At 52.6% G+C, this 57203-nt stretch carries 53 protein-coding genes, 4 pseudogenes and 1 other annotated feature (1 of these 58 running past the window's edge); of the genes and pseudogenes, 38 read left to right on the top strand and 19 right to left on the bottom strand.

The annotated features are described in order from the left end of the window. Positions 1-643: the 3' portion of a DUF3748 domain-containing protein gene (locus ACLD4K_RS16150; protein ID WP_023137364.1), read on the top strand. The gene continues 584 nt to the left of window position 1, outside the view; 643 of the gene's 1227 nt are visible here — the last part of the coding sequence; its start codon lies beyond the left edge, outside the window; it ends in the stop codon at positions 641-643. A gap of 1 nt (position 644) precedes the next feature. Here the strand turns inward: ACLD4K_RS16150 and ACLD4K_RS16145 are convergent, their stop codons facing one another. Then, the gene (locus ACLD4K_RS16145; RefSeq protein ID WP_001675643.1) at positions 645-977 is read right to left on the bottom strand and encodes a YceK/YidQ family lipoprotein; all 333 of its coding nucleotides are present in this window, start codon (positions 975-977) and stop codon (positions 645-647) included. A gap of 242 nt (positions 978-1219) precedes the next feature. Further along, positions 1220-1293 (top strand) — a sequence feature (ROSE (Repression Of Heat Shock gene Expression) occurs in the 5'-region of heat shock genes and acts as an RNA thermometer to modulate expression.). Between ACLD4K_RS16145 and ibpA the strand changes: the two genes are divergently transcribed. The 3 genes from ibpA to ACLD4K_RS16130 all read left to right on the top strand — a co-directional run bounded on the left by ibpA (position 1287) and on the right by ACLD4K_RS16130 (position 4088). Continuing rightward, on the top strand, positions 1287-1700 hold the full coding sequence (gene ibpA, locus ACLD4K_RS16140; RefSeq protein ID WP_001532742.1) for a small heat shock chaperone IbpA: 414 nt from the start codon (positions 1287-1289) through the stop codon (positions 1698-1700). Its footprint overlaps the feature before it by 7 nt. Positions 1701-1809: 109 nt before the next feature. Then, complete coding sequence (gene ibpB / locus ACLD4K_RS16135; RefSeq protein WP_001246919.1) at positions 1810-2238, top strand: small heat shock chaperone IbpB; 429 nt, start codon at positions 1810-1812, stop codon at positions 2236-2238. 188 nt (positions 2239-2426) lie between these two features. Next, positions 2427-4088, top strand: a complete 1662-nt coding sequence (locus tag ACLD4K_RS16130) for a putative transporter (RefSeq protein WP_183059750.1) — start codon at positions 2427-2429, stop codon at positions 4086-4088. 30 nt (positions 4089-4118) lie between these two features. Here ACLD4K_RS16130 and ACLD4K_RS16125 read toward each other — a convergent pair whose 3' ends face one another. Continuing rightward, a complete protein-coding gene (locus ACLD4K_RS16125) occupies positions 4119-4982 on the bottom strand; it encodes an AraC family transcriptional regulator (RefSeq protein WP_156010375.1) in 864 nt (287 codons plus the stop codon). 166 nt (positions 4983-5148) lie between these two features. On the opposite strand from ACLD4K_RS16125, the gene ACLD4K_RS16120 reads away from it, so the two are divergent. The 5 genes from ACLD4K_RS16120 to ACLD4K_RS16100 all read left to right on the top strand — a co-directional run bounded on the left by ACLD4K_RS16120 (position 5149) and on the right by ACLD4K_RS16100 (position 9666). Continuing rightward, a complete protein-coding gene (locus ACLD4K_RS16120) occupies positions 5149-6864 on the top strand; it encodes a solute:sodium symporter family transporter (RefSeq protein ID WP_183059749.1) in 1716 nt (571 codons plus the stop codon). Next, on the top strand, positions 6861-8354 hold the full coding sequence (locus ACLD4K_RS16115) for a sulfatase-like hydrolase/transferase (RefSeq protein WP_411012141.1): 1494 nt from the start codon (positions 6861-6863) through the stop codon (positions 8352-8354). The genes ACLD4K_RS16120 and ACLD4K_RS16115 overlap by 4 nt, the downstream gene beginning before the upstream one ends. 85 nt (positions 8355-8439) lie before the next feature. Then, the gene (locus tag ACLD4K_RS16110) at positions 8440-8787 is read left to right on the top strand and encodes a YidH family protein (protein ID WP_000703964.1); all 348 of its coding nucleotides are present in this window, start codon (positions 8440-8442) and stop codon (positions 8785-8787) included. Continuing rightward, a complete protein-coding gene (locus ACLD4K_RS16105) occupies positions 8777-9139 on the top strand; it encodes a DUF202 domain-containing protein (RefSeq protein WP_001113454.1) in 363 nt (120 codons plus the stop codon). The genes ACLD4K_RS16110 and ACLD4K_RS16105 overlap by 11 nt, the downstream gene beginning before the upstream one ends. Beyond that, entirely contained in the window at positions 9136-9666 is a 531-nt protein-coding gene (locus tag ACLD4K_RS16100) for a radical SAM protein (protein ID WP_000147830.1), read from the top strand. Before ACLD4K_RS16105 ends, ACLD4K_RS16100 begins: the two co-directional genes overlap by 4 nt. A gap of 81 nt (positions 9667-9747) precedes the next feature. Here the strand turns inward: ACLD4K_RS16100 and dsdA are convergent, their stop codons facing one another. Then, positions 9748-11070 (bottom strand): D-serine ammonia-lyase, encoded by a 1323-nt coding sequence (dsdA, locus tag ACLD4K_RS16095; RefSeq protein WP_000427987.1) that lies wholly within the window; start codon positions 11068-11070, stop codon positions 9748-9750. 17 nt (positions 11071-11087) lie between these two features. Continuing rightward, positions 11088-12425, bottom strand: coding sequence for a D-serine transporter DsdX (gene dsdX, locus ACLD4K_RS16090; RefSeq protein WP_001541154.1), 1338 nt, complete (start codon positions 12423-12425; stop codon positions 11088-11090). Positions 12426-12650: 225 nt separating this feature from the next. On the opposite strand from dsdX, the gene dsdC reads away from it, so the two are divergent. Both dsdC and ACLD4K_RS16080 read left to right on the top strand, forming a co-directional pair. Beyond that, entirely contained in the window at positions 12651-13574 is a 924-nt protein-coding gene (gene dsdC / locus ACLD4K_RS16085) for a DNA-binding transcriptional regulator DsdC (protein ID WP_001522218.1), read from the top strand. Between the two features lie 63 nt (positions 13575-13637). After that, positions 13638-14723, top strand: coding sequence for a cellulase family glycosylhydrolase (locus ACLD4K_RS16080; RefSeq protein WP_000238924.1), 1086 nt, complete (start codon positions 13638-13640; stop codon positions 14721-14723). Here the strand turns inward: ACLD4K_RS16080 and emrD are convergent. From emrD to ACLD4K_RS16060, 4 genes and pseudogenes are all read right to left on the bottom strand, one after another. Then, positions 14650-15834, bottom strand: a complete 1185-nt coding sequence (gene emrD, locus ACLD4K_RS16075) for a multidrug efflux MFS transporter EmrD (RefSeq protein ID WP_000828737.1) — start codon at positions 15832-15834, stop codon at positions 14650-14652. The genes ACLD4K_RS16080 and emrD overlap by 74 nt on opposite strands. Before the next feature lie 202 nt (positions 15835-16036). Continuing rightward, a complete protein-coding gene (locus ACLD4K_RS16070) occupies positions 16037-16897 on the bottom strand; it encodes a DMT family transporter (RefSeq protein WP_001531658.1) in 861 nt (286 codons plus the stop codon). 92 nt (positions 16898-16989) lie between these two features. Then, positions 16990-17079: a type I toxin-antitoxin system toxin TisB gene (gene tisB, locus ACLD4K_RS16065; protein WP_000117642.1), complete on the bottom strand. Its 90-nt coding sequence runs from the start codon at positions 17077-17079 to the stop codon at positions 16990-16992. After that, positions 17076-17190: pseudogene (locus ACLD4K_RS16060) on the bottom strand (hypothetical protein). The gene tisB and the pseudogene ACLD4K_RS16060 overlap by 4 nt, the downstream one beginning before the upstream one ends. A 522-nt stretch (positions 17191-17712) precedes the next feature. On the opposite strand from ACLD4K_RS16060, the gene ivbL reads away from it, so the two are divergent. The 3 genes from ivbL to ilvN all read left to right on the top strand — a co-directional run bounded on the left by ivbL (position 17713) and on the right by ilvN (position 19900). After that, positions 17713-17811, top strand: a complete 99-nt coding sequence (ivbL, locus tag ACLD4K_RS16055) for an ilvB operon leader peptide IvbL (RefSeq protein ID WP_001541152.1) — start codon at positions 17713-17715, stop codon at positions 17809-17811. A gap of 106 nt (positions 17812-17917) precedes the next feature. Further along, positions 17918-19606, top strand: coding sequence for an acetolactate synthase large subunit (gene ilvB, locus ACLD4K_RS16050; RefSeq protein WP_411012140.1), 1689 nt, complete (start codon positions 17918-17920; stop codon positions 19604-19606). A 3-nt stretch (positions 19607-19609) separates the two neighbouring features. After that, positions 19610-19900: an acetolactate synthase small subunit gene (gene ilvN, locus ACLD4K_RS16045; protein WP_001171826.1), complete on the top strand. Its 291-nt coding sequence runs from the start codon at positions 19610-19612 to the stop codon at positions 19898-19900. Position 19901: 1 nt separating this feature from the next. Here the strand turns inward: ilvN and ACLD4K_RS16040 are convergent, their stop codons facing one another. Then, on the bottom strand, positions 19902-20687 hold the full coding sequence (locus ACLD4K_RS16040; RefSeq protein ID WP_000448642.1) for a DeoR family transcriptional regulator: 786 nt from the start codon (positions 20685-20687) through the stop codon (positions 19902-19904). A gap of 313 nt (positions 20688-21000) precedes the next feature. Here ACLD4K_RS16040 and rbsK point away from each other — a divergent pair, with 313 nt between their 5' ends. From rbsK to ACLD4K_RS16025, 3 genes are read left to right on the top strand one after another with little or no spacing between them, the layout of a single operon-like run. Further along, on the top strand, positions 21001-21921 hold the full coding sequence (rbsK, locus tag ACLD4K_RS16035) for a ribokinase (RefSeq protein WP_023227699.1): 921 nt from the start codon (positions 21001-21003) through the stop codon (positions 21919-21921). Positions 21922-21951: 30 nt separating this feature from the next. Next, positions 21952-23268 carry an L-fucose:H+ symporter permease gene (fucP, locus tag ACLD4K_RS16030; RefSeq protein WP_000998359.1) on the top strand — a complete coding sequence of 439 codons (1317 nt, stop codon included), beginning with the start codon at positions 21952-21954 and terminating at the stop codon, positions 23266-23268. Positions 23269-23279: 11 nt separating this feature from the next. Then, entirely contained in the window at positions 23280-24293 is a 1014-nt protein-coding gene (locus ACLD4K_RS16025) for an aldose 1-epimerase family protein (protein ID WP_151115173.1), read from the top strand. Here ACLD4K_RS16025 and ACLD4K_RS16020 read toward each other — a convergent pair. Continuing rightward, positions 24239-24424, bottom strand: a pseudogene (locus ACLD4K_RS16020) (hypothetical protein); the annotation flags it as partial. The gene ACLD4K_RS16025 and the pseudogene ACLD4K_RS16020 sit on opposite strands and share 55 nt — an antisense overlap. Before the next feature lie 23 nt (positions 24425-24447). On the opposite strand from ACLD4K_RS16020, the gene uhpA reads away from it, so the two are divergent. The 5 genes from uhpA to ACLD4K_RS15995 all read left to right on the top strand — a co-directional run bounded on the left by uhpA (position 24448) and on the right by ACLD4K_RS15995 (position 30057). Next, a complete protein-coding gene (gene uhpA, locus ACLD4K_RS16015) occupies positions 24448-25038 on the top strand; it encodes a transcriptional regulator UhpA (RefSeq protein ID WP_000633672.1) in 591 nt (196 codons plus the stop codon). Further along, entirely contained in the window at positions 25038-26540 is a 1503-nt protein-coding gene (uhpB, locus tag ACLD4K_RS16010; RefSeq protein ID WP_411012139.1) for a signal transduction histidine-protein kinase/phosphatase UhpB, read from the top strand. The genes uhpA and uhpB overlap by 1 nt, the downstream gene beginning before the upstream one ends. A 9-nt stretch (positions 26541-26549) precedes the next feature. Further along, positions 26550-27878: an MFS transporter gene (locus tag ACLD4K_RS16005; RefSeq protein ID WP_000948174.1), complete on the top strand. Its 1329-nt coding sequence runs from the start codon at positions 26550-26552 to the stop codon at positions 27876-27878. Positions 27879-28020: 142 nt separating this feature from the next. Next, on the top strand, positions 28021-29412 hold the full coding sequence (uhpT, locus tag ACLD4K_RS16000; RefSeq protein ID WP_000879181.1) for a hexose-6-phosphate:phosphate antiporter: 1392 nt from the start codon (positions 28021-28023) through the stop codon (positions 29410-29412). 192 nt (positions 29413-29604) lie between these two features. Then, positions 29605-30057: a DUF1198 domain-containing protein gene (locus tag ACLD4K_RS15995; RefSeq protein WP_001519640.1), complete on the top strand. Its 453-nt coding sequence runs from the start codon at positions 29605-29607 to the stop codon at positions 30055-30057. Between the two features lie 456 nt (positions 30058-30513). Here the strand turns inward: ACLD4K_RS15995 and ACLD4K_RS15990 are convergent, their stop codons facing one another. Both ACLD4K_RS15990 and ACLD4K_RS15985 read right to left on the bottom strand, forming a co-directional pair. Continuing rightward, positions 30514-30837 carry a helix-turn-helix domain-containing protein gene (locus tag ACLD4K_RS15990; protein ID WP_001274846.1) on the bottom strand — a complete coding sequence of 108 codons (324 nt, stop codon included), beginning with the start codon at positions 30835-30837 and terminating at the stop codon, positions 30514-30516. Beyond that, a pseudogene (locus tag ACLD4K_RS15985) lies at positions 30821-31179 on the bottom strand (type II toxin-antitoxin system RelE/ParE family toxin). The gene ACLD4K_RS15990 and the pseudogene ACLD4K_RS15985 overlap by 17 nt, the downstream one beginning before the upstream one ends. 215 nt (positions 31180-31394) lie before the next feature. Here ACLD4K_RS15985 and nepI point away from each other — a divergent pair. Next, the gene (nepI, locus tag ACLD4K_RS15980) at positions 31395-32588 is read left to right on the top strand and encodes a purine ribonucleoside efflux pump NepI (RefSeq protein WP_001004800.1); all 1194 of its coding nucleotides are present in this window, start codon (positions 31395-31397) and stop codon (positions 32586-32588) included. Positions 32589-32647: 59 nt separating this feature from the next. Here the strand turns inward: nepI and ACLD4K_RS15975 are convergent, their stop codons facing one another. Both ACLD4K_RS15975 and ACLD4K_RS15970 read right to left on the bottom strand, forming a co-directional pair. After that, positions 32648-34030 carry a glycoside hydrolase family 1 protein gene (locus tag ACLD4K_RS15975; RefSeq protein ID WP_411012138.1) on the bottom strand — a complete coding sequence of 461 codons (1383 nt, stop codon included), beginning with the start codon at positions 34028-34030 and terminating at the stop codon, positions 32648-32650. Positions 34031-34135: 105 nt separating this feature from the next. Continuing rightward, positions 34136-34429, bottom strand: a complete 294-nt coding sequence (locus ACLD4K_RS15970; RefSeq protein WP_079944086.1) for a YicS family protein — start codon at positions 34427-34429, stop codon at positions 34136-34138. Between the two features lie 196 nt (positions 34430-34625). Between ACLD4K_RS15970 and dagR the strand changes: the two genes are divergently transcribed. The 8 genes from dagR (at position 34626) to ACLD4K_RS15930 (ending at position 43336) form a co-directional block, all read left to right on the top strand. Then, the gene (gene dagR, locus ACLD4K_RS15965) at positions 34626-37424 is read left to right on the top strand and encodes a transcriptional regulator DagR (protein WP_411012137.1); all 2799 of its coding nucleotides are present in this window, start codon (positions 34626-34628) and stop codon (positions 37422-37424) included. A 218-nt stretch (positions 37425-37642) separates the two neighbouring features. After that, on the top strand, positions 37643-38068 hold the full coding sequence (locus ACLD4K_RS15960; RefSeq protein ID WP_000214106.1) for a PTS sugar transporter subunit IIA: 426 nt from the start codon (positions 37643-37645) through the stop codon (positions 38066-38068). Between the two features lie 10 nt (positions 38069-38078). Beyond that, a complete protein-coding gene (locus ACLD4K_RS15955) occupies positions 38079-38564 on the top strand; it encodes a PTS system mannose/fructose/N-acetylgalactosamine-transporter subunit IIB (protein WP_001284295.1) in 486 nt (161 codons plus the stop codon). Between the two features lie 145 nt (positions 38565-38709). After that, positions 38710-39459, top strand: coding sequence for a PTS mannose/fructose/sorbose/N-acetylgalactosamine transporter subunit IIC (locus ACLD4K_RS15950; RefSeq protein WP_000380259.1), 750 nt, complete (start codon positions 38710-38712; stop codon positions 39457-39459). Continuing rightward, a complete protein-coding gene (locus ACLD4K_RS15945; protein ID WP_001526325.1) occupies positions 39456-40316 on the top strand; it encodes a PTS system mannose/fructose/sorbose family transporter subunit IID in 861 nt (286 codons plus the stop codon). The genes ACLD4K_RS15950 and ACLD4K_RS15945 overlap by 4 nt, the downstream gene beginning before the upstream one ends. Before the next feature lie 3 nt (positions 40317-40319). After that, on the top strand, positions 40320-41429 hold the full coding sequence (dgaE, locus tag ACLD4K_RS15940) for a D-glucosaminate-6-phosphate ammonia lyase (protein WP_411012136.1): 1110 nt from the start codon (positions 40320-40322) through the stop codon (positions 41427-41429). Continuing rightward, positions 41416-42159, top strand: coding sequence for a 2-dehydro-3-deoxy-phosphogluconate aldolase (gene dagF / locus ACLD4K_RS15935; RefSeq protein WP_001186146.1), 744 nt, complete (start codon positions 41416-41418; stop codon positions 42157-42159). Before dgaE ends, dagF begins: the two co-directional genes overlap by 14 nt. A 235-nt stretch (positions 42160-42394) precedes the next feature. Then, positions 42395-43336: an Rpn family recombination-promoting nuclease/putative transposase gene (locus ACLD4K_RS15930; protein WP_000749540.1), complete on the top strand. Its 942-nt coding sequence runs from the start codon at positions 42395-42397 to the stop codon at positions 43334-43336. A 42-nt stretch (positions 43337-43378) separates the two neighbouring features. Here the strand turns inward: ACLD4K_RS15930 and ACLD4K_RS15925 are convergent, their stop codons facing one another. Then, positions 43379-44281 carry an EamA family transporter gene (locus ACLD4K_RS15925; protein ID WP_000535970.1) on the bottom strand — a complete coding sequence of 301 codons (903 nt, stop codon included), beginning with the start codon at positions 44279-44281 and terminating at the stop codon, positions 43379-43381. Positions 44282-44787: 506 nt separating this feature from the next. On the opposite strand from ACLD4K_RS15925, the gene ACLD4K_RS15920 reads away from it, so the two are divergent. From ACLD4K_RS15920 to cigR, 5 genes are all read left to right on the top strand, one after another. After that, the gene (locus ACLD4K_RS15920) at positions 44788-45483 is read left to right on the top strand and encodes an MgtC family protein (RefSeq protein ID WP_000392699.1); all 696 of its coding nucleotides are present in this window, start codon (positions 44788-44790) and stop codon (positions 45481-45483) included. 219 nt (positions 45484-45702) lie between these two features. Further along, on the top strand, positions 45703-48429 hold the full coding sequence (gene mgtA / locus ACLD4K_RS15915) for a magnesium-translocating P-type ATPase (protein WP_411012135.1): 2727 nt from the start codon (positions 45703-45705) through the stop codon (positions 48427-48429). Positions 48430-48450: 21 nt separating this feature from the next. Then, complete coding sequence (gene mgtR / locus ACLD4K_RS15910) at positions 48451-48543, top strand: protein MgtR (RefSeq protein WP_001082117.1); 93 nt, start codon at positions 48451-48453, stop codon at positions 48541-48543. 12 nt (positions 48544-48555) lie between these two features. Beyond that, a complete protein-coding gene (gene mgtU, locus ACLD4K_RS15905; RefSeq protein WP_252515021.1) occupies positions 48556-48642 on the top strand; it encodes a magnesium transporter protection protein MgtU in 87 nt (28 codons plus the stop codon). 101 nt (positions 48643-48743) lie between these two features. Next, positions 48744-49223, top strand: a complete 480-nt coding sequence (gene cigR, locus ACLD4K_RS15900) for an anti-virulence regulatory inner membrane protein CigR (protein ID WP_001065324.1) — start codon at positions 48744-48746, stop codon at positions 49221-49223. Between the two features lie 228 nt (positions 49224-49451). Here the strand turns inward: cigR and ACLD4K_RS15895 are convergent, their stop codons facing one another. Next, positions 49452-50132 (bottom strand): isochorismatase family protein, encoded by a 681-nt coding sequence (locus ACLD4K_RS15895; protein WP_411012134.1) that lies wholly within the window; start codon positions 50130-50132, stop codon positions 49452-49454. A gap of 909 nt (positions 50133-51041) precedes the next feature. Between ACLD4K_RS15895 and ACLD4K_RS15890 the strand changes: the two genes are divergently transcribed. Beyond that, a complete protein-coding gene (locus ACLD4K_RS15890; protein ID WP_001278065.1) occupies positions 51042-51899 on the top strand; it encodes a transcriptional regulator in 858 nt (285 codons plus the stop codon). 10 nt (positions 51900-51909) lie between these two features. Further along, the gene (locus ACLD4K_RS15885; protein WP_023213975.1) at positions 51910-52374 is read left to right on the top strand and encodes a hypothetical protein; all 465 of its coding nucleotides are present in this window, start codon (positions 51910-51912) and stop codon (positions 52372-52374) included. Between the two features lie 94 nt (positions 52375-52468). Here ACLD4K_RS15885 and misL read toward each other — a convergent pair whose 3' ends face one another. From misL to ACLD4K_RS15870, 3 genes and pseudogenes are all read right to left on the bottom strand, one after another. Beyond that, positions 52469-55321, bottom strand: coding sequence for an intestinal colonization autotransporter adhesin MisL (misL, locus tag ACLD4K_RS15880; protein ID WP_411012133.1), 2853 nt, complete (start codon positions 55319-55321; stop codon positions 52469-52471). Between the two features lie 74 nt (positions 55322-55395). Next, a complete protein-coding gene (locus tag ACLD4K_RS15875) occupies positions 55396-56013 on the bottom strand; it encodes a helix-turn-helix transcriptional regulator (protein WP_023136631.1) in 618 nt (205 codons plus the stop codon). 756 nt (positions 56014-56769) lie between these two features. Next, positions 56770-56880: pseudogene (locus ACLD4K_RS15870) on the bottom strand (transposase); the annotation flags it as partial. Positions 56881-57203: the final 323 nt, after the last annotated feature.

The following is a 57203-nucleotide window of genomic DNA, read 5'->3' as shown; positions in this document are numbered from 1 at the left end:
GAGACCTGGCAGCGATGATATTAACCGCGCCTATGAAGAGGGCTGGGTGGGCAACCGCCAGATCGCCTTTATTGGCGATACGCTGTCGCTGACGGGCCAAAAAGTCCCGGAGCTGTTTATTGTCGATTTACCGTGTCATGAAAACGGCTGGAAACAGGCAGGCGACACGCCGCTGACGGGAACCGAATCAACGATGCCATCGCCGCCGTTGGGCGTAGTTCAGCGGCGTCTTACCTTCACTCACCAGCGTGTTTATCCTGGACTCACTAATGAACCACGCCACTGGGTCCGCAGTAATCCGCAGGCGACGGCGATCGCCTTTTTGATGCGGGACGATAACGGCGTAGCGCAACTATGGCTGATATCGCCGCAGGGAGGCGAGCCCTGGCAGTTAACGCATCATGCGACCGGCGTACAGTCAGCGTTTAACTGGCATCCGTCGGGTAAATGGCTGGGACTGGTGCTGGAAAATCGGATTGCCTGCTGCGACGCACAAAGTGGGAAGATCGACTTCTTAACCGCCAGGCACGACAACCCGCCGTCTGCGGACGCCGTCGTTTTTTCACCGGATGGGCGACACGTCGCATGGATGGAAGAGGTGAAAGGGTTCCGTCAGCTATGGGTGACGGAAACCGGGCGATAAATCAGGGAGGAGGCATCTTCGCCGGGGGGATGACGGCATTGGTCATTTTCGTCTCCTCCTCGCTTTTCTCTACGCGCGATCTTACCGAACTGTCTTTGCGGAAGATGTCCCACGGCAGAAGGATCGTATCCATCACGGCGGTAAACGGCATATCCAGGATAGCCAACGATTTGGTGCCCCAGTTTGTCTCATCGTTACCGATCATCGTAGCGCTGGCGCGCGTGCCAGGATAAGTACCCTCTTTACCGCCGGTGTGCGACATGACGCTTGAACAACCGCCTAATAAAAGCATCCCATTCCATATTATCAGCGTTAACCACACGTTTTTTATCATCACTCATTCATCTGTTGGTTGTCGTTATTTGCATGATGAGTTATAGCGATCCGTTGCTAAAAATAACATCACCAGTACGTGGCACTGTGGCGGTAATCGCACTTTAACAATCAGTGCTGTCCCAACCAGTCTATGCAATAGCCAATAAACTGCAAAAAAAAGTCGGATTAAAATACTTGAAAAGTACGTATTCAGACCCATTTATAAGACGTAGTGAATAGAAGGGCACGCCTGATGGGTGTTCTGGCAATCCTGGCCTGTCCATGATGGAAGGTCTGACATTCTCGCTGATTTCAGGAGTTTATGATTATGCGTAACTTTGATTTATCCCCGCTGTACCGTTCTGCCATTGGTTTTGACCGTCTGTTTAACCTGCTTGAAAATAACCAAAGCCAAAGTAATGGCGGCTACCCTCCGTACAACGTTGAGCTGGTAGACGAAAACCACTACCGCATCGCCATTGCCGTTGCCGGTTTCGCGGAAAGCGAACTGGAGATTACTGCCCAGGATAATTTACTGGTGGTAAAAGGTGCTCATGCGGACGAGCAGAAAGAACGTACTTACCTGTATCAGGGCATTGCCGAGCGTAACTTTGAACGTAAGTTCCAGTTAGCGGAGAACATTCACGTTCGCGGCGCAAACCTGGTCAACGGGCTGCTGTATATCGAACTGGAGCGCGTGATTCCGGAAGCGAACAAACCGCGCCGTATCGAAATTAACTGATTCCGTCGGGTCGCGTTGCGCGGCCTGTCATCCCATGCTCGCCGTCAGGGAGCATATTCGCACGTAAAGTGTGAAGGTAAAAACTCGCTTCTTAGAAGGAGAAATGATTATGCGTAACTACGATTTATCCCCACTGCTGCGTCAATGGATCGGTTTTGACAAGCTGGCCAATGCGCTGCAAAACAGCGGCGAAAGCCAGAGCTTCCCGCCCTATAACATCGAAAAAAGCGACGATAACCATTATCGCATTACCTTAGCGTTAGCCGGTTTCCGTCAGGAAGATCTGGATATTCAACTGGAAGGCACGCGCCTGACGGTGAAAGGCACGCCGGAACAGCCGGAAAACGAGCCCAAATGGTTACATCAGGGCCTGGTCATGCAGCCTTTTAGCCTGAGCTTTACGCTGGCTGAGAATATGGAAGTTTCCGGCGCGACGTTTACCAACGGCCTGCTGCATATTGATTTAACCCGCAACGAGCCGGAAACCATTGCGCCGCAGCGTATCGCCATTAACGAACGCTCCGCATTAAATAGCTAATGAGCTCCTTGCCTTGCCCCGCCAGAGATGGCGGGGCTTTTTTATGCCACGAAAAAGGGTAAGACGCTGCCGAAGTCAGGACGTCTGGGCGGTTTTGTAACATGAGAATGTGCGCCATGCTGTATATATGCCTTAACGGTTCAGTCATAATCCCTATAAATTGAAATGTTACTCACAGGGAAGAAAAGATGAGTGATATCGCATTGACGGTCAGCGTTCTGGCGTTGGTGGCGGTTGTCGGTTTATGGATCGGCAACATTAAAGTGCGCGGTGTCGGCTTTGGTATTGGCGGCGTTCTGTTCGGCGGTATTATCGTCGGCCACTTCGTCGATCAGGCTGGGGTGACGCTGAGCGGCGATATGCTGCACTTTATCCAGGAATTCGGCCTGATTCTTTTTGTTTATACCATCGGCATACAGGTGGGGCCGGGGTTTTTCGCCTCGCTGCGCGTTTCCGGGCTGCGTCTCAATCTGTTTGCTGTTCTGATTGTGATTATGGGCGGGTTGGTCACCGCGATTCTGCATAAAATTTTCGCTATTCCGCTGCCAGTGGTGCTGGGGATTTTCTCCGGCGCAGTCACCAATACGCCTGCGTTAGGGGCGGGTCAGCAAATCCTGCGCGATCTGGGAACGCCAGTGGATCTGGTGGATCAGATGGGGATGAGCTATGCGATGGCGTATCCGTTTGGCATCTGCGGTATTTTGCTCACCATGTGGCTGATGCGGCTGATTTTTCGCGTTAACGTCGAGGCGGAGGCGCAGAAGCACGAATCCTCTCTCGCTAACGGTCATACATTAATTCAAACAATGAATATCCGTGTCGAGAATCCGAACCTCAATAATATGGCTATCCAGGATGTGCCGATCCTGAACAGCGATAAAATCATTTGCTCACGCCTGAAACGCGACGACACGCTGATGGTGCCGTCGCCGGGGACGATTATCCAGGCAGGCGACCTGCTGCACCTCGTCGGCCAATCTACCGACCTGCATAACGCGCAACTGGTGATCGGCAAGGAAGTGGACACCTCGTTGTCGACGCGCGGCACGGATTTACGCGTCGAGCGTGTGGTCGTCACCAACGAAAAAGTGCTCGGCAAACGTATCCGCGATTTGCACTTTAAAGAGCGTTATGACGTGGTTATCTCCCGTCTTAACCGCGCGGGCGTTGAGCTGGTCGCCAGCAGCGACGCCAGCCTGCAGTTTGGCGACATTCTCAATCTGGTGGGGCGTTCTGCTTCGATTGATGCGGTAGCCAATGTGGTCGGCAACGCGCAGCAAAAACTGCAGCAGGTGCAGATGCTGCCGGTGTTTATCGGCATCGGACTGGGGGTTCTGCTTGGGTCGATTCCGTTGTTTGTGCCGGGATTCCCGGTTGCGTTAAAATTGGGGCTGGCCGGCGGGCCGCTGATCATGGCGCTAATTTTGGGGCGTATCGGCAGCATCGGCAAGCTGTACTGGTTTATGCCGCCGAGCGCCAACCTCGCGCTGCGTGAGTTAGGGATTGTTCTGTTTCTGGCGGTCGTCGGGCTGAAATCCGGCGGCGATTTTGTCGATACGCTGACGCAGGGCGAAGGGCTAAGCTGGATTGGCTACGGTATTTTTATCACCGCTATCCCGCTGATTACCGTCGGCTTGCTGGCGCGGATTTTTGCCAAAATGAACTATCTGACGCTGTGCGGGATGCTGGCCGGTTCGATGACCGATCCGCCGGCGCTGGCATTTGCCAACAACCTGCACGCGACCAGCGGCGCGGCGGCGCTCTCTTACGCGACCGTCTACCCGTTGGTGATGTTCCTGCGCATTATCACGCCGCAGCTACTGGCGGTGATTTTTTGGGGAATGGGTTAGCGATGAAAACACTACGCGTCGTCCGGCATGTTACTTCGTATGTTTCAACACCGCCGACGGCGCATAGCCAAACTTATGCTTAAATGCTTTGCTGAAATGGAACGAGTCAAAGAAGTTCAGCGTATCCGCTACCTGACTTACCGTATTTCCTTCCTGCTTTAACAGTGATAACGCCAGTTCAAGCCGGGCATCCATAACGTATTCTTTCGGCGTCTTACCGGTATAACGTAGAAACAGGCGGCGCAGCCAGGCTTCGCTACAGGGGATCGCCGCCGCCATTTCTGCGACGCTCCAGCGCCGTTGCAGGCTGGCGTGTAGCGCGGCCAGTAATTTCTCAATCTGCACTCTTTGTGGGTCTGCTTTACCGTCTGCGCAGATCAGGTAAATCCATTGATAAATTATTTTGGCGAGAAACGCGACGGCAATATTATTCTTAACAGGCTCTGCTACAGTAATTAATTGTGAAACCTCCATTAACTCCTGATTATAAATTTCGCCATTATAAATAACGCTTTGTTGCCGAATAGGAATATCCATCACACTGGTTGGCGTGAATTCCATCCAGTATTGTTCCCAAACTAATCCTTCGCAGTGATAAGACTGGATGTCGGTAGGTTTTAAAAAAATAATACAGTTTCCGTTTAGCGTTATTTGCTCGCCGTCTTTAAGTAAGATCTTTCCACAGCCTTGTACGGTATAGACAGCGACCCAGGAGTTAGCGATTAGCGGCTTCTTTTTATCGCGGGGCCAGATAACCCGATAATGTTCGTCGGCGTAGGTATGCCATAGCGAAATCAATGAAATTCCGCTGGAGATCACATTTTCGTTAATGAGTAGCGGAATATTATACGTAGTTTCGTTTTTTACATGCGAACTTTGCAAATTTCCATTCATTTTATTATCCCGCCGGAGAATTATGCCAGTAACCTGAACTTAACAGAAAAACAGCCGTTCAGGGATATCATGTTTGTATTTTAAGAAATTCGGCTGCCTGACCCGGTAAGTAATATCTCGCGTTGCCCCTACCGCTACCGGGACATAATGAAAAAAGGGCTATGAAATGAATATGCTACAAATTCTGAGCTTTGTCGGCTTTACTCTGCTGGTGGCGATCGTCACCTGGTGGAAGGTGCGTAAAACGGATACCGGTTCCCAACAGGGTTATTTTCTTGCCGGACGTTCGCTAAAAGCGCCGGTGATTGCCGCATCGTTAATGTTGACCAATCTCTCTACCGAACAACTGGTCGGTCTGTCCGGACAGGCTTATAAAAGCGGGATGTCGGTAATGGGCTGGGAGGTCACGTCCGCCGTGACGCTTATCTTTCTGGCGTTGATTTTCCTGCCGCGCTATTTACAGCGTGGGATCGCCACTATTCCCGATTTTCTGGAAGAGCGTTATGACAAAACGACGCGTATTATCATCGACTTCTGTTTTTTGATCGCGACAGGCGTCTGTTTCCTGCCGATTGTGCTCTATTCCGGCGCGCTGGCGCTTAACAGCCTGTTTCATATCGGCGAGTCGCTGAATATCTCACATGGCGCGGCAATCTGGCTGTTGGTGATTCTGCTGGGGCTGGCAGGCATTATTTACGCGGTCATCGGCGGGCTGCGGGCGATGGCCGTCGCGGATTCGATTAACGGTATCGGGCTGGTTATTGGCGGTCTGCTGGTCCCTGTCTTTGGCCTGATTGCGATGGGAAAAGGCAGCTTGCTCCAGGGCATCGAACAGCTCACCACCGTACACGCGGAAAAATTAAACTCTATTGGCGGCGCGTCCGACCCGCTGCCGATTGGCGCGGCGTTTACCGGGCTGATTCTGGTAAATACTTTTTACTGGTGTACGAATCAGGGCATTGTTCAGCGTACGCTGGCCTCTAAAAGCCTGGCGGAAGGACAGAAGGGCGCGTTATTGACAGCCGTCCTGAAAATGCTCGATCCGCTGGTATTGGTTTTGCCAGGCTTAATCGCTTTTCATCTTTATCAGGACTTGCCGAAAGCGGATATGGCTTATCCGACATTAGTGAATAACGTCCTTCCCACGCCATTGGTCGGTTTTTTCGGCGCGGTTTTATTTGGCGCGGTTATTAGCACGTTTAACGGTTTTTTAAACAGCGCCAGCACCTTATTCAGCATGGGCATTTATCGTCGCGTGATTAACGAAAATGCGCAGCCTGAGCGCCTGGTCCGCGTTGGGCGTCAGTTTGGCTTTTTTATTGCGATAATTTCAATACTGGTCGCGCCGTGGATCGCTAATGCGCCGGAAGGGCTCTACAGTTGGATGAAACAGTTGAACGGGATTTATAACGTACCGCTGGTGACGATTATCATTATGGGCTTCTTCTTTCCGCGCATTCCGGCGTTGGCCGCTAAAGTCGCCATGGGGATCGGCATCGTTAGCTATATCACCATCAATTATCTGGTGAAGTTTGATTTTCACTTTCTCTATGTACTGGCCTGCACATTCTGTATCAACGTCGTCGTGATGCTGATTATTGGCGCGATTGCGCCGCGCGCCGCGCCTTTCAAATTTCAGGATGCGTTTGCAGTAGATATGAAGCCGTGGAAAAACGCGAAAATCGCCGCCGTCGGCATCCTGTTTGCGATGGTTGGCGTCTATTCCGGCCTGGCGCAATTCGGGGGCTACCGTACCCAATGGTTGACGATCTTCAGCTACGGCACCACCGCGGCGGTCGTAGCGTATCTGTTTTACAGCAACTGGCAGGCGCGTCGTTCTGCGGCTGTCATATGTCTCTCTAACGCGAAGGATGAAGTATGACCCGGCCTAATTTTCTGCTCATCATGACCGATACGCAGGCCACCAATATGGTGGGGTGCTATAGTGGTAAGCCGTTGAATACGAACAATATAGATAATCTGGCGGCAGAAGGTATCCGCTTTAATTCCGCGTACACCTGTTCGCCGGTTTGCACGCCAGCGCGCGCGGGGCTGTTTACCGGCATTTACGCCAATCAGTCTGGCCCGTGGACGAACAATATCGCGCCGGGAAAAAACATCTCTACGATGGGGCGTTATTTTAAAGATGTCGGTTATCACACCTGTTATATCGGCAAATGGCATTTGGACGGGCATGACTACTTCGGCACCGGCGAGTGTCCGCCTGAGTGGGATGCCGATTACTGGTATGACGGCGCCAATTATCTTGCGGAGCTGACGGATAAAGAGATCGGTTTGTGGCGGAACGGGCTGAACAGCATCGACGATTTACGCGCCAATAATATTGATGAAACCTTTACCTGGGCGCACCGCATCAGCAATCGGGCGGTCGATTTTCTTCAGCGCCCGGAACGATCGGCAACACCTTTTCTGCTGGTAGTCTCCTATGACGAACCGCATCATCCTTTTACCTGTCCGGTTGAGTATCTGGAAAAATATCAGGATTTTTACTACGACCTGGGCGCAAAGGCGCATGACTCGCTTGCCGATAAGCCTGAGCATCACCGGTTATGGGCGCAGGCTATGCCGTCGCCGGTCGGCGAAGATGGCCGCTACCGCCATCCGCTCTATTTTGCCTGTAATGATTTTGTCGACGATCAGATTGGCCGGGTAATGACGTCGCTCACGCCGCAGCAGCGGGAAAACACCTGGGTGATTTATACCTCCGATCATGGCGAAATGATGGGCGCGCATCGGCTTATCAGCAAAGGCGCGGCGATGTACGATGACATTACCCGTATCCCGCTAATTATCCGCGCGCCGCAGGGAGAAGCTCGCCAGATCAACACGCCGGTGAGCCATATTGATTTACTGCCGACGATGATGGCGCTGGCGGAAATTGAAAAGCCGGAGATTCTGCCGGGCGAAAATCTGCTTGCCGCCGAACCGTCGCGCGGCGTGATGGTAGAGTTCAACCGCTATGAAATAGAGCATGACAGCTTCGGCGGGTTTATTCCGGTACGCTGCTGGGTGACAGACCACTATAAACTGGTGCTGAATCTGTTTACCAGCGATGAACTTTATGACAGATATAATGATCCCGGTGAGCTGCATAATCTGATTGATGCCCCCGAATTCGTCAATGTTCGCGACCAGATGCACGACGCGCTGCTCGATTATATGGACAAAATTCGCGATCCGTTCCGGACCTATCAGTGGAGTCTGCGCCCGTGGCGTAAAACCGCGCAGCCGCGCTGGATGGGCGCTTTTCGTCCGCGTCCGCAAGACGGTTATTCGCCGGTGGTGCGCGACTACGACACGGGGTTGCCTACGCAAGGCGTGAAAATAGAAGACAAGCAGCAGAAGTTCTGATTAACATGCGGAGTGGCACCGATCCGGCCTGTAAAATCATTATACAGGCCGGATAGATGTAGAAGTAAGAGACAAAGGAGTCGTAATGAAGATTTCCCGCCTCGGAGAAGCGCCGGATTATCGCTTCTCACTGGCAAATGAGCGTACCTTTCTGGCGTGGATTCGCACCTCGCTGGGATTTCTGGCGGCAGGCGTCGGTCTTGATCAGCTCGCCCCGGATTTTGCCACGCCGGTGATCCGTGAACTGCTGGCGCTACTGTTGTGTCTGTTTGCGGGCGGCCTGGCGATTTATGGCTATCTACGCTGGTTACGTAATGAAAAAGCGATGCGTCTGAAAGAGGATTTGCCTTATACCCATAGCCTGTTGATCATCAGCGTTATTTTGATGATTGTCGCGGTGATTGTAATGGGGCTGGTACTGTATGCCGGATAGTCGTAAAGCCCGTCGGCAGAACGATCCGGGGCTGCAACCGGAACGTACGTCACTGGCCTGGTTTCGCACGCTGCTGGGATACGGGGCGTTAATGGCGTTAGCCGTCAGGCACCACTGGCATCAGGCGGGGTTCTTGTTCTGGGTGTCAATCAGCGTTCTGGCGATAGTGGCGGTGATTCTTTGGCGTTATACCCTGAGTCGTAATTTGATGGATGTCGCGCATAGCGATTTTTCCGAAACTCATGTCGTGCGTGACAAATTTTTGATCTCCCTCGCGGTGTTGTCGCTCGCAATCCTGTTTGCTGTTACCCATATTCGCCAACTTATTGCATTTATCGGGAATTTTATATGACAGGACGTCAGGACATTGTCGTGAGTGATGACCAGATTCAGGTCGTCGTAAACCGCCAGAATAGCCAGCGCCCTCAGCAACTGTACCGTAACTTACAACGGCTCGGCATTCGCAATGTCCATTTTATCCCATTGTTGGAACATGACCGGAACGGAATGTTGACCGAGGATTCATTGTGTTCAGCAGACTGGGGGCGGTTTTTAAATAGCGTATTTGATATTTGGGTACGTGAAGATATTCAGCGTATCTCGGTCCGCCTTTTTGATGAGACGCTACAGCAGTGGTGCGGCGGCAGGAATGGCGCTGAAGCGCCGGACAAGGCGCCGCTAAGCGCTGAATGTCAGAAGTGTTCTTTATTACGATTTTGCGGCGGCGGATGCCCTGAGCATCGGGATAGCCAGGGGAAAAATCAGCTTTGCGAGGGCTACCAGACCTTTTTTAACTACTCCTCGCCGCATATGCGGGTGATGCGGGATTTACTGAAACAGCATCGCTCGCCGGAGGAGTTGATGGCGATGCTGCGTTAGCGTCACAGGCCTGATAAGCGTAGCGCCATCAGGCGATGGCGTGCCGGATGGCGCAGCCGTCTTTCCGGCACTGAGCGAGTATTAGCGTCCTTTCGCCAGGTATTGTTCCATTTCATCCTCCGGCACCATGCCGCCCCCGGTTGCCCATACCAGATGCGTCGCGTTGCCGAGCTGCGTCTGACTGAATCCATGCCTTTGCTGATACTCGGCGGCGGCGCAAATGCGCTGTGGCCCGGCCATCCCCGCCAGAGCTGATGGCTCCAGTCGAATTCCTTCCTCCTGCGCCAGCCAGCCCAGCATGTCATACATTGTTTGATCGTCTAAGGTATAAAGGCCGTCAAGCAGACGCTCCATTGCCCGACCAACAAAGCCCGAAGCGCGACCTACCGCCAGGCCGTCAGCCGCCGTCAGGTTATCAATACCGATATCTTGTACTGAGATGGCATCGTGCAGACCGGTATAAACGCCGAGTAACATGCAGGGTGAATGAGTCGGTTCGGCAAAGAAACAGTGGACGTTGTCGCCAAACGCCAGTTTTAGGCCAAAGGCGACGCCGCCAGGGCCGCCGCCAACGCCGCACGGTAGATAAACAAACAGTGGGTGACTGGCGTCAACGACGCGTCCCTGCTGCGCGAATTGCGCTTTCAGACGCTGACCCGCTACCGCATAGCCCAGAAATAGCGTGCGGGAGTTTTCATCGTCGATAAAGAAACAGTTTGGATCGGATTGCGCTGCTTTACGACCCTGCTCAACCGCCACGCCGTAATCATCTTCGTATTCCACGACCGTCACGCCGTGGCTACGCAGCTTCGCTTTTTTCCAGGCGCGGGCGTCGGCAGACATATGTACCGTCACTTTAAAACCGATGCAGGCGCTCATGATACCGATCGATAGCCCCAGATTGCCGGTTGAACCGACGGCGATACTGTACTGGCTGAAGAATTGTTTAAATTCCGGCGAAAGCAACACGCTATAGTCATCGTCGGTGGTTAACAGACCCGCCTCCAGCGCCAGTTTTTCCGCGTGCGTTAGCACCTCGTAGATACCGCCGCGCGCTTTAATGGAACCAGAGATTGCCAGGTGACTGTCTTTTTTTAACAGCATTTCACCGTCGATCGTTTGCCCATACTCTTTTTCCAGCCGCTTTTGCATGGCCGGAATAGCGACCACGTCAGATTCGATCATGCCGCCAGCGGCAGCGGTTTGCGGAAACGCTTTCGCCAGATACGGCGCAAAGCGCGCCAGACGGTCATGGGCGGCGTTTACGTCCTGCTCCGTCAGGCCGACATACGGTAGACCTTGTGCAAGAGAGGTGGCGCCCGGGTTAAACCAGGTGGTTTCTTTGAGGGCGACCAGATCCTCGACCAAAGGATACCGGGCGATGAGCTTTTGTATGTTTTCCATAGTACGTCTCTTTACGATCAGATGATAAAGGAAAGCAGGAATGTGCCAGCCAGTGCAACGACAGATGCGATAAACGTGGCCGTCGTATAGTATTTAAACGTTTCATTCAGCGTAGCGCCGCAATACTGCTTGACCAGCCAGAACAGGGAATCGGTCACGATCGTGCAGCCAATGGCGCCGGAACCAATGGCAATCGCAATGATCTCCGGGCTGACGTCAGGATAGAGCGGCAGCATGGGCGCAACAATCGCGGTGGCGCCCATCATCGCCACCGTCGCAGAGCCGACCGCCGCGTGCAGAATCAGCGCTACCAGCCATGCCAGCAGAATCGGGTGCATATGCATATTTGAGAGGATCACCGCCAGCGTGTCCGCCAGCCCGCTACTTTTGAGAATGGCGTTGAACGCGCCGCCCGCGCCGATAATCAGCAGGATGTTCGCAATGGCGCCAAAGCCGTTTTCGGTGTGGGTAAGTAGCGCGCTCATACTCATATGCTGGCGCAGACCGAGTATGTAATACGCCACAAAGACAGCGATAAACATTGCGGTGATCGGATTACCGATAAACTCCAGCAGCGTGTACAACGTGCCGTCTTTCGCCATATTCAGTTCAGCGACGGTTTTCACCAGCATCAGGCCAATCGGCAGCAGAACGGTAAACAGCGTTGCGCCCAGCGACGGCAGGGTGTTTTCGGCGCGCACTTCAAGATCCGCAAACTCTGTCGGTACGGGCTTGAACGGCAGACGATTACCCAGAAACTTTAAGAACAGCGGGCCGCCGACCAATGAGGCCATCAGCCCGACCAGCAGACCGTAGACAATCACCGAGCCAATATCCGCCCCCAGTTTATTTGCGACAAACAGCGCAGCCGGATGCGGCGGTACCACGCAATGGACGGCCATCAGCGCGGTACACAGCGGAATGGCCAGCTTCAGCAGCGAGGTGTGGGTTTTTTTAGCGATAGAAAACGCCAGTGGGATGAGCAACACGACGCCCACTTCCACGAACAACGTGATACCGCAAATCAGCCCCACCAGTACCATGATCACGTCAGCAGAGAGCCAGCGGCAGCGCTGGAGCGTAAGCCCGATGCGTTCCGCCGCGCCGGAAACCTCCATCATTTTGCCGAGGATGGTGCCAAGACCGATAACGGCGGCCAGAAAACCGAGCGTACCGCCTATTCCGTTTTCTATCGCCGTGACCATCTCCAGCGGCCCCATGCCCATCATCGCGCCGACAAAGAAACTGGCGAGCAGTAACGCGAGGAAGGGGTGGAATTTAAACTTCACGATGGTCAATACGATTAACACGATGCTGATCAGCAGCGTGCTCACTACCCAGATTTGAGCGTGCATATCTCACCTACCCTGTGATTAATCTGTTCTTATTGGACAGAAAAACAGCACCCCCTGACAAACGATATAATTTGCCATTCACATGATGTAAATTGACTCAACTATGTGATTTCCATCTAATATTGCTTTTATTTTGCGATATGGTTCATTTTGCTTCATCTATGTGCGGATTTTTTCAGCGTGTTTTTTTACACTTCGGGAAATTAAAAGATGACTGAGGTTGCCATGGAACCCCTTCGCGATACCCGAAACCGCTTACTCAACGGCTGGCAGTTATCCAAACTCTATACTTTTGAAGTCGCGGCCAGACACCAGTCCTTTGCTCTGGCGGCAGATGAGCTGTCGTTAAGCCCCAGTGCGGTAAGTCATCGTATCAATCAACTGGAAGCCGAGTTGGGAATCCAGCTATTTGTCCGCTCTCACCGTAAAGTGGAGCTTACCCATGAAGGCAAACGGGTATTCTGGGCGCTGAAATCGTCGCTGGATACGTTGAATCAGGAAATCCTCGATATCAAAAATCAGGAACTGTCCGGCACGTTGACCGTGTATTCCCGTCCCTCTATCGCCCAGTGCTGGCTGGTACCCGCGCTGGGGGACTTTACCCGTCGCTATCCGTCAATTTCTCTCACTATGCTGACCGGCAACGATAACGTTAACCTACAGCGTGCCGGCATTGACCTGGCTATCTATTTTGACGATGCGCCGTCGGCGCAGCTCACGCACCATTTTTTAATGGATGAGGCGATTTTGCCCGTTTGCAGCCCGGATTACGCCCATCGTTTCGCCTTGCAGGACAACCTGAATAACCTGCGGCACTGTACGCTCTTACACGACAGACAGGCGTGGAGTAACGATTCGGGCACCGATGAGTGGCACAGTTGGGCGCAGCATTTTGCAGTAAATTTGCCGGATTCATCCGGCATTGGCTTCGATCGTTCTGATTTAGCGGTGATTGCCGCGATGAACCACATTGGCGTGGCGATGGGGCGTAAACGGCTGGTGCAAAAGCGTCTCGACAGCGGAGAACTGATTGCGCCTTTTGGTGACATGAGGCTGAAATGTCATCAGCATTATTATGTCACCACTCTGCCTGGCAGGCAGTGGCCGAAAATCGAGGCATTTATTCGCTGGTTGCAGGAACAGGTGTGAAGATTTATTACGCTTTGTCGCTACACCTGCCGGGAGTGAATATGCTAAATACGTGCTATCACCGTGGTAAAAATTTTAGGGGGCGTCGTGTTTAAACCGCTTATTGCCTCTCTCATGCTGACCAGCGCGGTCGTCTATGCGAAACCGATGCCTTTGACGGCGGCGCGCTATGCGCAGCAGCTTGGCGTTGGGATGGATGTTGACTGGGCGCGAACGGAACGGGGTATCCGCGAGTTTGATCCGCTGGTCGTGCGGGATTTTAAGGCAAAAGGGTTAACGCATGTCCGTATCCGTGTGGCAGGCGCGCCGACGGAAGCGCGCCTCATCCATTTGCGTAAGCTGGTAGAAGCCTGCGAATACTATGGCGTCATACCCATTATTGCCTATCAGGCGGATGCGTATAAAACCGATCCCAGCGCCAGCCATGAAAAGGAGCTGATCAACTGGTGGAGCGTGGTCGCGCGCTATTTTGGTCAGACATCCCCGCTTCTGGGGTTCGATCTCATTTATGAGCCTGCCGACAAACTCAATCATAATATGGCGTCGCTGAATCGCGTATATGACAAAACCATCCGCCTGATTCACGCCATTGATCCACAGCGGATGATTTTCGTTGCCCCCCGCATGCGCGCCGCGCCGGAGGATTTGTCGGCGCTTAAACTGCCGGCGCAAAGCCAGAACTATGTACTGGCGGAGTGGCACATCTTCCCGTGGGGACCCCTGAAAAGCGGCGGTAAATATCCGTGGACGTCAGGCACGGCGGCGGAAAAAGCGGCAATTCGGGCACGGATTAACGCTGCGGTTCGCTGGCAGCATAAGACCGGCCATGCAAGCTGGGTGGGCGGATGGGCGCCGGGAGAGTCGATAAAAATGACGCCGGTCGCTTCACAGTTCGCGTTTGCCCGTTTTATGGCCTGCGAGCTGAAAAAAGCGCATATTCCGTATGCGATAAACGCGGACACTCAGTTTTATGACGGCGAAGAAGGAGCGTGGCGTCCGGCGCAGGAGCCCCTGCTCAATGCGATGATCGCGCCGGAATGTGAAACGCCCGGCAAAAAGCCGGGCGAGGGGAACGTTAAACCGTCTGCCCCTGATGCGATATCCGTGACGCCAGCGGCAGCCAGCACGCCAGGATCAGCAATCCCATAAGGGTCATCAACAGTCCCAGACTGCCCTGACCGGTTTGCGGCAGCATTGCCGAAAGCCACGCCAGTACGCCGGAACCAATATTTTGCAGCCCGCCGACCAGCGCGCCAGCGGTGCCTGCGAGGAACGGAAACGGCTCCATCGCGCCGCTGGTGGCCAGTGGAAATAACATCCCGGCGCCGAAGAAAAACAGCGCTGCGGGGATGAGTAGCGTCCAGACGTTCATCACGCCAAACCAGCCGGGAATCCACATCATAAGACCTGCCAGCAGACAGCAAATAACTGACTGCCACATCAGGGTTGAGAAGCGTTTATTCGGGCGTCCGGCAAACCAGGCGCCGAAGAACGCCGCCGGAATCGGCAGAATAAACAGAATGCTTACCACCATACTGCTGAGACCTAATACTGCCCCCATCAGCACGCCAGAACAGGCTTCAAAGACCGCAATGCCAGCCAGCCCGCCGATTAGCATCAGCAGATAACAGTTAAATGCGCCGTTGCCAAACAGCGTTTTATAGCTGGCGATCAGCCGTGTGCGCGGCGCGCCGGCGGGGCGGGTTTCCGGCATCCAGCGCGCCATGCTGAAGGTGACGCCAGCGCAAAGCACCAGCAGGAAAGCGTAACAAGCGCGCCAGTTCCACAGGGTGTCCAGCAGACCGCCAATCAGCGGCGCTAACAGCGGGCTGACCAGAATCCCCATATTTAACAGGCTATTGGCGTGACGAAGTTGCGTTCCTTCATACAGATCGCGCGGGAGCGTTCTCGCCATTACTCCGCCAACGCCGGTTCCCATCCCTTGCATGGCGCTGGCGGCAATCAACACCGTCAAACTATGCGTGGTCATGGCGAACAGAGTCGCTACCATAAAAATAGACATGCCGACGAGGATTACCGGGCGGCGTCCAACCCGGTCGGAAAGCGGGCCGTAAAACAGTTGCGAGACGCCGTAGGTCAGGAGGTAAGCAGCCATTACGCTCTGGACGGCGCCTTCCCGGACGTTTAGCGCTTGTGCCATATCGGCGATGGCGGGAATATAAATGGTTTGCGCCATCTGCCCTACGGCCACCAGTAACACCAACATCAACAACAAATTGACGTTTCTCTGCCTTTTCATTTCGCTGATTACTTTTCAAAAAAAGAAAAAATAAGAATAACTTGCTGCGCATTCCCATAAATGCGAGAGGAATCTATCACACCAGAAAAAGAAGGCCAGACAGCGACCAGCAATGGCAGACGAAGGAACGGCAGGATATGTAAACAAAAGCGGCAACAAATGTTGCCGAGAATGTGTTACGTTTGCGGCTGTTATTGGGCAATCATGACAGACGGAGTAAAATCGCCCCGAGGGCAATCCCGCCAGCCGCCACCAGACGTAGCCCGGCCACTTTCTCTTTAAGCAACAGCCAGGCTATCAGCGCGCCGAATAAAATCGACGTCTCACGCAGCGCGGCGACCACCGCCAGCGGCGCCTGGGTCATGGCCCATAGCGCCAGCCCATAAGATCCCATAGTGCCAATCCCGCCAAAAATGCCTTTTTTCCACTGTTGCGCCAGATAACGCGACGCTTCCCGCCGCCGCGCAATCATCGCCCAGGTTAACAGGCAGGCGCCGTTGAGAAAAAATGACCATAGCGTATAGCCCAGCGCCGTTTCTGAGAGTCTTACGCCGGTCCCGTCCACCAGCGTATATCCGGCAATAAAACAGGCGTTAGTTAATGCCAGCACGACACCACGTTGAGAGCTGGCGCGGCCATTACAGGCCATCCCAAGTATCGCCATGCAGATCACTGCAATGCCGACCCAGGCCATCGACGACAGGCTGTCGCCAAGAAACAGAACGCTAATGAGCGCCACCAGCAGCGGCGCGGTGCCGCGCATAAGAGGATAGGTCTGGCTCATGTCCGAGACCTGATAGGTTTTCGCCACCAGGACGGTATACACCACCTGGAGCGCGGTAGAGGCCGCTAAAAAAGGGATACTGGCGTGAGCTGGCTGCGGCGAGAAGGGCAAAAGGATCAATGCCATGACCGCCGCGGAACCGCTGACGCCGATCGCGGCGTAGAGCTTATCGTTTCCCGCTTTGACAATGGCGTTCCAGCTGGCATGTAGCAGCGCGGCGAACAGCAAAATGCAGAAAACGGAAAGGGTCATAGCGTCAGGCGTCGTTGAGGGTGTCATAAAAACGTAACATACCCGGGAAGCGAAAGACCAGCGGATAAGGTGAAAGGGGAGCGGTTGCCCGCTCCCCTTCGGTGCGGCTTGAATCTGAATTACTTAAGGTATTTCAGAACAGCATCAAGCAGTTGCAGTGCTGCAACAATGAGTTTCAGGATAAGAATGGTGATATCCACTACGCTCATACGCGTCTCCTGTGGTTAAGGAGCACTGCCAGCCGACGTACCTTTCCGCTGCCTGTTGCCAGCTGTTGCGCACGCGATCCCTTTTACGAGGAATAGTGTGCGTGTTGACATAACACAGTGTGCTCACGAGGGGGTTAAGGCGCTGACGGCACCACCCGTTTCAGCCAGGACTTCGTTGCGCCGGTTTACGATGCGGCCCCCGCATAACACATTGTGTCAAAGACATTATAGTTAAGTACTGTATAAATGAACAGTAATTTATAGACAGAACGGAGCTTCTGATCCATACTCAAATTCATCAAAATTCGCGCCGAAATTGCGCGTTCTGCACAGAACGCGTATACTTCTGCTGTTGACATAACACAGTGTGCTTCGCGGCTACCACCCGCATTACGCTGTAAGAACCTCGCTTCGGCGAGGTTTTTTGTTTTCCGGCATTGTGAAATGCGTGATCATCAATCCCGGCGATTACCGGAGGGCGCTACGCTTATCACACCTATACTCAAAGCGTGTAAATTCGTAGAAAAATGTGATCGCTGACGCATTTTTGTGCAGATGAAAATTTTTCCGTTGTCATGCTGAAAGCGCTGTGCTTGTATAAAACGTGTTAATAACAAACAGACAAGGCCCCTAATGAACCCTTCCATGCTGAACGCGACCCTACTAACAACTGCGCCATCTCGCGCAGTGGTCGTCGTGCGTGTGGTGGTGGTCGTCGGCAATGCGCCGTAGGGTCCGGAACACACACGATTCCAAAACCCCGCCGGCGCAAACCGGGCGGGGTTTTTTGTTTAAGACACCTTCCCGGAACGTCGGCTCAGAATAAAAGGAATGGAGCATGGCAAGTTCGGGCACAACATCTACACCTCAGCGCTTTACGGGCGCGGAATTCATTGTTCATTTTCTGGAGCGCCAGGGGATTCGTATCGTCACCGGCATTCCCGGTGGTTCGATCCTCCCCGTTTACGACGCGTTAAGCCAAAGCACGCAAATCCGTCATATTCTGGCGCGCCACGAACAAGGCGCGGGGTTTATTGCGCAGGGGATGGCGCGGACGGAGGGTAAACCTGCTGTTTGTATGGCCTGTAGCGGACCGGGCGCGACCAATCTGGTCACGGCCATTGCCGATGCGCGCCTGGATTCCATTCCGTTAATCTGCATTACCGGGCAGGTTCCGGCGTCCATGATCGGTACTGACGCGTTTCAGGAAGTGGATACCTACGGTATCTCTATCCCCATCACCAAGCACAACTATCTGGTCAGAAATATCAACGAGCTGCCTCAGGTGATGAGCGATGCTTTTCGTCTGGCGCAGTCGGGGCGTCCCGGCCCGGTGTGGATAGACGTTCCTAAAGATGTGCAGACGGCGACAATTGAGCTGGATGCGTTGCCGTCGCCGGCGGAAAAATCACCCCCGCCGGAGTTTAGCGCGGAGAGTATCCGCGAGGCCGCCGCAATGATTAACGCGGCGAAGCGTCCGGTGCTGTATCTGGGCGGCGGCGTGATCAATGCGCCGACACGCGTGCGCGAACTGGCGGAAAAAGCGCAACTGCCGACGACAATGACCTTAATGGCGCTGGGAATGCTGCCTAAGGCGCATCCGCTGTCGTTAGGAATGCTGGGGATGCACGGCGCGCGCAGTACCAATTTTATTCTGCAAGAGGCCGATTTACTGATTGTCCTGGGCGCGCGTTTTGATGACCGGGCGATTGGCAAAACGGAACAGTTTTGTCCGAACGCCAGAATCATCCATGTGGATATCGATCGCGCCGAGTTAGGCAAAATCAAGCAGCCGCATGTGGCTATTCAGGCGGATGTCGATGATGTACTGGCACAGTTAATTCCCCATATCGAGGCACAGTCGCGGGAAGCATGGCATCAGTTGGTGGCGGACTTGCAGCAAGAATTCCCTTGCAGTATTCCCCAGGAAAATAACCCGCTTAGTCACTATGGGCTGATTAATGCGGTCGCCGCCTGTGTGGACGACAACGCGATTATTACCACTGACGTAGGTCAGCATCAGATGTGGACCGCGCAGGCTTATCCGCTCAACCGTCCGCGTCAGTGGCTGACTTCCGGCGGGCTGGGCACCATGGGGTTTGGTCTGCCCGCGGCGATTGGCGCGGCGCTGGCGAATCCGGGCAACAAGGTGCTGTGTTTTTCCGGCGACGGTAGTTTGATGATGAATATTCAGGAGATGGCTACCGCCAGTGAAAACCAGTTGGATGTGAAAATTATCCTGATGAATAACGACGCGCTGGGACTGGTACATCAGCAACAGAGTCTGTTCTATAAACAGGGCGTTTTTGCGGCAACCTATCCGGGAAGCATCAACTTTATGCAGATTGCCGCCGGGTTTGGTCTGGATACCTGTGATTTGAATAACGAAGCCGATCCGCAGGCGGCGTTGCAGGCTATCATTCGTCGTCCTGGACCGGCGTTGATCCATGTGCGCATTGATGCAGAAGAAAAAGTGTATCCGATGGTGCCGCCGGGCGCGGCAAATACAGAGATGGTGGGGGAATAAGCCATGCAGAAACAATCACATGATAACGTTATTCTGGAGCTGACCGTTCGCAACCATCCTGGCGTGATGACCCACGTCTGCGGGCTGTTCGCCCGACGCGCTTTCAACGTTGAGGGTATTCTCTGTTTACCGATTCAGGGTAGCGATCAGAGCCGCATCTGGCTTCTGGTCAATGACGATCAGCGGCTTGAACAGATGATCAGTCAGATCGATAAACTGGAAGACGTGGCGAAGGTGGTACGAAACCAGTCCGATCCCACCATGTTCAATAAAATTGCCGTCTTTTTTGAGTAAGTTATTCACTTTCCGAATCAGGCGTGATGACTTTGACGGAACCATTCCGACAGTGAACGGCATAATCTGTCGGTAATGGGCGATCGCTAATCAGGACATCAAAGGCAGAAAGCGGACCAATGCTGGCAGGCGCGACCTCATCAAACAGGGCGTGACGCGCCAGCAAAATTTTGCGCAGACCGCGCTCCATCGCTTTACGTTTGGCGGCAAGATCATCCGGGTTAAACCAGCTCACGCCAAAATGTTCATGTACGCCGCTGGCGGAAATAAACACTTTGCGCGGATTGAGCGAATCCAGCGCCGAAGGATTATTGGCATCATAAAAGGCATCGCTCTTGGCCCGATAGGTGCCGCCGCACAGAATCGCCGTGGCATTAGGCTTTTCATTCAGCGCGATAAATACCCGATGCGAGTAGCAAATCCCGGTAAAGGTAATATCATCCGGTATCATGCTGATAACTAATGGCATTTCCGGACCGTTATCAAAAAAAACCAGATCGTTTTCACGCACCAGCCCGGCGGCCAGGATCGCAACGGGAAGGTCGTCCCGATGATGCGTCTTTTTCGCCGGCAGCGGCATATTGGTTGAAGACGTAGGCTTATTTACCATGACGATATAGCCGCCGAGCAGCGTCAGCGGTAAAGGGTCATCATCCTGGCTGAGATCGCGGCGAATGGTCATCACCGAAACTTCCAGCATCCGCGCGGCGTCTTTCAGATGGATTCGATCGGTCTTTTTCAGTAACTCCATCAAGCGTCGGATACGTTCTTTTTGCTTGGTCTCCATTCACTCTCTCCGCAAATCATGTTGTTATGTTCCATCAGTAACATTTATGTGTTTCTGAGAACATTACAGTGTGGCACTACTATACGTCTGGCCGTCAGGAAATAAAAGTGGGTTTATTCGCGTTTTATAACAATAAATAGTTAATTTTCAGTAAATTGTAACCCTAAAAATGATTTGTTCCGCCAGGGATTGTTCACGAAGTAAATGGCAAAATGATCCTCTAATCGCGATCATAGTCACAAATGATACGGAAGTAACATGATAATGTTATTTTAATATCATTGTCGTGTGACGATTTCTGAGAGGGAGTAAAATGGATATCGCGGTTATTGGCTCTAACATGGTGGACCTTATCACCTACACCAACCAGATGCCCAAAGAAGGGGAGACTCTGGAAGCGCCGGCGTTTAAAATCGGCTGCGGCGGAAAAGGGGCGAACCAGGCCGTGGCGGCCGCTAAGCTCAATTCAAAAGTATTGATGTTGACCAAAGTGGGCGACGATATTTTTGCCGACAACACCATTCGTAATCTCGAATCCTGGGGGATCAATACGACGTATGTAGAAAAAGTACCGTGTACCAGCAGCGGCGTAGCGCCGATTTTCGTCAACGCCAACTCCAGCAACAGCATTCTGATCATCAAAGGCGCTAACAAGTTTCTCTCGCCGGAAGATATCGATCGCGCGGCGGAAGATTTAAAAAAATGCCAGCTTATTGTTCTGCAACTGGAAGTTCAGCTGGAAACGGTTTATCACGCAATAGAATTTGGCAAGAAACACGGGATTGAAGTGTTATTAAACCCTGCGCCAGCATTACGGGAATTAGATATGTCTTATGCCTGTAAATGCGATTTCTTTGTACCCAATGAAACCGAGCTGGAAATATTAACCGGTATGCCAGTGGATACCTATGACCATATTCGCGCAGCGGCACGTTCGCTGGTGGATAAAGGGCTGAACAATATTATTGTCACCATGGGTGAGAAAGGCGCGCTGTGGATGACGCGTGACCAGGAAGTCCATGTTCCGGCGTTTAGAGTGAGCGCTGTTGATACCAGCGGCGCGGGCGATGCCTTTATCGGCTGTTTCGCGCATTACTACGTCCAGAGCGGGGATGTGGAAGCCGCCATGAAAAAAGCCGTCCTCTTTGCCGCTTTCAGCGTCACCGGGAAAGGCACCCAATCCTCTTATCCAAGTATTGAGCAATTTAATGAGTATCTTTCGTTGAACGAATAACAATCACCCTGCACTGTTAAAGGTAGCACTATGAACGATAAAAACATCGTTCAGATGCCCGACGGGTATCTGAATAAGACACCTCTGTTCCAGTTTATTTTGTTATCCTGTTTATTCCCATTATGGGGATGCGCAGCCGCGTTAAATGATATTCTGATTACGCAATTTAAAAGTGTATTTTCGCTGAGCAACTTTGCTTCGGCATTAGTACAAAGCGCCTTTTATGGCGGTTATTTTTTAATTGCTATTCCGGCCTCGTTGGTCATTAAAAAAACCAGTTATAAAGTGGCGATACTTATCGGCCTGACGCTATACATTGTCGGCTGTACGCTCTTTTTCCCGGCGTCGCACATGGCGACCTACACCATGTTCCTCGCGGCGATTTTCGCCATTGCGATTGGCCTGAGTTTCCTGGAAACGGCGGCGAATACCTACAGTTCGATGATCGGGCCGAAAGCCTACGCCACGCTGCGGCTGAATATCAGCCAGACCTTTTATCCGATCGGCGCGGCGGCAGGCATTTTATTGGGTAAATATCTGGTCTTTTCCGAAGGGGAAAGCCTGGAAAAACAGATGGCGGGCATGAATGCCGAGCAAGTCCACAACTTCAAGGTGCTGATGCTGGAAAACACTCTGGAACCCTATAAGTACATGATTATGGTTCTGGTAGTGGTGATGGTACTGTTCCTGCTGACGCGTTTCCCGACCTGTAAAGTCGCGCAAACCGCGAGTCATAAACGCCCCTCGGCGCTGGATACGTTACGCTATCTCGCCAGCAACGCCCGTTTCCGTCGCGGTATTGTGGCGCAGTTCCTGTATGTGGGAATGCAGGTGGCGGTCTGGTCGTTCACTATCCGTCTAGCGCTGGAGTTAGGCGATATCAATGAGCGCGATGCCTCAACCTTTATGGTCTACAGCTTCGCCTGCTTTTTTATCGGCAAGTTTATCGCCAACATTCTGATGACACGCTTCAACCCGGAAAAAGTCCTGATCCTTTACTCTGTGATCGGCGCGCTGTTCCTGGCCTATGTGGCGCTGGCGCCCAGCTTTAGCGCGGTATACGTGGCGGTGCTGGTCAGTGTTCTGTTTGGCCCCTGCTGGGCGACCATTTATGCCGGAACGCTCGATACCGTCGATAACGAACATACCGAAATGGCGGGGGCGGTGATCGTGATGGCGATTGTCGGCGCGGCGGTGGTTCCTGCGATTCAGGGTTATGTGGCGGACATGTTCCACTCGCTACAGCTCTCATTCCTGGTTTCCATGCTGTGCTTTGTTTACGTTGGCGTTTACTTCTGGCGCGAAAGCAAAGTGCGCGGCAACCTGGCTGAAGTCGCCGCGTCCTGAGGAGATCAACCATGACAACACGTATTACATTATGGCGGGAGCTTTTTAACGAGCAGCCGCGTATCTTGCTGGAAAATGATGATTTTACGGTTACGGCGTTTCGTTACGCCAGCGGCGTGGAAGGACTGAAAATACAAAACAGCCGCGGTCATCTGGTGATTCTGCCCTGGATGGGGCAGATGATTTGGGACGCGCAGTTTGACGGTCATGACCTGACTATGCGCAACATGTTCCGCCAGCCGAAGCCGGCTGCGGAAGTGGTGGCAACGTATGGTTGCTTTGCTTTCCATTCCGGACTATTGGCGAATGGCTGCCCGTCGCCGGAAGATACACATCCGCTGCACGGCGAGATGCCCTGCGCTGCTATGGACGACGCCTGGCTGGAGTTAGAGGGCGACAGTCTGCGCGTGACCGGGCGCTACGAGTATGTGATGGGGTTCGGTCATCATTATCAGGCGCAACCTGCGGTGGTAATGCGTAAAGCAAGCGCGCTGTTTGATATTCAGATGACAGTGACTAACCTGGCTTCAGTCGCCATGCCGCTACAGTACATGTGCCACATGAACTATGCCTATGTGCCGAACGCCACGTTCCGCCAGAATATCCCGGATACCGCGCTGAAGCTACGCGAGTCGGTGCCGGCGCATGTCAAACCCACGGCGCAGTGGCTGGCGTTTAATCAACGACTTTTGCAGGGTGAAGCCTCGCTGGCAACGCTCAACGCGCCTGGCTTTTACGACCCGGAAATCGTCTTCTTCGCCGATGAACTGGACAAGTACACGGATACCCCGGAATTCAGTATGATCGCCCCGGATGGCACCACGTTCGTGACACGTTTCGCCAGCGCGGAGCTAAATTACGTGACCCGCTGGATTCTTTATAACGGCGATCAGCAGGTTGCCGCCTTTGCCCTGCCCGCGACCTGTCGGCCTGAAGGTTTTCTCGCGGCGCAGCGAAATGGAACCTTGCTTCAACTGGAGCCGCAGCAAACCCGGACGTTCACCGTCACGACAGGCATTGTCTGACCGCTCAAGGCTTGAACAGCCGCGCGCTTATCGTTAAGGTAAGTGCTTTTGCCGGATGGCGGCATTAATGCCTTATCCGGCCTACAACGGCACCTGCCTGTAGGCCTGATAAGCGCAGCGCCATCAGGCATGTCTTAGCGCCAGGACAGAACCCATGATCACCGTTGCCCTTATCGACGACCACCTTATCGTCCGCTCCGGCTTTGCACAGCTACTGGGGCTGGAACCTGATTTGCAGGTGGTCGCCGAGTTTGGTTCCGGGCGCGAAGCGTTGGCAGGCTTACCGGGGCGCGGCGTACAGGTGTGTATCTGCGATATTTCGATGCCGGATATTTCCGGACTGGAGCTGCTAAGCCAACTGCCAAAAGGGATGGCGACGATCATGCTCTCGGTTCACGATAGCCCGGCGCTGGTGGAACAGGCGTTGAACGCCGGCGCGCGCGGTTTTCTCTCTAAACGCTGTAGTCCGGATGAACTGATCGCCGCGGTGCATACGGTGGCGACAGGCGGCTGCTATTTGACCCCCGATATTGCCGTGAAACTGGCGGCGGGTCGGCAAGATCCGCTGACCAAACGCGAGCGTCAGGTGGCGGAAAAACTCGCCCAGGGTATGGCGGTAAAAGAGATTGCCGCCGAGCTGGGGCTGTCGCCAAAAACGGTGCATGTCCATCGCGCGAATCTGCTGGAAAAATTAGGCGTCAGCAATGACGTTGAACTGGCGCATCGCATGTTTGACGGTTGGTAATGAACACCTTTTTTTCCCGTTTAATCACCGTTGTTGCCTGCTTTTTTATTTTCTCTGCCGCGTGGTTCTGCCTGTGGAGTATCAGCCTGCATCTGGTAGAGCGCCCGGAGCTGGCGGCGCTACTCTTTCCCTTCGGCCTGCGCCTGGGACTTATGCTGCAATGCCCGCGTGGATACTGGCCAGTATTGCTGGGCGCGGAGTGGCTGCTGGTGTACTGGTTGGCGCAGGAAGTTGCGCTGGCCCATCTGCCGCTTTTGATGATCGGTGGTGTGTTGACGCTACTGCCCGTGGCGCTGACTTCGCGTTACCGCCATCAGCGCGACTGGCGCACGTTATTGCTTCAGGGCGCGGCCCTCACCGCCGCGGCGCTACTGCAATCCCTGCCCTGGCTGGGGCAGGGGGAAGCGGCATGGAACGCGCTACTGCTGACCCTCACGGGTGGTCTGACGCTGGCCCCCATCTGCCTGGTTTTCTGGCACTATCTCACCAGCACTACCTGGCTGCCGCTGGGACCATCGCTGGTATCGCAGCCGGTAAACTGGCGCGGGCGGCATCTGATCTGGTATCTGCTGCTGTTTATCGTCAGTCTGTGGCTGCAACTGGGGTTACCTGCTGAACTTTCGCGCTTTACGCCGTTCTGCCTGGCGTTGCCGATTATCGCGCTCGCCTGGCATTATGGCTGGCAGGGCGCGCTCATTGCCACACTGATGAACGCTATCGCGCTGATTGCCAGTCAGACCTGGCACGATCATCCCGTCGATTTATTACTTTCGCTGTTGGCGCAAAGCCTGACCGGGCTACTGCTTGGCGCGGGCATTCAGCGTCTGCGCGAGCTGAACCAGTCGTTGCAAAAGGAGCTGGCGCGCAACCATCGGCTGGCGGAGCGTCTTCTGGAGACCGAAGAGAGCGTGCGGCGCGATGTTGCGCGTGAGCTGCACGATGACATCGGACAGACCATCACCGCGATTCGTACCCAGGCGGGCATTGTGCAACGACTGGCGGCGGATAACGTCGGCGTGAAGCAGAGCGGGCAACTTATCGAGCAGCTTTCGCTGGGTGTGTATGACGCCGTGCGTCGCCTGCTGGGGCGCTTGCGCCCGCGTCAGCTAGACGACTTAACGCTGGCGCAGGCCATCCGTTCGTTGCTGCGCGAAATGGAGCTGGAAAGCCGCGGTATTGTCAGTCACCTCGACTGGCGAATTGACGAAACGGCGCTGAGTGAAAGTCAGCGCGTGACGCTGTTTCGCGTCTGTCAGGAAGGGCTGAATAACATCGTAAAACATGCCAATGCCAGCGCGGTGACGCTCCAGGGCTGGCAGCAGGATGAGCGGCTGATGCTGGTGATTGAGGATGACGGCAGCGGCCTGCCGCCGGGCTCTCACCAGCAGGGCTTCGGCCTGACCGGAATGCGCGAACGCGTGTCGGCGCTCGGCGGGACGCTAACCATCTCTTGTACCCACGGTACGCGGGTGAGCGTCTCGTTGCCCCAGCGTTACGTTTAAGGAAGGATAATGCTTTCGTTTTTAAAAGCCCCGGCCAACGCGCCGCTCATCACCGATAAGCACGAGGTTGACGCCCGCTATCGCTACTGGCGGCGGCACATCCTGATCACCATTTGGTTGGGTTATGCGCTGTTCTATTTCACCCGTAAAAGCTTTAACGCCGCCGCGCCGGAAATCCTTGCCAGCGGCATTCTGACCCGCAGCGATATCGGCCTGCTGGCGACGCTGTTTTACATCACCTACGGGGTGTCGAAATTTGTCTCCGGCATCGTTAGCGATCGCTCTAACGCTCGCTATTTTATGGGCATCGGGCTGATTGCGACCGGCGTAGTGAATATTCTGTTCGGCTTCTCGACCTCGCTGTGGGCCTTTGCTCTGCTATGGGCGTTGAACGCCTTTTTCCAGGGGTTTGGATCGCCGGTTTGCGCCCGTTTGCTGACCGCCTGGTACTCGCGTACCGAGCGCGGCGGCTGGTGGGCGTTATGGAACACCGCGCACAATGTCGGCGGGGCGCTGATCCCTCTCGTTATGGCCGCTGTCGCCCTGCATTATGGCTGGCGCGTCGGGATGATGGTGGCCGGATTGCTTGCCATCGGGGTGGGCATGGTCCTCTGCTGGCGGCTGCGCGACCGTCCGCAGGCGATTGGTTTACCGCCGGTAGGCGACTGGCGGCACGATGCGCTGGAGGTCGCCCAACAGCAAGAGGGCGCAGGGCTAAGTCGCAAAGAAATCCTCGCTAAATATGTGCTGTTGAATCCCTATATCTGGCTGCTTTCGTTGTGTTATGTCTTAGTGTACGTGGTGCGCGCGGCGATCAACGACTGGGGCAACCTGTATATGTCCGAGACGCTGGGCGTGGATTTGGTCACGGCCAACACGGCAGTATCGATGTTTGAGCTGGGTGGATTTATCGGCGCGCTGGTGGCGGGCTGGGGCTCGGACAAACTCTTCAACGGTAACCGCGGACCGATGAATTTAATCTTCGCTGCCGGGATTTTGCTCTCTGTGGGTTCGCTGTGGCTGATGCCGTTCGCCAGCTACGTCATGCAGGCGGCCTGTTTCTTCACCACCGGTTTCTTTGTCTTCGGCCCGCAGATGCTCATTGGCATGGCGGCGGCGGAGTGCTCGCATAAAGAGGCGGCGGGCGCGGCCACCGGCTTTGTCGGCCTGTTCGCCTATCTCGGCGCGTCGCTTTCCGGCTGGCCGTTAGCGAAAGTGCTGGAGATCTGGCACTGGACCGGTTTTTTTGCGGTCATCGCCATCGCGGCGGGGATCTCTGCGCTATTGCTGCTGCCATTTCTGAACGCTCAGGCCCCGCGCGAGACCAGCGAAGCGTGATGCACCTCACCTTTTTGCGCTGAATGGGGCAAAACTAAGAAATTTTCCCGGTTTTGCCTGGACGCTGTCGCAGGCCACTTTTCCTGTGGATTTTTACAATGCCTGCCATTCGCAGGTATAAAAATTAGCTCAGGAGTAATCCATGCTGGCCTTCTTAAACCAGGTGCGCAAGCCGACCCTGGATCTGCCGCTCGATGTGCGGCGTAAAATGTGGTTCAAGCCGTTCATGCAGTCCTATCTGGTGGTTTTTATCGGCTACCTGACCATGTACCTGATCCGCAAAAACTTTAACATCGCGCAGAACGACATGATCTCTACCTACGGGTTGAGCATGACCGAGCTGGGGATGATTGGCCTGGGCTTCTCGATCACCTACGGCGTGGGGAAAACGCTGGTTTCCTACTACGCTGACGGTAAAAATACCAAGCAGTTTCTACCGTTTATGTTGATCCTCTCCGCTATCTGTATGCTCGGCTTCAGCGCCAGCATGGGCGCGGGGTCAACCAGTCTGTTTCTGATGATCGCTTTCTATGCCCTGAGCGGTTTCTTCCAAAGTACCGGCGGATCGTGCAGCTACTCGACCATCACCAAATGGACTCCGCGTCGTAAACGCGGCACCTTTCTCGGCTTCTGGAATATCTCCCACAACCTCGGCGGCGCGGGCGCGGCAGGCGTGGCGCTGTTCGGCGCCAACTACCTGTTCGACGGTCACGTCATCGGCATGTTTATCTTCCCGTCGATTATCGCGCTGATTGTTGGCTTTATCGGTCTGCGTTTTGGCAGCGACTCCCCGGAGTCTTACGGTCTGGGCAAAGCTGAAGAACTGTTCGGCGAAGAGATCAGCGAAGAGGATAAAGAGACTGAAGAAAACGAAATGACCAAGTGGCAGATCTTTGTTGAATATGTGTTGAAAAACAAAGTGATCTGGCTGCTGTGTTTCTCCAATATCTTCCTGTATGTGGTACGTATTGGTATCGACCAGTGGTCAACCGTTTACGCCTTCCAGGAACTGAAACTTTCTAAAGAGGTGGCGATTCAGGGCTTTACCTTGTTTGAAGTGGGCGCGCTGGTCGGCACGTTGCTGTGGGGCTGGCTCTCTGACCTGGCGAACGGTCGTCGTGCGCTGGTAGCCTGTGTGGCGCTGGCGTTAATCATCGCCACCCTCGGCGTCTACCAGCACGCCAGCAACCAGTACGTCTATCTGGCCTCGCTGTTCGCGCTCGGTTTCCTGGTGTTTGGGCCGCAGCTATTAATTGGCGTGGCGGCAGTCGGTTTCGTACCGAAAAAAGCCATCGGCGCTGCGGACGGTATCAAGGGCACCTTCGCTTATCTTATCGGCGATAGCTTTGCCAAGCTGGGTCTGGGCATGATTGCCGACGGTACCCCCGTTTTTGGTCTGACCGGCTGGGCGGGCACCTTCGCCGCGCTGGACGCCGCCGCGATCGGCTGTATCTGCCTGATGGCGATGGTCGCCGTGATGGAAGAGCGCAAGATCCGCCGTGAGAAAAAAATTCAGCAAGTCAATATCGCTTAAATGTGTGCATTTGGTAACGTTTTGCCCGGCTTAACGCCGGGCTTTTTTATGCCTTGCGTTCGTCAGACAGGACATCCGGCGTCTGGCGTAAATGAAGACAGGCGTTAATAAATCACATCCTGACAGGCCAGAACGTCGACAGCTATAAATTTACCGTTATGATGGGCATCCTGTTTGGTGACGGATGTGCGCATGATTTGGTTGATTCTGGCCACGTTTGTGGTGGTGTTTATTGTGGGTTTTCGGGTGCTGACATCGGATACCCGCCGGGCGATTCGCCGTCTGAGCGAACGTCTGAATATTGATGTAGTGCCGATAGAATCGATGATTGATCAGATGGGTAAAACGGCGGGCGGTGAGTTTTTACAGTATCTGCATCGCCCTGATGAGTCGCATTTGCAAAATGCCGCTCAGGTGTTACTGATCTGGCAAATGGTGATTGTCGATGGCGGCGATCAGAATTTGCAGCGGTGGCATCGGTTGCTACAAAAAGCGCGTTTAGCCGCGCCGATCACCGACACACAGGTACGGCTGGCGCTGGGCTTTTTGCGCGAAATGGAACCCGATATGCAGGAGATCAACGCGTTTCAACTGCGCTATAACGCCTTTTTTCAGCCGGAAGAGGGTGTCCACTGGCTGCATTGATACTCTTCACTATCTCGTTAACAAAAGACGAGATGAATGAGGCTGGCAAGGGCGGCGAGCCACGATTAACGGCCGGATGGCGCTGCGCTTATCCGGCCTGGAGACGCGATTCATCGTTAACTAAATAAAGCGTAGCCGCCATCGTATTTGCTAAGGGTGAACCACAGAAGTAACGCACCGAATAACCGCTAACGACGCCAGAACGTCAGAGACTTATAGCTCATCATTTCCGTGACATATATCACGGAAATGTGATCTTGTTTTGAACACTAAAACTGTGACTCCTTGCCATACCTCCTGTCTCAAAATTTCTTATCATAAACTCGAAGTTGTACATGATTTTCTATAGACAACTCTAAATGTTTAGGCGCGCACCATGAAAACATTGTAGTGGTACACTGAATTTGCCCACCCCCAGACATCCGACTTAGTCTTAACAGACCATCGGTAAAACCCTCATACCAGCACCTTTAGCCCGTGTTTTTGGACAACATTAAGTAGTTTCAGTGACATCCCGCTGGGACGCTTGGCGCCGCTTTCCCACTTTTGAACCGTTGATACGCTGGTATTCAGGTAGCGAGCGAAAACCGGCTGGCTAACGTTGAGTTCTTCTCGTAACGCTTTTATTTCAAGTGGCTGCAGGTCTTTGATGCTGCTTAAGCAGGTCGTGTCAAAACTGCGCATTGTCTCCTGGGGAATGGCATCCACGCTAAATAATCCAGATGCCGCGCTATGAATCGCTTCAAAGGCAGGGCTTTTGAATTTAGTTTTTGCTGACATGGCGCACCTCTACCAGTTCTTTGTTATAATGAGTGTCGTTATCTGATCTTCGGTCAGGCAAGCATAGTGTTTTGCTAACTCACGGAAACCCGCGAGTTCGCGATAGCTAATGTTGGCCATATCCTGTTTGGCATACAGGAAGGTGTAAAACCAATGCTCGCCTCCCTTTGCCAACACGATTGCGCGATCGCGATTTTGATTGAGACGTTTTTTATAAACTCCGCCGCCAAGATTATCTGCTTTTCCTTGCAGTACGGCGTTGATGGCCTCGCTTAACTCGTCATCTTTTATCGTGTGGGACTTCGCTTCTCTGTTAAACCACCTGGTTTTGAAGATTCGCATCAGGTTGACATCCTGTAATCTAAAGTATAGCACCAGGTGATACACTATGTCTTACCTTTTGGTTTTGCACGCAGCGAGAGAAGATAATTCTCAACGCTCGACCAGCCTCGCAAAATGCAGCGCAACAATGTCAGTTGCTAAAACGTTAATCAGATCACATTTTGTAATGTTACACTGCGTGGATTTTCCGCACTAAAACGACGCAGGTAACCACAATGAATGAAAATATCGCAGAAAAATTCCGCGCTGATGGGGTTGCCAGGCCTAACTGGTCAGCCGTTTTTGCCGTGGCGTTTTGTGTCGCCTGCCTGATTACCGTTGAGTTTTTGCCCGTTAGTCTGTTGACGCCGATGGCGCAGGATCTGGGGATCTCCGAGGGCGTCGCCGGTCAGTCGGTCACCGTTACGGCGTTTGTCGCGATGTTTTCCAGCCTGTTCATTACCCAGATTATTCAGGCGACCGACAGGCGTTATATCGTTATTCTGTTCGCCGTTTTGCTGACGGCTTCTTGTCTGATGGTCTCCTTTGCCAACAGCTTTACGCTGCTATTGCTGGGCCGCGCCTGTCTTGGGTTGGCGCTGGGCGGATTCTGGGCGATGTCGGCGTCGCTGACCATGCGACTGGTTCCCGCGCGTACCGTGCCGAAAGCGCTGTCGGTGATTTTTGGCGCGGTTTCCATCGCGTTAGTGATCGCCGCGCCGCTGGGCAGTTTTTTGGGCGGTATTATTGGCTGGCGTAATGTCTTTAACGCCGCTGCGGTGATGGGCGTACTGTGCGTCATCTGGGTGGTGAAATCACTGCCGTCGCTGCCGGGCGAACCTTCTCACCAGAAACAGAATATGTTTAGCCTGTTGCAACGCCCTGGCGTGATGGCCGGGATGATCGCCATCTTTATGTCTTTTGCCGGGCAGTTCGCTTTCTTTACCTATATTCGCCCGGTCTATATGAATCTGGCGGGCTTTGACGTTGATGGTCTGACGCTGGTGTTGCTAAGTTTTGGTATTGCCAGCTTCGTTGGCACTTCTTTCTCATCTTATGTCCTGAAACGTTCGGTAAAACTGGCGCTGGCCGGTGCGCCGCTGCTACTGGCGCTGAGCGCGCTGACGCTCATTGTGTGGGGAAGCGACAAAACCGTGGCGGCGGTCATAGCGATTATCTGGGGACTGGCGTTTGCGCTGGTGCCGGTGGGATGGTCAACGTGGATCACTCGTTCCCTTGCCGATCAGGCGGAAAAAGCCGGTTCCATCCAGGTCGCGGTGATTCAACTGGCAAATACCTGTGGCGCGGCGGTGGGCGGTTATGCGCTCGACAATTTCGGGCTGCTTTCACCGCTGGCGCTTTCCGGCGGACTGATGCTGTTGACGGCATTAGTCGTGGCGGCGAAAGTCCGTATTACGCCAATGAGTTGATATTGCTGCTATTTTTAGGCCGGATACGACGTTAGTCGTTATCCGGCAATAATAAACGCTTAATCAAAACCGTTATGCTCTGCGGTGGCGGCAAACCATTCTCCGCTTTTTTTCACCGTGCGCGTTTGGGTGGCTAAATCCAGTTGTACAAAACCATAGCGATTTTTATAGCCGTTCAGCCATGACCAGTTATCGATAAAGGTCCACATGTGGTAGCCAAGACAGTGACAGCCCTCGCTAATGCCTTTATGCAGCCATTTAAGATGCTCAGAGATAAAGTCAATTCGGTAATCATCGTGAATTTGTTCCGCTTGCACAAAACGCTGCTCGTTCTCAACGCCCATCCCGTTTTCGGAGATAAAACAGCGCGGATTGCCGTAATTATCCCGCAGGTTGGTGATGATGTCGTAAATTCCTGGCGCGTAAATTTCCCAGCCGCGGTAAGGGTTCATCTTGCGCCCCGGCATGTCGTAATAGTCAAATAACCATTCCGGCATAAACGGCGCTTGCGGATTCACCGCCGTATCACGGCATTTCACGCGGCGCGGCTGATAATAGTTAATCCCCAGTAAATCGATTTTGCCGTCGGCAATAAGCTGACGGTCGCCTGGCTGACAGGCAGGCAACTGGTCATAGGTTTTCAGCAGCGCCACCAAGTCCGCCGGGTATTCTCCCTTTAATACCGGGTCAAGAAAACTGCGGTTGAATAACAGATCCGCATGATGCGCGGCTTGCACATCGGCGGGATGCTGCGAGCGTGGGTAGGACGGCGTCAGATTCAGCACTACGCCGATTTCACCGTCGTAGCGCCCGGCGCGCCAGGCGCGCACGGCGGTCGAGTGCGCCAGCACGGTATGGTACGCCACGGTGGCCGCACGTTTAAAATCCACCACATTGGGATAGTGGAAGTCGTACAAATAGCCGCCTTCCACCGGCACAATCGGCTCGTTAAAGGTAAACCAGTGCTTCACGCGGTCGCCAAACAAGGTAAAACACGTTTGCGCGTACCGACCAAACGCCTCTACGACGTCGCGATTTTCCCAGCCGCCTTTCTCCTGCATGACCATCGGCATATCAAAATGGAACAGCGTAATAAACGGCGTGATGCCCTGCGCCAGTAGCTCGTCGATGACGTGATTGTAGAAGCTCACCGCTTGTGGATTCACCTCGCCTACGCCGTCTGGAATGAGCCGCGCCCAGCTTAGCGAGGTGCGAAAACTGTTATGTTTTAACTGTTTCAGTAGCGCGATGTCTTGCTTCCAGTGGCGATAGAACGTTGAGGTTTCCGCTGGACCGATGCCCTGATGAAAACGACCCGGCTGGCGCTCGAACCACACATCCCACGTGGTCTGGCTTTTACCGCCATTCAGACTATCCCCTTCGGTTTGCAACGCTGAGCAGGCGCTGCCCCACCAGAAGTTATCGGGAAAACGGTATCGCATTGTCGTACTCCTTGATCGCGTAAATTCGCTCCAGAATACGCGCTTTTGGCGAACAGAAACCGGTTACAGTCCGCATTTTCGCGACCAAAAAGCGGAAAAGGTGTGCTACATCTCCGGGCATTCCACCTTGCCGAGAGCCTGCCAGTAGTTATGCTGATTGTTGCGCTCTATCGCGATCATCGCCTCCCGAATATGCTGCTGGTTCCCCTCGCTCGCCATGATTTTTTTCTCCCAGGCTTCATCGGTTAACGCGCCTTTGGGCGTACACATTTTGCGCAAATCCTTTAAAATCGTGTTTTTTTCATGTGCCGTCTGAAGCGAGCTAAACGGAGAGTCGGCATACGTGACGCCCGGTAGCGCGACAAGTGTGGCAATAAGCAGAAGCGTTTTTCGTTTCATAAACGGTATCCTTATCGGTTTGCACTTTTTCAAGAGTAAGTATAGACCGTGCGACGTTCACTCATCGGGGCGTGCTATCCGTTGGCGTTGAAGTCAGGCAAAAGTGGGAAGGCGGTTTCTCGCTGCGCCTTCACTTTCTTGCGTGGCAGAATAGTGTATGTTCTGACTACTCTTTTATTTCGTAAGCGGTAGTGTAATGAGACGTATTGAGATCGTACTGGGAGAGCTGGAACGGCTGACGCGCGGGCTATGCCTTGCCGATTTGGCGCAGGAGACGGCGTTTACGGCGGAGGCGATAGGTTTCAATCTTGGGCTGGCGCGTAACTCCGTCAGCAAAGATCTCAATCAGTTATGGAATGACGGGCTGGCAATCAAAAGCCGTGGCCGCCCGGTCTATTTTCTGCATCGCCAGGCGCTGGAAACGTTGCTGGGACGACAGCTGGAAGAGTCTGAACGCGAGGTGCGGTCGGTGGCGGATGTGCTGCCGCATGAAGAGTATTACGCGCCCGACGATCCGTTTACCAGCCTGATTGGTTACGATCGCAGCCTGCGCGATGCGGTAGAAAAAGGCCGTGCGGCGGTGCTCTATCCGCACGGTTTACATGTTCTGCTTACCGGGCCGTCCGGCGTCGGTAAAACCTTTTTTGCGGAACTGATGCACCGTTTCGCCTGTGAACAGGCGAGCGGCGCTATCCCGCCGCTGGTCTACTTTAACTGCGCGGAATACGCCCATAACCCGGAACTGCTCTCCTCGCATCTGTTTGGTCATCGGCAGGGGGCGTTTACCGGCGCGAATGAACATAAAACAGGCCTCGTGGAGCAGGCGGACGGTGGTTATCTGCTGTTGGACGAGGTGCACCGTCTGTCTTATGAAGGGCAGGAAAAGCTGTTCTCTATTCTGGATAAAGGCGAGTACCGTCCGCTCGGCGTGAGTAGCCAGCCGCGATCAATTTCGGTACGCCTGATTTGCGCCACTACCGAGCCGGTCGGGTCGGCGCTGTTACGTACTTTCCAGCGGCGTATTCAGGTATGCATTGATTTGCCGGGCATTCGCCAGCGCTCCGTTGAAGAACAGATCGAACTGATCGTGGGGTTCTTACAGCGGGAAAGCCGCAAAATAGAACGCACGGTCAGCATTGATAAACCGTTGTTGCTCTGGTTGCTGAATAAACCCCTGGAAGGCAATATCGGTCAGCTAAAAAGCGATATTCAGTTTCTTTGCGCTCAGGCGTGGGCATCGGGAATGACCGAGCATAACGACACGCTACAGCTGGATAAGCGGCTGGCGGAGATGTCGGTTAACCCGACGCCGGAACAGCGTCTATTGGTGGGTACTCTGTTTGACGGTAAAGCGCGGCTAAATATAGACGCGCGCACGCTGCCCGCATTGAAGACGTCGCTGGCGACCGGGGCGGAAATTGAAGAGAGCGACCTCTTTTACAGCTTCCTGACGCGCGAATATGTTAATTTGCGCAACAGTAACGTCCCCCCGGCGGAGACGCTGGCGATCCTGAAAAATAAACTCAGCTCGATTTTTGAATACGGTCTCTACAGCCGCGACAGCGTGGCGCATCCGCCGCGCTATGGCGACCAGATTGAAGAGCGCGTGACGCTGCTGATTGGCTGCGTAGAGCAGGTGTTGGGCTTTTCGCTGCCGGAAAATCTGGTTAACCCACTGCGTAAACACTTCCTGGCGCTGATAGGCTACGTGCAGCGCGGCCTGATCCCGCAGCTTTACTCTTCAAGTTTGATCCTGGATCGCTGCAAAGACGAATATGACAACGCCGCACTGTTGTGTCGGAAAATCAACGAACTGCTGCATATTCAGTGTCCGGCGACGGAAGTGGTCTGGCTATGCCTGTTCCTGAAAGAGTGCCGCCATTATCGTCAGCGCATCGATGCCAGCCCCGACTGCGGGGTCATTTTGATCGCCCACGGCGCGACCACCGCCACCAGTCAGGCGCAATATGTCAACCGTGTGCTGGAGCGCGAGCTGTTCAGCGCCATCGACATGCCGTTTGAGCAGTCGGTACATGACACGCTGGAAACGCTGACCCAAATGATTCAAACCCGCCAATATCGGCGGCTTATCCTGTTGGTGGACATCGGTTCATTAATCCATTTCGGCAGCACCATCAGTAAATTATTCCAGATAGATGTTTTGCTCATGCCGAATATCACGCTGACCAGTCTACTGGAAGTCGGGCTGGATTTAAGCTATGAAACCAGCGACTTACCACAGTTGACGGCGCTCCTGCAGAGTAAAAACATCCCCTGCCAGCTTTGTACGCCGCAGCAGGAGAACGGCGGCAAAGTGCTGGTCATCTCCTGTATTACCGGCATGGGAACGGCGGAAAAAATCAAAAAGGTGCTGGAGGAGAGCTTTGGCGAACTGATGTCGCAAGATACCAGGATGGTGATCCTTGATTATAACGAGGTACGTAGTCTGGAGCGCGTTCAGCAGGCATTGAATGCCAGCGAGCGGCTGGCGGGGATTGTCGGCACTTTCCAGCCGGGGCTGCCGGATATTCCGTTTATTTCGCTGGAAGAGCTTTTTTCCGAACAAGGGCCGGAACTGGTGTTGAGCCTGTTAACGCCCGATCTGTCCAACGCTGAACGCCGTCTGGAGATGGAGCGCAGCGCCATGCGCTTTATCAGCGCGCTAACGATGGAGAGCATCATCAACCATATTTCCGTGCTTAACCCGCAGCGTATTCTGAAAGAGATGGAGGGCGTTTTTAACCATCTGACGTCTTCGCTTTCCCTGAAACCAAGCCGCCAGGTGACACTGCGCTTCCTGATCCACTGCTGCTGTATGGTAGAGCGTATTGTGATTAACCGAAAACCGTTACAGATGGCGCTGGAAAGTCAGCCGAATCTGGACGCGCGCGCGTTTAGTGTCATCAAATCCGCTTTTCTGCCGATCGAAGACGCCTACGCCATCCGTTTATCGGATGCGGAATATTTTTATATCTACGAACTGCTCTATAGCTAATCCTTTTACTGGCGGGGCTTCGCGCCTCGCCAGACCTTTCTTCTTCCTCGCGTGACACAAATTCTGGCACAACCTTTGCTCTTCTGATGATGCGTTATGTCGGATAGCGGCGTAAACGCCTTATTCGGCCTACCGGGAGTGTCCTGTAGGCCCGGTAAGCGCAGTACCACCGGGCAATATATGCCGGTGTTCTCATGTAATTGCGCCAGGAGGCCATTTTGACTACCACACAACCGTTGCCCCACATCCTGCTGCTGACGCATGGCGGCTGGGGACAACCGCTTTGCAACAGCCTGCGTATGGTCACGGGCGAAATTAAAGGCGTGACGGAAATCGCGCTAATGCCTGTCGATACGCTGGGCGAGTTTTATCAACGCGTCGAGGCCGTGGTGAAAACGCTGCCGGAAGGCTCGCTGATCCTGACGGATTTTGTCGGCGGCACGACGTCCAACGTCGCGGCGCGGCTAAGCGCCGATTATCCGGTGGCGGTGATTGCCGGACTGAATGCGTCGCTACTGCTGGAGGCGCTGGACAGGCGCGAACAAGGGATGCTAACCGCCTGCGTGGATGAGTTAGTTGAGGCCGGGCGCAGTAGCTGCCTGGATGTGGTCGCCCATGTACGTCAGCTACAACAATCACTCTAAGGAAAACATCATGGCCAATATCGTTTTATGCCGCATCGACAGCCGTCTCATTCATGGGCAGGTTGTCACGAAGTGGGTCGGACAATCTCAGGCGAACCGGATAGCCGTTGTGAGTGATGAACTGGATGCCGATCCGTTTATGAAAAATATCTACCTGATGGCCGCGCCGCCAAATATCAAAGTGGATTGCTTCGGCAACCAGAGTTTTGCCGCTGCATGGAAAGAAAATCAGCTTGGCGACGGTAACGTGCTGGTGCTTTTTCCGTCACTGGCGGCGGTGCAGGACGCCATACAACTGGGCTTTGACGTCACCCGCATTCAGGTTGGCGGTCTCGGCGGCGGGCCAAACCGCAAGGCGGTTTTTCAGAATATTACGCTGGATGAAAAAGACGTTGGCATTCTTAACGACCTGAAAAACCGTGGCGTTCAGGTATTTTTCCAGACCATCCCGGAAGATAAGCCGCAGCCGCTCGACGATATCCTGAAAAAATTCTAACCCTTTAATAGACACAAAATCATTCTGGATGCATCGAGGCGGCAACTGAGTGAATCCCCTGGAGCTTACTAAAGTAAGTGACTGGGGTGAGCGAAGGCAGCCAACAAAGAGGCAGCCTGAAGGATGAAGTGTATAGGATAACACTATGGATACCTTACTCTTTGCAAGCCTGATGGGGTTGTATTACTGGTTTGCCCGTTTACGCCTCGGCTACACCTTCTCCGCGATGCTGTTACAACCGGTGGTGATCGCGGTATTTGTCGGGCTTTTGCTTGGCAATATGCAGACTGCGATGATCATCGGCGCAGGGATGCAGCTCGTTTATTTGGGCGTGACCTCAACGCCGGGCGGCAACGTGCCGTCGGACCCGGCGCTGGCGGCCTGTATCTCCATTCCTATCGCGGTGAAGGCCGGTATGGACCCAAACCTGGCGATCGCGCTGGCAATCCCGTTTGGCGTGATTGGCGTGTTTCTCGATCAGCTGAGGCGCACGCTGAACGCCGCCTGGGTGCATATGGCGGATAAACACGCGGAAACGGCAAACATGGCGGGCATCATGCGTTGCGCCTTTCTTTACCCGGCATTGCTGGGGCTGGTGCTGCGCTTCCCGGTGGTCTTTGCCGCTAACTACTTTGGCCAGGATGTGGTGGAAAGTTTCCTTAAACTGATGCCGCACTGGTTAACCCACTCCTTTGAAATCATGGGCGGCATTCTGCCGGCGCTGGGCTTTGCCATCACCATTATGGTGATCGGTAAAAAGAGCCTGCTGCCGTGGTTTATCGGCGGGTTCTTCGCGGTGTTGTACCTCAAGGTCGACATCATGGCGATGGCCATCTTCGGCACCTGTGTCGCCTTCCTGATTAAAGGCCTGGCGAAAAATGAAGGAGCAGCATGATGAGCAGTGACGTAATGCAACATGAACTGGTTGAGCGCGCGCGGGAAAGCGGGGCGCTGACCAAAGCAGATATCACCAAAGCCTGGTTTATCTACTGGCTGGGTGCCGAGGTTTCCAGCTCCTATGAGCGCTTACAAAGCCTGATTTTCTGCGCCTCGATGACGCCGATCATCAAAAAACTCTACCCGCAAAAAGAGGAGCAGGTAGAAGCGCTAAAACGCCACCTTAACTTCTTTAACTCCGAGCAGACCTTCGGCGCGGTGATTCAGGGCATCTCTATTGCAATGGAAGAACAAAAAACGCGCGGCGAGCCGATTAACGACTCGTCTATCACCGGCATTAAAACGGGCCTGATGGGGCCGCTTGCCGGGATGGGCGACTCGATTATCTGGGCGGCGGTGATGCCGCTGTTGATAGCGATCTTTATTCCGTTCGCAGCAAATGGCAGCGCGATGGGCGGTATTATCCCGCTGATTCTCTACCCGGCAATCACCCTGGCGATCAGCTACGGTATGGTTCACAAGGGATATACGCTGGGGCGTGATTCGATTATCGGCCTGCTGCAAGGGGGGCGAATCAAAGAACTGATCTACGGGGCCAACGTGCTGGGTTTGATCATGATGGGCGCGCTCTCCGCCAGCTACGTCAAAATCACCACGCCGTTAAAAATTAGCGCCTTGAAAGGATCTGAAGTGGTGGTTCAGCAGATCCTCGACTCTATCGCGCCGGGCTTACTGCCACTGGCGGCGGTATTCGCCATCTACTTCTATCTGGTAAAAAAAGGGCCGCGCTACACCACCATTTTGCTGTCGATTGTCGCACTGAGCATAGTCTGTTCGTTGTTGGGAGTGCTGTAAATCATGACGCCGAATATCTATCAACAACTGGGGTTGAAAAAGGTCATTAACGCCTGCGGCAAAATGACCATTCTGGGCGTCTCAAGCGTCGCGCCGGAGGTCATGCAGGCCACCGCGCGCGCGGCTTCCGCTTTCGTCGAGATTGACGCGCTGGTGGAAAAAACCGGCGAACTGGTATCGCGCTATACGGGTGCTGAAGATAGCTATATCACCTCGTGCGCCTCGGCGGGTATTGCCATTGCCGTCGCTGCCGCTATCACCCACGGCGATCGGGCGCGCGTCGCCCTGATGCCGGACAGTACCGGTATGGCCAATGAGGTAGTGATGCTGCGCGGGCATAATGTGGACTACGGCGCGCCAGTCACCAGCGCCATTCGTCTTGGCGGCGGGCGCATAGTGGAAGTGGGGTCGAGCAATCTGGCGGCCCGCTGGCAACTGGAAAGCGCCATTAACGAAAAGACCGCCGCGCTACTGTATGTGAAATCACACCATTGCGTACAGAAAGGCATGTTGAGCATTGACGATTTTGTACAGGTGGCGCAGGCCAACCACCTGCCGTTGATTGTCGATGCCGCGGCGGAAGAGGATTTGCGCGGCTGGGTGGCGAGCGGCGCGGATATGGTTATCTATAGCGGCGCGAAAGCCTTTAATGCGCCAACCTCCGGCTTTATCACTGGTAAGAAAACGTGGATTGCCGCCTGCAAAGCGCAGCACCAGGGGATTGCCAGAGCGATGAAAATCGGCAAGGAAAACATGGTTGGGCTGGTGTATGCGCTGGAGAATTACCACCAGGGCCAGATGACCGTGACCGCCGCACAGTTACAACCGGTCGCGGAAGCGATTTCCGCCATCCATGGGCTTTATGCCGATATCGAACAGGATGAGGCCGGGCGTGCAATCTGGCGTATTCGTGTGCGGGTGAACGCGTCAGAATTGGGGCTGAACGCGCAGGACGTCGAAGCGCAGTTGCGCGGCGGCGAGATAGCGATTTACGCCCGCAAATATCAGCTTCATCAGGGGGTTTTTAGCCTCGATCCACGCACGGTAGCTGAAGGGGAAATGGCATTGATTGTGGCGCGACTCAGGGAGATTGCAGAACATGCAGCAGATTAATTTTTATCGTCAGCGGGTAGCGATTAACGTGCTGGCAAAGGATATCGCCAACGCGAAGGCTATCTATGAAGCCGCCGAAGGCCATGCGGTCATTGGCGTACTTTCCGCGCAGTTCGCTACGGTAGAAGAGGGCGTGCCGGAGGTGAAACGCTGGATGGCGGAGGTGCCGTCTATCTCAGTGGGTCTGGGCGCAGGCGACCCGGCGCAGTACTACAAAGCGGCGATGATTGCCGCCCATACTCACCCGGCCCATGTCAATCAGACCTTTACCGGCAGCGGCTTCGCAGCGGGCGCACTGGCGGCGACAGGCGGCGAGCAAACACATATTAACGCCCTGGTCAGCCCGACGGGAACGCCTGGCGAGGTGGTGATTTCTACCGGCGTCAGCAGCAGCCAGGGAACGCCAGCCCGCGTTTCCTGTGAAGCGGCGGTACGCATGATGCAGGATATGGGCGCACATGCGGCGAAGTTTTTCCCGATGGGCGGCGAAAAGTCGTTACCGGAACTCTATGCGCTGGCGACAACCGCCGCCCGCCACGGCATGACGCTTATCGAGCCGACCGGCGGTATCTCACTGGATAATTTCGGTATTATCCTGCAAACCTGCCTGGAAGCAGGCGTGCCGCGCGTCATGCCGCATGTTTACAGCTCGATTATCGATCCGCAAACCGGCAATACGCGCCCCGAAGACATCATTCGGTTGATGGAGATAGTCAAAGCGCTGGTGTGAGATTTATCGCCGAAGAGCGCGACGTTTACCTGGCCTACAGATGACGTGTATTTGTAGGCCCGGTTAGCGTTACGCTATCGGGCGATAATGCGTAGCAGGCTGGGCAAAAATGTACGTATTGCAGCCGTCAGCGATTCCCTTTCGAGCCTCCTCGCAGGGTTAAATTTTCCTGAATGCTGTCTGTATTTTTGGCGAGTACAGTGGCGTCATCTTATTCCTCAGGTGACGGATCGCCATGAAAAAAAGCCCCACGTCCACGCCTCATGATGCGGTATTCAAAACGTTTTTACGCCATCCGGATACCGCGCGGGATTTTCTCAATATTCATCTTCCCCATTCGCTAAGAATACGTTGCGATCTGACGACGTTAAAACTGGCGCCGGACAGTTTTATCGAGAAAAATTTACGCGCGTTTTATTCCGATGTCCTTTGGTCGCTAAAAACGTGTGAAGGCGACGGTTATATCTATGTCGTTATAGAGCATCAGAGTACGCCGGACGCGCATATGGCGTTCCGGTTAATGCGTTACGCGACTGCCGCGATGCAGCGCCATCTGGATGCTGGCCATAAAACGTTACCGCTGGTGATTCCCATGCTGTTTTACCATGGCGCGAAAAGCCCGTATCCCTTTTCGCTGTGCTGGCTGGATGAGTTTGACGATCCTGCACTGGCGCGTCAGCTTTATGCGACGGCATTTCCACTGGTAGACATTACGGTGGTGCCGGATAACGAGATTATGCAGCATCGACGTATCGCGATGCTGGAGCTGGTACAAAAGCATATACGTCAGCGCGACCTGATGGGATTGGTCGAGCGCTTAGCGGTACTTCTGATTACGGGAAACGCTAATGACAGTCAGCTAAAAGCGCTGTTTAATTATTTGCTAATACAGCATGGCAGCACGCCTCGTTTTGGCAAGTTTATCCGCGAGGTGGCGCGTCGTGTTCCCCAACACAAGGAGAGATTAATGACGATCGTAGACAGAATACGTGAATCGGGGCGCAGAAAAGGTAAGCGTGAAGGCGTGCAACAAGGCATACAGCAAGGTATACATCAAGGTAAGCAGGAGGAAGCCTTGCGTATTGCGCATACGATGCTGGAACAGGGGATCGAGCGAGAGATGGTGCTGATGATTACCGGGCTTTCTGACGAAGAGATTAAGGCAAAGCGCCATTAAACTTTTCCCTCTTCCGCCCGGTCATCGTGATTATCAACGGCGTTAAGCGGCCCGCGCGCGTCGACGGGAATCGAGGGAGATCAGAATCACTGACGAGAGAATGAGCAGCGTGCCCAGCCAGTCCGGCAAGGTAAAACTAATCCCCAACAGCAGCAGCGACAGCAGGGCGCTGCTTAACGGTTCCGCGCAGCTTAAAATGCTGGCCTTGGGGCCACCAATCAGTTGCGCGCCTTTCAAATACAGGCTGAACGTCAGCGACGTACCGATCACCACAAGGTAGAAAAAGGCCAGAATCAGACTGCCGCTCACCGCAAAGTGCGTTCCTTCTTTAGCGTAGAAGGGCAGCAGAATAAGGCCGCCAAAGGACATACTCCAGCCGACCACTGGCAGTGTGCCGTATTGGGCGATTAGCCTGGAAGGCCAGGTCGTATAAAAGGCGGCGGCAAATGCGGAGGCGATACCCCAGAACAGCGCGCCTGAAGAGATCGACAGCGATGTTGGATTGCCGTGAGTGACCAGTAAAAAGGTGCCGATAAGCGATGTAAGAATGGCGGTTAAGACCAGAATGCCTGGTCGTGTTCTTCGCGCTAATGCAAACCACGCCACAATAATGGTCGGCGATAAAAATTGCAGCACTGTCGCGGTGGCGGCATTGGATTTTTCAATCGTGAGCAGGAAGGTTAGCTGAACGGTGAGCGCGCCCACCACGGAGAAAATCAGCAGACTCAGTGCATCTTTGCGGTTTTTAAGAATCGAAAATATCTTATCGCCGTGCATAAAGGAGAAGGTCACCAGTATCAGCCCGGCGAATAACAAACGTATCATCGTCAGGAACTGTGACGACATACGGCTTTGCTCCATGATGTACTGCGCGCAAACACCTGAACTCCCCCACAATACGGCGGCAATCAGGACGTTTAGCATCCCTTTTCTGGTGGAACCCATTTTTTCCTCGTCATGTTGTTTTATTTTTTTACGTGCAGGCATCATAACAGAGCTATCCTTGGTATTAAGCAGGAATTTATTGTTTAATGATTTCAGGCGAGCCTGTTATTGACATAATATTGTCATTTTTTTGTCATAGGCAAATGTCAAACAAACTTAAACAAATCGTCACTATCCCCGCCTTTGCACTTTACAGAACATATTGGTTGGCTATAATAAGCGCAAATTCATGCAGGAGTAATATGTTGGACAGTCACTTTTACGTAAATCATCTGGCAAGTTAACGCACGCTATTCCTGCGCTGCTTGCCGAACCGGTGGGCAGCAATCTCCCTTTGTGACGATTGTCATCCCAGTAATATTACAACACGCGCATTGTCGCGAGGTAATCGTCATGTTCATGTTTAAACACGCTTTATTTCCTCCGCCGTTAACACGACGCTAATTGCCTCAGGGCAGAAATTTGTCGTGTGCTAAATATAGCACGTACTTATTCTTCCAGAAAAAATGGAGGAACGTATGTTAATGTTTCCTTATATTTTGAATTTACTGGCCGCTATGCTGTTGGGCGCGCTGATTGGCGCGGAAAGACAATGGCGTCAACGTATGGCGGGATTACGCACTAATGCGCTGGTGGCGACAGGCGCCGCCGTTTTTATTCTGAGCTCCATGACGACATCGCCAGACAGCCCCGGGAGAATTGCGGCGCAGATTGTCTCTGGTATTGGCTTTCTGGGGGCGGGTGTCATCATGCGCGAAGGGATGAATGTGCGCGGACTGAACACTGCGGCAACGCTATGGTGTTCGGCGGGCATCGGCGTGTTATGCGGCTTAGGGCAGTTCAAAAATGCGCTGGCGGCGACGATCATTATTCTTTGTGCCAATATTTTACTGCGTGAAGCGGCGCAGCGTATAAATCAACTCCCGGTATCCGCCGAGGGAGAAAAACGTTATATCCTGAAAGTAACCTGTAATAAAGAAGATGAAAGCGCGGTTCGTCAGTGGTTACTGAATATCGTAAAAGAGGCCGCGATCTGTTTACAAGGGTTAGGTTCGGTCCCCGCTCAGGAACAGGGTTATAAAGAAATTCGTGCCGAGCTCGTGGGTCATGCTGATTATCGTAAAACGCGAGAACTGATTATATCCAGAATAGGTGATAACGATAATATCACCGCAATTCACTGGAGCATTGATAGTCAATAATAGTTTTTTATTCAATTGCAACATTACGCCAGGCGTATAAGGAGGGAATGATGGATATTCCCGAGCCGATAAAATAAAACTCACTCAAATAGAGAGTAAGCAATAACTCTTTTTTATGCATAGATAATTCTCCCGGGGCATTCACCTTGAAATCGTGAGTTTACTATTCCCCGGGCGTGATATGCAGGAAACACTACACCTTAATTTTGGGGATTCATCATGACTGACATGAACATTGAAAACCGGAAACTCAATCGCCCGGCGTCAGAAAATGATAAGCAGCATAAAAAAGTATTTCCGATCGAAGCGGAAGCTTTTCATAGCCCGGAGGAGACACTGGCGCGGCTGAACAGCCATCGTCAGGGCCTCACGATAGAAGAGGCCAGCGAACGGTTGAAAGTGTATGGGCGCAATGAAGTGGCGCATGAGCAAGTTCCTCCGGTGCTGGTTCAGCTTCTGCAGGCATTCAATAACCCGTTTATTTACGTTCTGATGGCACTGGCAGGGGTCAGTTTCATCACGGATTACTGGCTCCCGTTACGCCGTGGCGAAGAGACCGATCTCACCGGCGTGCTGATTATTCTGACGATGGTCAGTTTGAGCGGGTTATTGCGTTTCTGGCAGGAGTTTCGCACTAACAGAGCAGCACAGGCGCTGAAAAAGATGGTGCGCACCACCGCCACGGTGTTGCGTCGTGGACCGGGCAATATAGGCGCGGTGCAGGAAGAGATTCCCATTGAAGAGCTGGTGCCGGGCGATGTGGTTTTTCTGGCCGCAGGCGATCTGGTGCCCGCCGACGTCCGACTGCTGGCGTCGCGCGATCTCTTTATCAGTCAGTCAATTCTTAGTGGTGAATCATTACCCGTAGAAAAATACGATGTTATGGCTGATGTGGCAGGTAAAGACAGCGAGCAATTGCCTGACAAAGATAAAAGCCTGCTAGATTTGGGCAATATCTGTCTGATGGGAACCAATGTAACCAGCGGCAGAGCGCAAGCGGTCGTGGTTGCGACGGGAAGCCGTACCTGGTTCGGCTCGCTGGCGAAATCCATTGTGGGTACGCGTACCCAGACGGCTTTCGATCGCGGAGTCAACAGCGTGAGCTGGCTGTTGATACGCTTTATGCTGATCATGGTGCCGGTTGTCCTGCTAATCAATGGTTTCAGTAAGGGAGACTGGGTAGAGGCTTCGCTGTTCGCGCTGGCGGTTGCGGTGGGGTTGACGCCGGAAATGTTGCCCATGATTGTCAGTTCCAACCTGGCAAAAGGCGCGATTGCGATGTCGCGGCGCAAAGTGATCGTCAAGCGCCTGAACGCTATTCAAAACTTCGGCGCGATGGATGTGTTGTGTACAGATAAAACCGGCACCTTAACCCAGGACAATATTTTTCTGGAGCATCATCTGGATGTGAGCGGTGTAAAAAGCAGCCGGGTATTGATGCTGGCCTGGCTGAATAGTAGCAGCCAGAGCGGCGCCCGGAATGTGATGGATCGCGCCATACTGCGTTTTGGCGAGGGTCGCATCGCACCATCGACAAAAGCGCGCTTCGTTAAACGCGATGAACTGCCATTCGACTTTGTACGTCGCCGGGTATCGGTCCTGGTGGAGGATACGCAGCATGGAGACAGATGCCTGATCTGCAAAGGCGCTGTTGAAGAGATGATGTTGGTAGCCACCCATCTTCGCGAAGGCGATCGTGTGGTGGCGCTGACGGAAACACGCCGCGAGCTGCTGCTGGCGAAAACCGAAGATTACAATGCGCAGGGATTCCGTGTATTGCTGATAGCGACACGTAAGCTGGATGGTTCCGGGAACAATCCGACATTAAGTGTGGAGGACGAGACCGAACTTACCATAGAAGGGATGCTCACTTTTCTCGACCCGCCGAAAGAGAGCGCCGGAAAAGCGATTGCCGCGTTACGGGATAACGGCGTGGCGGTCAAAGTCCTCACCGGCGATAATCCGGTCGTGACGGCGCGTATCTGTCTGGAAGTGGGTATTGATACGCACGATATCCTGACCGGAACCCAGGTTGAGGCGATGTCAGATGCCGAACTGGGGTCTGAAGTGGAGAAACGCGCAGTATTCGCCCGGCTGACGCCGTTACAAAAAACGCGTATTTTGCAAGCGCTACAGAAAAATGGTCATACCGTTGGTTTTCTTGGGGATGGGATCAACGACGCGCCCGCGCTTCGTGATGCGGATGTGGGGATTTCCGTCGATAGCGCCGCCGATATTGCTAAAGAGTCATCAGATATTATTCTGCTGGAAAAAGATCTCATGGTGCTTGAGGAAGGCGTCATCAAAGGGCGGGAAACCTTTGGTAATATCATTAAATACCTGAATATGACCGCCAGCTCTAATTTCGGCAATGTTTTTTCGGTACTGGTAGCCAGCGCGTTTATTCCGTTTCTGCCGATGCTGGCGATTCATCTGTTGATCCAGAATTTGATGTACGATATTTCGCAGTTGTCGTTGCCGTGGGACAAAATGGATAAAGAGTTCCTGCGTAAGCCGCGGAAATGGGACGCGAAAAATATTGGTCGTTTTATGCTATGGATTGGCCCAACGTCTTCTATTTTCGATATCACAACCTTTGCGTTGATGTGGTACGTCTTTGCGGCTAATAACGTAGAGGCGCAGGCGCTCTTTCAGTCCGGCTGGTTTATTGAGGGTCTGCTCTCGCAGACACTGGTCGTGCATATGCTAAGGACGCAGAAAATACCGTTTATCCAAAGTCGGGCGACGTTGCCGGTATTATTGACGACCGGCTTGATTATGGCGATAGGCATTTATATTCCATTCTCACCTTTGGGTGCGATGGTTGGACTGGAGCCGCTGCCGCTGAGCTACTTCCCGTGGTTGGTGGCGACATTATTGAGCTACTGTCTGGTGGCGCAAGGCATGAAGCGCTTTTATATCAAACGCTTTGGCCAGTGGTTTTAATGATGTTTGAGGATCGCCCAGATGAATCGCTCACCCGATAAAATCATCGCGCTGATATTTTTACTGATTAGCCTGTTGGTGTTGTGTTTAGCCCTCTGGCAAATCGTTTTCTAACGAGGTGACGCCATGCAAAAAAGAGGGTTGGACAAAATTTTTTATCAGGTTGTCCTGATAGCAATCATCCTGATTTTACTGACTATCTGGATACGATAAGCTGCTGTTGGCGAGCCCCGCTTAAAATAAGAATCGATGTAGTTGTTCTTTTTATGGCGGGGCGCTATTTTCATGGTATCCCACATCAGAAGGGCAATATCATGAATAATCGTCGTGGTTTAACCGCCGTCCTGGCGACGTTGATTACGTTTTCCCTGAGCGCTACGCCTGTGCTGGCGAATCCGGGAAATGGCAATGGCGGCGGACATGGTAATAACGCGGCTAATCAGGGTAATAACGGTAACGGCCATAAAGGAAATGCCGGGCAAAAAACGGAACACCGTAAAAATGGCGGTAAACCGGATCACGTCGAGTCGGACATTAGCTATGCTGTCGCCAGGCAACTGGCAGTGAATTTAGGGCTGACGGGTTATCAGTCTTTACCTCCGGGGATTGCGAAAAATCTGGCGAGAGGAAAACCGCTGCCGCCGGGAATCGCTAAAAAAACGGTGCCGGCGTCTATGCTGGGACAATTACCTTATTATCCGGGCTATGAGTGGAAAATCGTTGGGGATAATCTGGTGCTGATCGCGCTCAGTACCGCGGTGGTCACGGCGATTATTAATGGCGTATTTGATTAAGAGCCTATCCCACCAGGCGTTATTGGCGCAGCCAGTTTGGACACGGACAGCGCGCAAAAACCGGAGCGTACACGTAGTACGTGAGGTTTGACTCGCTACGCTCGCCCTTCGGGCCGCCGCAAGCGGCGTTCAAAACGCTAACGCGTTTTGGCGAGCACTGCCCAGGACCAAAATGGCAAGTAAAATAGCCCCATTAAATAGGGCTATTTAGCCTCTTCAGGACGTTATTTATGCGCGCTGAGAATCCAGCAGTTCATTATTTTTTACTACTTCCTGCGCTTTGGTATAACTTTCAATCAGTAGCTGATAGGCCGGGAATATTTTGGTATATACATCCGCCCATTCTGCGGCATCATCCCGATTCCAGGTACGTTGCAGCTCAGAGGCTACCGCCGCGGTATCCATTGGTACTACGCCCGCCTGCACCACGCGGGCCATCGTAATTTCCTGCGCCATTTTACTGTACGTACCGGAGGCATCAATTACCGCAAATACCTTGTACCCTTCCGCGACGGCGCTGATGGCTGGAAAAGCCATGCAGACACTGGTAATAGTACCGGCGATGATCAGCGTTTTACGGCCTGTCGCTTTTACCGCTTGTACAAAATCGGCATTATCCCAGGCATTAATTTCCCCTTTACGCGCGACATATTGCGCGTGGGGCGCATTCGCATGGATTTCCGGAATCAGCGGACCATTCGGTCCCTGTGGTACGGATGCGGTAGTAATGACCGGCATATTGCATAAGGTAGCGATCTTAGCCAGCGCCGCGGCGCGCGCGCGTAATTCCGGCATCGGCATGTCGCCGACGGTCTGAAACAGGCCACTTTGGTGGTCAATCAGCAGCATTACTGCGTCGTTAGCATCAATGGCAGGGCGTTGACCGTTAAAATTCGCGGGTGTAGACATAATTCATTCCTTGTTGTTGCCTTTCACTGATAATCACTATCAGTGTTAAAGTCATTAATCGCCGGGGCGATTTCCGTTTTTAAGCTGATGACAGTAATCCGTTGCCGATCCTGGATTACCCTGTTGAGTTCTTTCTGAAGGAATATTCATCGGCATCTCCTTCAGTCGATTTACTTTCACGCGAATCTGTTATCACAACAATATTCATATTATGAATAAATGTTTCTATTTTACATGTCAGAGAGGATTATTGATTGAAAAAACAAACTATGCCCCTACAAATTGTTTCTGATGGATAGTTTTAAAATTATTTAGTATAAGTTTGAAATAGTTCAATTAAGAGTTAACTTATTTATATTTAAATAACATAAAGCACAGCTTAAATATTAAGTGGGAAGCGTGCTTTTATTAAGTATGGCTACTGTAACTCTTAATAAATTGGAAACTATCCCTACATAACGAGTGCTGCTTTTTTGGATATTACAAGCTATTATAAAGAACACATTCAATAAAACCCTGTCTTTCATAGGATATAGATTGTCAGGATATATTTTCTCATGATTTATCTATGAGATATTAAAGCGTAGTGGCACAGTAAATTTGGCTACCTGATTAAAGGTGATATTCTCACCTCAATACAAAACAGGAGACTTAACGAACAAGAAAACTATACCCAAAATAATTCGAGTTGCTTAAAGGCGGCAAGGGAGTGAGTCCCCAGGAGCATAGATAACTATGTGACTGGGGTGAGTGAGCGTAGCCAACACATAAGCGACTTGAAGTATGAAGGGTATAAACGTACTTTCACCCCTGAGTCTGCTATAATGAGAAAAGCGGTGTCTACGCTTACCTGCTAATGTCTTATGCCTCTCGCTCTTCTATATGATCGGTATGTGCAGGGGACAATCCATGTCCTGCTACGCAGCCACAGCATCAGACTATACTCAGTGGTGTCTATTAACCCTCTCCAACTACGTTATGTTTTGGCATGGTAACAATGCGATGTTATGGATAATTAACGATAATATTGAATTTAATCCAGAAATGAATCGCCTGGCGTCATTATCGAGGCCAGATCTCAACATTATTCTGACAACGCCCGCCAGCCGCTGCTTGCGCCTTCTGCTGGAAAACGCCCCCTCCGTCGTCTCACAACAAACATTCTTTCAAAAAGTGTGGGAAGAAGACGGCATGGTGGTGTCGGCAAATACGCTTTATCAGAATATCTCCATTATTCGCCGCGGATTACGTACCGTTGGCGAAAATGAAGATACGCTGATAATCACGGTTCCGCGTAGAGGCTTTCAGATTGAGCCTGGTGTGAGCCTCATGACCATCCGCAAAGACTTCGCTCAGACAATAGAAAAAAAGGGTGAGACGCCGCCGCGTATGTCAGGGCGTTGGTTTAAACATTATGTACCTGTACTTTGGATGACCGGGACATTTGCTGTCGGTATTTTGCTTGGCACTATAAGCTGGCAAACCGTTCCTGATAAGGATTTTTATGATCGCTACACGCTGGTTGAAACAACTCAGGGCTGTCATTTTTTCTCGCGGAATGAAGATATCGAAAGCGGTAGCCGCTTTGCAAGCTATAAGTCAATGATTCTAAAAACCGGTATGGATTGTCAGAAATACCCATGGGTCTATTTTCCTTCCAGCAGTCGCACCCCAGCGGTTACGGCATTGATTTGTCAGCAACCTTATAAAACGCGCGGTGATACAGGCTGCGTGACGCTTTTTTTCCGCGGGGTGACACATGGGTAAAAAGGCACTGATGTTAGCCTGCCTGACGCTACTGTTTCTGGGAGTAGGGCTTGGGCATCTTGTTCATTTATATACGGAAAAGAACCGGGATCCAGAGAAATGTACGGCGCCTGTGATTGTGTTTTATAACAACACTCAGGCTAACCTGACGCTGGACTTTATGTATTCGCTGAAAAAACGCACTGGGGTGGTTTCCATCAGCGGAACGTATTACGTCGATAATAAAATGAGCGGCGTGATCCGCCGTGATGTTTCCTATGTATGGAGTGAAAATAAAGACAGCACCCATTTTATATCGACGGATATCAACAAAGTCACGCGTGACGAAACACTGTCCGATGCGGTTATCGAGACGGTTTTACCCGATTTTTATGTCTATCCAGGGAAAAGTATCAGTTACACCATCCTGACTCAGGGCCATCGTGGCTTTATGTTCACCATCGGGAAACGCCCGATATTTTTCTGTACACATTAAGCGGTTTTGGGAGCCGTTCATGGAACGTATCAGCCAAATGAAAGCGCTTCCGGGTAAAAGCCGCTGAAGATCAGCGGCTCTGTTGTTACCGGAGTCAGAAACTGTATTTAACCCCCAGTAAGCCTTGGGTATTACTATAGCCCTGGTCACCTACCTGTTGCGCCACGTTACCCCATACGTTCAGGCGCGGGGTAATTTGCCCTTCAATACCCACTTTCAGTTCACCAATATTTTTCGTACCACGCATATCGCTGCTGACATCGTCCATCTTCACGCTGGCAGGCTGCGTATTATGGATCCAGTTCGCCTCCACGAACGGCTGGAACTCTCGAGATTTATCGTTATCAATAGCATTGTGGCCGTTAATATAGGCTTTTACGCCCATGCGGGTTAGCAGATTACCGGCGGTATCATCCTTGACGAGGGTACCATTGGCTTCGCGATGGTCGTCAGCCTGCACGCCCATCCATACCACCTGCGCTTTGGGCTGCAACCAGTAGCTTTGATGCGCGCTTTCACCTAACCTGAAGCTGTAACCGGCTTCAACCGAGGCGGTAATTCCTTTGGATTTATATTTCTCAGCGGCCTGATCCTGACCCATGACCTTGTTATCAAACCAGTTGTACAGCATCCAGGTATCCACATAAGCCCCAGACCGATCGATATTGTTAGCATACCAGGTGCCGTAAAGGCCGACGCTGTAACCGGTGACTTGACCACGGGAATGATAGTCACTCACGGACGACTGCGTGCGGTTCTGGCTGTTGGCATAACCTGCCATTGCACCAATATGCCAACGGTCAAGACCGTCAGTGCTCCACTGTGCCAGATCGCCTCCCACTTGTAACACATAGCTGTTGATGCGGGTTTTTAGCTGCCCGCTGCCATCGTTGAAGCGAGTATGGGCGCCGACGTTACGCATCCACAGGCTGGTGACCTTCTTCTTACCCGTCAGCATGTCGGTGTACTGGGTTTCACCCAGACGGTCATGGAGACGCGTCATGAACAGCGTATTTGCCGCATAGTTGTTGGCAAGATAGCTGCCCACTTCCGGACGGAACTGATGTTCTGTTATCGGCGGTGTGTCAGATTGCCCTATGTCAGGAATGACCGGATCAGGGATGACCGGGTCTACTGGCTCAGGGTCTACTGGATCAGGGTCCACCGGATCGGGAATAACAGGGTCAGGGATAACCGGGTCTACTGGATCAGGGTCTACCGGATCGGGAATAACAGGGTCTACCGGATCGGGAATAATCGGTTCGTCCGGCTCAATGTAGCTGGTCAGATACCAGTTTTTACCTTTCTGCACCACGTTGTAGTCATAGGCTCCGGCAACAATACGGCTTGCTTTTTCGAAAGTACCGTTAGAATTACCAGCAACGTTAACAATTTCAATACCTTCAATGGTTTGCGCCCCGGCTCCTCCAATATTATTTACTGCAACAAATGTGTTGCCTGAAGTATTGCCGAGAACCTGCAGCCTGTCCGTTTCGGAATCATCATCGTTGAGCACAGTATTAAAGACCAGCTTACCGCCGTTGCCTACATAATCTTCATTGATGGTGAGCGTTTGCCATGGCTCGCCATCTTCATGGCTGAAGTTAATGGTTGCGCCACTATTCAGCGTCAGGTCAGTGAGCGTTGAGCTGCTGGTCATATTCCAGGTCGCATCGCTCATTTGTACAGAGATAACGCCTGTGCCCGCCGTAGCGCTGGTGATGTACGACGCCCCGTCCCATCGCGAGTTGTCCGTCATATTGAGCTTAATTGTACTGTTCTGCTGCGGTAGCGTACCGCTGGCAGCGGTGGCGCCAGCAGCACGAATATCACCGTCGATGACGAAACGACCTCCTGAAGAACCGTCAACAATGCCGCCAGTCTCCGTGCTGATGGCGTAACTTTCGTTACTGTTATCGCCCGCCATAGTAATAGCCGCACCGCCTGCCAGATTAATGGCGCCTCGGGAGAGGGCGTATAAACCGGCAGGGGCTTTACTATAGGATGCAGCCTTACTGGCGCTGTTAACGCTAATAGTGGCATTCTCTCCCAAACTAACGGTAGCGTTAGTTGCATATACCGCGTGTGCGCTGGCACCGTTCACCGTAATAGTAGCGTTGTTGCCAAGCTCGGTTCTGGAGGATGATGCTGCGTAAATCCCCGTTGAGGATGCGCCGGAGGTTTCGATGGTTGCATCGTCACCCAGACGAATCAACGAACCGCTTTGTCCGGTACGCAGCCCCTCCGAACTGTCGCCGGTAGTAACAATATGTGCACGATTGCCGACGACAATCGTATTTTTGGCACGTGACGCATCCCGCATGGCGTTAGCTGTAATTCCACGTCCCTGGCTACCTGTTGTTTTGATATACAGATCGTCGCCGACGTAAATATTGGCCGATCCGGTCCAACCCTGGCCCAGTGAGTTATATCCGGCGTTAATACCGTCACCATCCTGACCATCCACGTAGATGTTGGTACGGTCACCGGTAATAATAAATACCGGGTTATCCGGAGTATTTGCGCCGTGAGTACGGATGCCATCGACGTCTCTACCATTATTCGCGGCATTCGCCGACTGCGTCCGAATGGTCAGGTCGTTGCCAAAAATCACGCCCGGACTTCCCGTCCCGCTGTTCTGAATAACCGTGACAGTGTGTTCAAACGCCTCCGCGCCCGGCCCATTAAGCGTGAGGCCATTGCCATAAACCGGGATGGTACCGGTGTTCCACTGATAAACGTAGTTGGGCATGGTACCGACTTTGGTGAAACCGGTACTGGCCTGAGCGGGAATAATGGCCTGTAATTCCGGCGGCAACTGGCTGACTAGCCCACTGGATGGCAGACTATCAACGTCAACCCAGGCCGCCTGGGAGGGAAATACTATAGAGGCTAATGCTGCTGATACCGCTATGGCGATGAATGAGTAATTTTGGGGAGTTGGCATTCTGCCTCCTGCATTATGGCGTAAAGCGTCTTCCACATCGCAATAATATGGAAATAATAAAAATGGAAACGGATCTATAAAATATTTGATATTATTTTATGAATGCTATGCCCTAGCTTATTTTCAAGCCGCAGCTTATGCACATAAAGTTTCTTAATATCAATATTGTCAATATTTACAATCTGCTGAATACTTATTCCTGATACAAAGCGCTTCAGTAATATAAATTCCGTATAGTTAAGCGTTCGTCCACGTTTACTGTTGGCGAGCCGACCAGTAAACAAGCGGTGTATCTTTTGCTGTTGCACAATATCATCGTCATCGGAATAAATAATTCCTTGTATTTTATTGCTTTTCAAAATCCAGTAATTGGCCAGCGGAGTTAAACTTCTGTCAGAAATCAGGACAATATGCATACCACTGTCTGCCAGACTGTCAGCCCATTGCAAATCGGTAAATCGTCGAAGATTCGGGAAAGAAAAATCAACAAAGATAAAACCGCTGGATAAATGGTTGTGTCTATCAAGCAATAACTTTTCAATAAACCCTTTTTTCAGGAAAGCATTACCATCTGGCCAGATGGAAAATGCCGCATTATGACAGTATTGCACCCGTACTGCGCTGTCAGGGAATAATTGACAGGATAAATCGCAACTAATGCAATGGACAATTTGTGAAGGTTTTCTCATCATCCTGAACGACTCCCGTCGATGTTTCTGTTAATATTTCATTGGTAAATAAATGTGTCAATCCAGATAATATACAGTGCTACGGCTGTCAAAAGGCGCGAATTATTGTCAGTGTCATAAACTCCTGGAAAGACCTAAAATACAGCTTTAAGGAACCATGACAGATCCGACAGTCGTAATACATCATTTCGGATTTGTATTTCACCCATTGGGATTTTTATACATAATCTCCAATATCAGAAAAAATATTAAAACAGCACTATTTGCTAAATCATGAGAGCGATAAATAATGGTTCTCAATACCATCTGTCTGCTGCCTTCGTCACTATCGGGGTGATGTGATGAAATATAAAAGTAATTCCTGTAAACCTGTAATGAATTCTTATTATTAAAACCTAATTTAAGATTTTTTCTTTCATTGCATTGTTATTCAATGACTTAATGGTGATATTTGTGCTCTCATCAACTTCTTATATACAAATTTAAGACTATTTTATAGAGACGCATGTAAACTTTAAGGGGGTGTAATGCTAATGCCATGAGAAAATCTTGTAACTTAATGCCGGGGGTTATACCTTGCCAATAAGTTGATCTGACTTAATTCTGATCGTGATAGTCTGAGCAACCGACAGACTTATCGGTCGAGGCAACTTCAGCCTCTGGCTTCTCTTTTCAATTGCTCATCTGATGAAAACTCTTTCCCGGAGCACATTAGTGAGAAACAGAATGTGGTCAAACCTAATGTCCATAGATGTCGTCAGTCACTTCACAAATATCCGCCTCCTGGCAGATATCTTTAACCGCTCGTCCAGCTTCGACCAACTTAATTACGGCGATGTTCTGATGCTCAGGGAGACGGGCTTTACGCATAGAGATTCCTTCGTCAACAGATCGATGACGTGATCTCTAAATGTGAATGGCACGATTCTGTGGGATACTTACAGTCGCGTCAGTGTTTAGCGAAGCAGACGATGTGCAGTTTTATCTGCCGGAAGGACGAAGTACAGGGTGACCGCTGGCACTGGGCAATAATAGCCAGAGGCCCGATTACCCTCTGGGCGACTGTAGATGTAATGCCTGGTTTATTTTTATTTCTCAATATTTGCGAGCGCCATCACATTCTTTATCGCTAAAAATGTGATCTATGTTGTAAATATCTCTCTGAAGCTATCTCTTATATTATTTCTGTCCGG

This window comes from Salmonella sp. 741265055_HSA (genome assembly GCF_046569525.1).
In the GTDB taxonomy this organism is placed as follows: Bacteria; Pseudomonadota; Gammaproteobacteria; order Enterobacterales; family Enterobacteriaceae; genus Salmonella; species Salmonella enterica.
The sequence above is the reverse complement of the archived record's forward strand: the minus strand, read 5'-3'. Positions and strand labels throughout refer to the sequence as shown.

Bases quoted from the DNA above. Each gene is read 5' to 3' on its own strand.
- ACLD4K_RS15920 (WP_000392699.1), top strand. From the start codon at position 44,788: ATGGAGGAACGTATGTTAATGTTTCCTTATATTTTGAATTTACTGGCC.
- ivbL (WP_001541152.1), top strand. From the start codon at position 17,713: ATGAACCCTTCCATGCTGAACGCGACCCTACTAACAACTGCGCCATCT.
- ACLD4K_RS15885 (WP_023213975.1), top strand. From the start codon at position 51,910: ATGTTAGCCTGCCTGACGCTACTGTTTCTGGGAGTAGGGCTTGGGCAT.
- ACLD4K_RS16040 (WP_000448642.1), bottom strand. From the start codon at position 20,687: ATGGAGACCAAGCAAAAAGAACGTATCCGACGCTTGATGGAGTTACTG.
- ilvN (WP_001171826.1), top strand. From the start codon at position 19,610: ATGCAGAAACAATCACATGATAACGTTATTCTGGAGCTGACCGTTCGC.
- uhpT (WP_000879181.1), top strand. From the start codon at position 28,021: ATGCTGGCCTTCTTAAACCAGGTGCGCAAGCCGACCCTGGATCTGCCG.
- ACLD4K_RS16120 (WP_183059749.1), top strand. From the start codon at position 5,149: ATGAATATGCTACAAATTCTGAGCTTTGTCGGCTTTACTCTGCTGGTG.
- dsdA (WP_000427987.1), bottom strand. From the start codon at position 11,070: ATGGAAAACATACAAAAGCTCATCGCCCGGTATCCTTTGGTCGAGGAT.
- ACLD4K_RS15955 (WP_001284295.1), top strand. From the start codon at position 38,079: ATGGCCAATATCGTTTTATGCCGCATCGACAGCCGTCTCATTCATGGG.
- ACLD4K_RS15875 (WP_023136631.1), bottom strand. From the start codon at position 56,013: ATGATGAGAAAACCTTCACAAATTGTCCATTGCATTAGTTGCGATTTA.
- mgtR (WP_001082117.1), top strand. From the start codon at position 48,451: ATGAATCGCTCACCCGATAAAATCATCGCGCTGATATTTTTACTGATT.
- ACLD4K_RS15975 (WP_411012138.1), bottom strand. From the start codon at position 34,030: ATGCGATACCGTTTTCCCGATAACTTCTGGTGGGGCAGCGCCTGCTCA.
- ACLD4K_RS15970 (WP_079944086.1), bottom strand. From the start codon at position 34,429: ATGAAACGAAAAACGCTTCTGCTTATTGCCACACTTGTCGCGCTACCG.
- uhpA (WP_000633672.1), top strand. From the start codon at position 24,448: ATGATCACCGTTGCCCTTATCGACGACCACCTTATCGTCCGCTCCGGC.
- ibpA (WP_001532742.1), top strand. From the start codon at position 1,287: ATGCGTAACTTTGATTTATCCCCGCTGTACCGTTCTGCCATTGGTTTT.
- tisB (WP_000117642.1), bottom strand. From the start codon at position 17,079: ATGAGCGTAGTGGATATCACCATTCTTATCCTGAAACTCATTGTTGCA.
- mgtU (WP_252515021.1), top strand. From the start codon at position 48,556: ATGCAAAAAAGAGGGTTGGACAAAATTTTTTATCAGGTTGTCCTGATA.
- ACLD4K_RS16005 (WP_000948174.1), top strand. From the start codon at position 26,550: ATGCTTTCGTTTTTAAAAGCCCCGGCCAACGCGCCGCTCATCACCGAT.
- emrD (WP_000828737.1), bottom strand. From the start codon at position 15,834: ATGAAAAGGCAGAGAAACGTCAATTTGTTGTTGATGTTGGTGTTACTG.
- ACLD4K_RS15930 (WP_000749540.1), top strand. From the start codon at position 42,395: ATGAAAAAAAGCCCCACGTCCACGCCTCATGATGCGGTATTCAAAACG.
- ACLD4K_RS16110 (WP_000703964.1), top strand. From the start codon at position 8,440: ATGAAGATTTCCCGCCTCGGAGAAGCGCCGGATTATCGCTTCTCACTG.
- ACLD4K_RS16125 (WP_156010375.1), bottom strand. From the start codon at position 4,982: ATGAATGGAAATTTGCAAAGTTCGCATGTAAAAAACGAAACTACGTAT.
- ACLD4K_RS16070 (WP_001531658.1), bottom strand. From the start codon at position 16,897: ATGACACCCTCAACGACGCCTGACGCTATGACCCTTTCCGTTTTCTGC.
- ACLD4K_RS15945 (WP_001526325.1), top strand. From the start codon at position 39,456: ATGATGAGCAGTGACGTAATGCAACATGAACTGGTTGAGCGCGCGCGG.
- ACLD4K_RS16100 (WP_000147830.1), top strand. From the start codon at position 9,136: ATGACAGGACGTCAGGACATTGTCGTGAGTGATGACCAGATTCAGGTC.
- fucP (WP_000998359.1), top strand. From the start codon at position 21,952: ATGAACGATAAAAACATCGTTCAGATGCCCGACGGGTATCTGAATAAG.
- ibpB (WP_001246919.1), top strand. From the start codon at position 1,810: ATGCGTAACTACGATTTATCCCCACTGCTGCGTCAATGGATCGGTTTT.
- ACLD4K_RS16130 (WP_183059750.1), top strand. From the start codon at position 2,427: ATGAGTGATATCGCATTGACGGTCAGCGTTCTGGCGTTGGTGGCGGTT.
- ACLD4K_RS15890 (WP_001278065.1), top strand. From the start codon at position 51,042: ATGTCCTGCTACGCAGCCACAGCATCAGACTATACTCAGTGGTGTCTA.
- ACLD4K_RS16105 (WP_001113454.1), top strand. From the start codon at position 8,777: ATGCCGGATAGTCGTAAAGCCCGTCGGCAGAACGATCCGGGGCTGCAA.
- dagF (WP_001186146.1), top strand. From the start codon at position 41,416: ATGCAGCAGATTAATTTTTATCGTCAGCGGGTAGCGATTAACGTGCTG.
- ACLD4K_RS16115 (WP_411012141.1), top strand. From the start codon at position 6,861: ATGACCCGGCCTAATTTTCTGCTCATCATGACCGATACGCAGGCCACC.
- mgtA (WP_411012135.1), top strand. From the start codon at position 45,703: ATGACTGACATGAACATTGAAAACCGGAAACTCAATCGCCCGGCGTCA.
- cigR (WP_001065324.1), top strand. From the start codon at position 48,744: ATGAATAATCGTCGTGGTTTAACCGCCGTCCTGGCGACGTTGATTACG.
- dgaE (WP_411012136.1), top strand. From the start codon at position 40,320: ATGACGCCGAATATCTATCAACAACTGGGGTTGAAAAAGGTCATTAAC.
- ACLD4K_RS15990 (WP_001274846.1), bottom strand. From the start codon at position 30,837: ATGTCAGCAAAAACTAAATTCAAAAGCCCTGCCTTTGAAGCGATTCAT.
- dsdC (WP_001522218.1), top strand. From the start codon at position 12,651: ATGGAACCCCTTCGCGATACCCGAAACCGCTTACTCAACGGCTGGCAG.
- ACLD4K_RS15895 (WP_411012134.1), bottom strand. From the start codon at position 50,132: ATGTCTACACCCGCGAATTTTAACGGTCAACGCCCTGCCATTGATGCT.
- rbsK (WP_023227699.1), top strand. From the start codon at position 21,001: ATGGATATCGCGGTTATTGGCTCTAACATGGTGGACCTTATCACCTAC.
- ACLD4K_RS16025 (WP_151115173.1), top strand. From the start codon at position 23,280: ATGACAACACGTATTACATTATGGCGGGAGCTTTTTAACGAGCAGCCG.
- dagR (WP_411012137.1), top strand. From the start codon at position 34,626: ATGAGACGTATTGAGATCGTACTGGGAGAGCTGGAACGGCTGACGCGC.
- nepI (WP_001004800.1), top strand. From the start codon at position 31,395: ATGAATGAAAATATCGCAGAAAAATTCCGCGCTGATGGGGTTGCCAGG.
- uhpB (WP_411012139.1), top strand. From the start codon at position 25,038: ATGAACACCTTTTTTTCCCGTTTAATCACCGTTGTTGCCTGCTTTTTT.
- ilvB (WP_411012140.1), top strand. From the start codon at position 17,918: ATGGCAAGTTCGGGCACAACATCTACACCTCAGCGCTTTACGGGCGCG.
- misL (WP_411012133.1), bottom strand. From the start codon at position 55,321: ATGCCAACTCCCCAAAATTACTCATTCATCGCCATAGCGGTATCAGCA.
- dsdX (WP_001541154.1), bottom strand. From the start codon at position 12,425: ATGCACGCTCAAATCTGGGTAGTGAGCACGCTGCTGATCAGCATCGTG.
- ACLD4K_RS15995 (WP_001519640.1), top strand. From the start codon at position 29,605: ATGATTTGGTTGATTCTGGCCACGTTTGTGGTGGTGTTTATTGTGGGT.
- ACLD4K_RS15925 (WP_000535970.1), bottom strand. From the start codon at position 44,281: ATGGGTTCCACCAGAAAAGGGATGCTAAACGTCCTGATTGCCGCCGTA.
- ACLD4K_RS15950 (WP_000380259.1), top strand. From the start codon at position 38,710: ATGGATACCTTACTCTTTGCAAGCCTGATGGGGTTGTATTACTGGTTT.
- ACLD4K_RS16145 (WP_001675643.1), bottom strand. From the start codon at position 977: ATGATAAAAAACGTGTGGTTAACGCTGATAATATGGAATGGGATGCTT.